The 57,671-nt window shown below is 39.0% G+C and carries 55 protein-coding genes and 1 pseudogene (1 of these 56 running past the window's edge); 38 read left to right on the top strand and 18 right to left on the bottom strand.

Annotation, left to right across the window (positions count from 1 at the left end):
* A protein-coding gene (locus tag PSI06_RS07770; RefSeq protein ID WP_004586357.1) for a GbsR/MarR family transcriptional regulator crosses the window boundary here: on the bottom strand, positions 1–57 show its 5' end (the start). 495 nt of this gene lie to the left of the window's left edge; only the first 57 of its 552 coding nucleotides appear in the window; it begins with the start codon at positions 55–57; its stop codon lies off the left edge, out of view.
* A gap of 204 nt (positions 58–261) precedes the next feature.
* Between PSI06_RS07770 and adhP the strand changes: the two genes are divergently transcribed.
* Positions 262–1,272: an alcohol dehydrogenase AdhP gene (gene adhP, locus PSI06_RS07765; protein ID WP_004586356.1), complete on the top strand. Its 1,011-nt coding sequence runs from the start codon at positions 262–264 to the stop codon at positions 1,270–1,272.
* A 68-nt stretch (positions 1,273–1,340) separates the two neighbouring features.
* On the opposite strand, the gene PSI06_RS07760 is transcribed toward adhP, so the two are convergent.
* Positions 1,341–3,758 carry a TonB-dependent receptor gene (locus PSI06_RS07760; protein WP_273603516.1) on the bottom strand — a complete coding sequence of 806 codons (2,418 nt, stop codon included), beginning with the start codon at positions 3,756–3,758 and terminating at the stop codon, positions 1,341–1,343.
* A gap of 210 nt (positions 3,759–3,968) precedes the next feature.
* Positions 3,969–5,240 (bottom strand): Xaa-Pro dipeptidase, encoded by a 1,272-nt coding sequence (locus tag PSI06_RS07755; protein ID WP_273603515.1) that lies wholly within the window; start codon positions 5,238–5,240, stop codon positions 3,969–3,971.
* 152 nt (positions 5,241–5,392) lie between these two features.
* On the opposite strand from PSI06_RS07755, the gene PSI06_RS07750 reads away from it, so the two are divergent.
* From PSI06_RS07750 to PSI06_RS07665, 18 genes are all read left to right on the top strand, one after another.
* A complete protein-coding gene (locus PSI06_RS07750) occupies positions 5,393–7,234 on the top strand; it encodes a DUF885 domain-containing protein (RefSeq protein WP_273603514.1) in 1,842 nt (613 codons plus the stop codon).
* Between the two features lie 95 nt (positions 7,235–7,329).
* Positions 7,330–7,842 carry a YcgN family cysteine cluster protein gene (locus PSI06_RS07745; protein ID WP_273603513.1) on the top strand — a complete coding sequence of 171 codons (513 nt, stop codon included), beginning with the start codon at positions 7,330–7,332 and terminating at the stop codon, positions 7,840–7,842.
* Positions 7,842–8,354 carry an RNA methyltransferase gene (locus PSI06_RS07740; RefSeq protein WP_004586351.1) on the top strand — a complete coding sequence of 171 codons (513 nt, stop codon included), beginning with the start codon at positions 7,842–7,844 and terminating at the stop codon, positions 8,352–8,354. The genes PSI06_RS07745 and PSI06_RS07740 overlap by 1 nt, the downstream gene beginning before the upstream one ends.
* 90 nt (positions 8,355–8,444) lie before the next feature.
* Positions 8,445–9,332 (top strand): substrate-binding periplasmic protein, encoded by an 888-nt coding sequence (locus PSI06_RS07735; protein ID WP_273603512.1) that lies wholly within the window; start codon positions 8,445–8,447, stop codon positions 9,330–9,332.
* A gap of 84 nt (positions 9,333–9,416) precedes the next feature.
* Entirely contained in the window at positions 9,417–10,670 is a 1,254-nt protein-coding gene (locus PSI06_RS07730) for a sugar MFS transporter (RefSeq protein WP_055254170.1), read from the top strand.
* A 245-nt stretch (positions 10,671–10,915) separates the two neighbouring features.
* Entirely contained in the window at positions 10,916–12,805 is a 1,890-nt protein-coding gene (locus PSI06_RS07725) for a methyl-accepting chemotaxis protein (RefSeq protein WP_273603511.1), read from the top strand.
* 3 nt (positions 12,806–12,808) lie between these two features.
* Positions 12,809–13,906: a GGDEF domain-containing protein gene (locus PSI06_RS07720; RefSeq protein ID WP_273603510.1), complete on the top strand. Its 1,098-nt coding sequence runs from the start codon at positions 12,809–12,811 to the stop codon at positions 13,904–13,906.
* Positions 13,903–14,517: a DsbA family protein gene (locus PSI06_RS07715; RefSeq protein ID WP_273603509.1), complete on the top strand. Its 615-nt coding sequence runs from the start codon at positions 13,903–13,905 to the stop codon at positions 14,515–14,517. Before PSI06_RS07720 ends, PSI06_RS07715 begins: the two co-directional genes overlap by 4 nt.
* A 232-nt stretch (positions 14,518–14,749) precedes the next feature.
* Positions 14,750–15,502, top strand: a complete 753-nt coding sequence (locus tag PSI06_RS07710) for a DUF3450 domain-containing protein (protein WP_004586345.1) — start codon at positions 14,750–14,752, stop codon at positions 15,500–15,502.
* 10 nt (positions 15,503–15,512) lie between these two features.
* On the top strand, positions 15,513–16,880 hold the full coding sequence (locus PSI06_RS07705; RefSeq protein WP_024031703.1) for a MotA/TolQ/ExbB proton channel family protein: 1,368 nt from the start codon (positions 15,513–15,515) through the stop codon (positions 16,878–16,880).
* A 3-nt stretch (positions 16,881–16,883) separates the two neighbouring features.
* On the top strand, positions 16,884–17,411 hold the full coding sequence (locus PSI06_RS07700; RefSeq protein WP_029772985.1) for a MotA/TolQ/ExbB proton channel family protein: 528 nt from the start codon (positions 16,884–16,886) through the stop codon (positions 17,409–17,411).
* Positions 17,412–17,462: 51 nt separating this feature from the next.
* Positions 17,463–17,876 carry an ExbD/TolR family protein gene (locus PSI06_RS07695; protein WP_004586342.1) on the top strand — a complete coding sequence of 138 codons (414 nt, stop codon included), beginning with the start codon at positions 17,463–17,465 and terminating at the stop codon, positions 17,874–17,876.
* Between the two features lie 12 nt (positions 17,877–17,888).
* Complete coding sequence (locus PSI06_RS07690; protein WP_029772986.1) at positions 17,889–18,494, top strand: energy transducer TonB; 606 nt, start codon at positions 17,889–17,891, stop codon at positions 18,492–18,494.
* Between the two features lie 33 nt (positions 18,495–18,527).
* Complete coding sequence (locus PSI06_RS07685) at positions 18,528–19,856, top strand: tetratricopeptide repeat protein (RefSeq protein WP_273603508.1); 1,329 nt, start codon at positions 18,528–18,530, stop codon at positions 19,854–19,856.
* A gap of 300 nt (positions 19,857–20,156) precedes the next feature.
* Positions 20,157–21,758 carry a hypothetical protein gene (locus PSI06_RS07680; protein WP_273603507.1) on the top strand — a complete coding sequence of 534 codons (1,602 nt, stop codon included), beginning with the start codon at positions 20,157–20,159 and terminating at the stop codon, positions 21,756–21,758.
* A 95-nt stretch (positions 21,759–21,853) separates the two neighbouring features.
* Positions 21,854–24,571, top strand: a complete 2,718-nt coding sequence (locus PSI06_RS07675) for a TonB-dependent receptor plug domain-containing protein (RefSeq protein WP_273603506.1) — start codon at positions 21,854–21,856, stop codon at positions 24,569–24,571.
* A gap of 367 nt (positions 24,572–24,938) precedes the next feature.
* Complete coding sequence (gene asd, locus PSI06_RS07670) at positions 24,939–26,078, top strand: aspartate-semialdehyde dehydrogenase (RefSeq protein ID WP_039972138.1); 1,140 nt, start codon at positions 24,939–24,941, stop codon at positions 26,076–26,078.
* 462 nt (positions 26,079–26,540) lie between these two features.
* The gene (locus PSI06_RS07665; protein WP_121638539.1) at positions 26,541–27,656 is read left to right on the top strand and encodes a DUF748 domain-containing protein; all 1,116 of its coding nucleotides are present in this window, start codon (positions 26,541–26,543) and stop codon (positions 27,654–27,656) included.
* 61 nt (positions 27,657–27,717) lie between these two features.
* Here the strand turns inward: PSI06_RS07665 and PSI06_RS07660 are convergent, their stop codons facing one another.
* A complete protein-coding gene (locus tag PSI06_RS07660) occupies positions 27,718–28,545 on the bottom strand; it encodes an ion transporter (RefSeq protein WP_004586335.1) in 828 nt (275 codons plus the stop codon).
* Between the two features lie 89 nt (positions 28,546–28,634).
* On the opposite strand from PSI06_RS07660, the gene PSI06_RS07655 reads away from it, so the two are divergent.
* The 5 genes from PSI06_RS07655 (at position 28,635) to PSI06_RS07635 (ending at position 30,533) form a co-directional block, all read left to right on the top strand.
* Entirely contained in the window at positions 28,635–28,847 is a 213-nt protein-coding gene (locus tag PSI06_RS07655) for a hypothetical protein (protein ID WP_004586334.1), read from the top strand.
* 3 nt (positions 28,848–28,850) lie between these two features.
* Entirely contained in the window at positions 28,851–29,132 is a 282-nt protein-coding gene (locus PSI06_RS07650) for a hypothetical protein (RefSeq protein WP_121638555.1), read from the top strand.
* A gap of 59 nt (positions 29,133–29,191) precedes the next feature.
* Entirely contained in the window at positions 29,192–29,383 is a 192-nt protein-coding gene (locus PSI06_RS07645; RefSeq protein WP_004586332.1) for a YwbE family protein, read from the top strand.
* Entirely contained in the window at positions 29,383–29,898 is a 516-nt protein-coding gene (locus PSI06_RS07640) for a DUF4240 domain-containing protein (protein WP_004586331.1), read from the top strand. Before PSI06_RS07645 ends, PSI06_RS07640 begins: the two co-directional genes overlap by 1 nt.
* Positions 29,899–30,077: 179 nt before the next feature.
* Positions 30,078–30,533: a hypothetical protein gene (locus PSI06_RS07635; RefSeq protein WP_055254190.1), complete on the top strand. Its 456-nt coding sequence runs from the start codon at positions 30,078–30,080 to the stop codon at positions 30,531–30,533.
* A gap of 1 nt (position 30,534) precedes the next feature.
* Here PSI06_RS07635 and PSI06_RS07630 read toward each other — a convergent pair whose 3' ends face one another.
* From PSI06_RS07630 to PSI06_RS07620, 3 genes are all read right to left on the bottom strand, one after another.
* Positions 30,535–31,794 carry a Y-family DNA polymerase gene (locus tag PSI06_RS07630; protein WP_121638558.1) on the bottom strand — a complete coding sequence of 420 codons (1,260 nt, stop codon included), beginning with the start codon at positions 31,792–31,794 and terminating at the stop codon, positions 30,535–30,537.
* Positions 31,782–32,195 carry a S24 family peptidase gene (locus PSI06_RS07625; RefSeq protein ID WP_004586327.1) on the bottom strand — a complete coding sequence of 138 codons (414 nt, stop codon included), beginning with the start codon at positions 32,193–32,195 and terminating at the stop codon, positions 31,782–31,784. Before PSI06_RS07625 ends, PSI06_RS07630 begins: the two co-directional genes overlap by 13 nt.
* Before the next feature lie 81 nt (positions 32,196–32,276).
* Positions 32,277–32,696 carry a MarR family winged helix-turn-helix transcriptional regulator gene (locus PSI06_RS07620; RefSeq protein ID WP_004586326.1) on the bottom strand — a complete coding sequence of 140 codons (420 nt, stop codon included), beginning with the start codon at positions 32,694–32,696 and terminating at the stop codon, positions 32,277–32,279.
* A gap of 123 nt (positions 32,697–32,819) precedes the next feature.
* On the opposite strand from PSI06_RS07620, the gene PSI06_RS07615 reads away from it, so the two are divergent.
* The 3 genes from PSI06_RS07615 to PSI06_RS07605 all read left to right on the top strand — a co-directional run bounded on the left by PSI06_RS07615 (position 32,820) and on the right by PSI06_RS07605 (position 35,971).
* Positions 32,820–33,563 (top strand): siderophore-interacting protein, encoded by a 744-nt coding sequence (locus tag PSI06_RS07615; RefSeq protein WP_273603505.1) that lies wholly within the window; start codon positions 32,820–32,822, stop codon positions 33,561–33,563.
* A 140-nt stretch (positions 33,564–33,703) separates the two neighbouring features.
* The gene (locus PSI06_RS07610; RefSeq protein WP_273603504.1) at positions 33,704–34,693 is read left to right on the top strand and encodes an LLM class flavin-dependent oxidoreductase; all 990 of its coding nucleotides are present in this window, start codon (positions 33,704–33,706) and stop codon (positions 34,691–34,693) included.
* Between the two features lie 282 nt (positions 34,694–34,975).
* On the top strand, positions 34,976–35,971 hold the full coding sequence (locus PSI06_RS07605) for a patatin-like phospholipase family protein (RefSeq protein WP_029772994.1): 996 nt from the start codon (positions 34,976–34,978) through the stop codon (positions 35,969–35,971).
* A gap of 67 nt (positions 35,972–36,038) precedes the next feature.
* Here the strand turns inward: PSI06_RS07605 and PSI06_RS07600 are convergent, their stop codons facing one another.
* The 3 genes from PSI06_RS07600 to PSI06_RS07590 all read right to left on the bottom strand — a co-directional run bounded on the left by PSI06_RS07600 (position 36,039) and on the right by PSI06_RS07590 (position 38,270).
* Positions 36,039–36,902, bottom strand: coding sequence for a DMT family transporter (locus tag PSI06_RS07600; RefSeq protein WP_273603503.1), 864 nt, complete (start codon positions 36,900–36,902; stop codon positions 36,039–36,041).
* A gap of 150 nt (positions 36,903–37,052) precedes the next feature.
* Positions 37,053–37,763 (bottom strand): AraC family transcriptional regulator, encoded by a 711-nt coding sequence (locus PSI06_RS07595; RefSeq protein WP_273603502.1) that lies wholly within the window; start codon positions 37,761–37,763, stop codon positions 37,053–37,055.
* A gap of 75 nt (positions 37,764–37,838) precedes the next feature.
* Complete coding sequence (locus PSI06_RS07590) at positions 37,839–38,270, bottom strand: Lrp/AsnC family transcriptional regulator (RefSeq protein ID WP_273603501.1); 432 nt, start codon at positions 38,268–38,270, stop codon at positions 37,839–37,841.
* Positions 38,271–38,437: 167 nt separating this feature from the next.
* Here PSI06_RS07590 and PSI06_RS07585 point away from each other — a divergent pair, with 167 nt between their 5' ends.
* The 4 genes from PSI06_RS07585 (at position 38,438) to PSI06_RS07570 (ending at position 43,121) form a co-directional block, all read left to right on the top strand.
* Complete coding sequence (locus PSI06_RS07585) at positions 38,438–39,520, top strand: ornithine cyclodeaminase (RefSeq protein WP_273603500.1); 1,083 nt, start codon at positions 38,438–38,440, stop codon at positions 39,518–39,520.
* Positions 39,517–40,428 carry a citrulline utilization hydrolase CtlX gene (ctlX, locus tag PSI06_RS07580; protein WP_273603499.1) on the top strand — a complete coding sequence of 304 codons (912 nt, stop codon included), beginning with the start codon at positions 39,517–39,519 and terminating at the stop codon, positions 40,426–40,428. The genes PSI06_RS07585 and ctlX overlap by 4 nt, the downstream gene beginning before the upstream one ends.
* A gap of 126 nt (positions 40,429–40,554) precedes the next feature.
* A complete protein-coding gene (locus PSI06_RS07575; protein WP_273603498.1) occupies positions 40,555–41,961 on the top strand; it encodes an alanine/glycine:cation symporter family protein in 1,407 nt (468 codons plus the stop codon).
* 128 nt (positions 41,962–42,089) lie between these two features.
* Positions 42,090–43,121 (top strand): patatin-like phospholipase family protein, encoded by a 1,032-nt coding sequence (locus PSI06_RS07570; protein ID WP_273603497.1) that lies wholly within the window; start codon positions 42,090–42,092, stop codon positions 43,119–43,121.
* Positions 43,122–43,224: 103 nt separating this feature from the next.
* Here the strand turns inward: PSI06_RS07570 and PSI06_RS07565 are convergent, their stop codons facing one another.
* The gene (locus tag PSI06_RS07565) at positions 43,225–44,841 is read right to left on the bottom strand and encodes a glycerol-3-phosphate dehydrogenase/oxidase (RefSeq protein ID WP_004586315.1); all 1,617 of its coding nucleotides are present in this window, start codon (positions 44,839–44,841) and stop codon (positions 43,225–43,227) included.
* 563 nt (positions 44,842–45,404) lie between these two features.
* Positions 45,405–46,166: a DeoR/GlpR family transcriptional regulator gene (locus PSI06_RS07560; RefSeq protein WP_004586314.1), complete on the bottom strand. Its 762-nt coding sequence runs from the start codon at positions 46,164–46,166 to the stop codon at positions 45,405–45,407.
* Positions 46,167–46,335: 169 nt separating this feature from the next.
* Here PSI06_RS07560 and glpK point away from each other — a divergent pair, with 169 nt between their 5' ends.
* The 3 genes and pseudogenes from glpK to PSI06_RS21665 form a co-directional block, all read left to right on the top strand.
* On the top strand, positions 46,336–47,832 hold the full coding sequence (gene glpK / locus PSI06_RS07555) for a glycerol kinase GlpK (protein WP_004586313.1): 1,497 nt from the start codon (positions 46,336–46,338) through the stop codon (positions 47,830–47,832).
* 177 nt (positions 47,833–48,009) lie between these two features.
* Positions 48,010–48,756, top strand: a complete 747-nt coding sequence (locus tag PSI06_RS07550) for an MIP/aquaporin family protein (RefSeq protein ID WP_004586312.1) — start codon at positions 48,010–48,012, stop codon at positions 48,754–48,756.
* A gap of 300 nt (positions 48,757–49,056) precedes the next feature.
* Positions 49,057–49,230, top strand: a pseudogene (locus tag PSI06_RS21665) (patatin-like phospholipase family protein); the annotation flags it as partial.
* 336 nt (positions 49,231–49,566) lie between these two features.
* Here PSI06_RS21665 and PSI06_RS07545 read toward each other — a convergent pair.
* Positions 49,567–49,965, bottom strand: a complete 399-nt coding sequence (locus PSI06_RS07545; protein ID WP_128081036.1) for a hypothetical protein — start codon at positions 49,963–49,965, stop codon at positions 49,567–49,569.
* 764 nt (positions 49,966–50,729) lie between these two features.
* On the opposite strand from PSI06_RS07545, the gene PSI06_RS07540 reads away from it, so the two are divergent.
* The 4 genes from PSI06_RS07540 to PSI06_RS07525 all read left to right on the top strand — a co-directional run bounded on the left by PSI06_RS07540 (position 50,730) and on the right by PSI06_RS07525 (position 53,231).
* Positions 50,730–51,098 (top strand): hypothetical protein, encoded by a 369-nt coding sequence (locus tag PSI06_RS07540; RefSeq protein ID WP_273605002.1) that lies wholly within the window; start codon positions 50,730–50,732, stop codon positions 51,096–51,098.
* Between the two features lie 138 nt (positions 51,099–51,236).
* A complete protein-coding gene (locus tag PSI06_RS07535) occupies positions 51,237–51,503 on the top strand; it encodes a hypothetical protein (RefSeq protein ID WP_273604813.1) in 267 nt (88 codons plus the stop codon).
* A 953-nt stretch (positions 51,504–52,456) separates the two neighbouring features.
* Positions 52,457–52,900 carry a hypothetical protein gene (locus PSI06_RS07530; protein ID WP_154902856.1) on the top strand — a complete coding sequence of 148 codons (444 nt, stop codon included), beginning with the start codon at positions 52,457–52,459 and terminating at the stop codon, positions 52,898–52,900.
* A gap of 64 nt (positions 52,901–52,964) precedes the next feature.
* Positions 52,965–53,231, top strand: a complete 267-nt coding sequence (locus tag PSI06_RS07525; protein WP_273604813.1) for a hypothetical protein — start codon at positions 52,965–52,967, stop codon at positions 53,229–53,231.
* A 357-nt stretch (positions 53,232–53,588) separates the two neighbouring features.
* Here PSI06_RS07525 and PSI06_RS07520 read toward each other — a convergent pair whose 3' ends face one another.
* The 5 genes from PSI06_RS07520 to PSI06_RS07500 all read right to left on the bottom strand — a co-directional run bounded on the left by PSI06_RS07520 (position 53,589) and on the right by PSI06_RS07500 (position 57,599).
* Positions 53,589–53,996: a hypothetical protein gene (locus PSI06_RS07520; RefSeq protein ID WP_273604418.1), complete on the bottom strand. Its 408-nt coding sequence runs from the start codon at positions 53,994–53,996 to the stop codon at positions 53,589–53,591.
* Entirely contained in the window at positions 53,997–54,413 is a 417-nt protein-coding gene (locus tag PSI06_RS07515) for a hypothetical protein (RefSeq protein WP_273604419.1), read from the bottom strand.
* 248 nt (positions 54,414–54,661) lie between these two features.
* The gene (locus PSI06_RS07510) at positions 54,662–55,885 is read right to left on the bottom strand and encodes a zonular occludens toxin domain-containing protein (RefSeq protein ID WP_273604420.1); all 1,224 of its coding nucleotides are present in this window, start codon (positions 55,883–55,885) and stop codon (positions 54,662–54,664) included.
* Between the two features lie 3 nt (positions 55,886–55,888).
* A complete protein-coding gene (locus PSI06_RS07505) occupies positions 55,889–56,227 on the bottom strand; it encodes a DUF5455 family protein (RefSeq protein WP_273604421.1) in 339 nt (112 codons plus the stop codon).
* Between the two features lie 10 nt (positions 56,228–56,237).
* Positions 56,238–57,599 carry a hypothetical protein gene (locus PSI06_RS07500; RefSeq protein WP_273604422.1) on the bottom strand — a complete coding sequence of 454 codons (1,362 nt, stop codon included), beginning with the start codon at positions 57,597–57,599 and terminating at the stop codon, positions 56,238–56,240.
* Positions 57,600–57,671 lie beyond the last annotated feature (72 nt).

Genomic DNA, 57,671 nt, shown 5'->3' with positions numbered 1-57,671 from the left:
GCTGCCCATTTCACCACAGTGCATAACAAAGGCTAAGTTTTTTTCAGATAGACTCATAGCTTTTTAAGTTTCAGTAAATTCAGAAAGTAATGCTAGCATGCTGATTTTGGATAGCAAGATTTTAGCTACTTTATAAATCGATTATAAAGACTAAAGTATGATTTAGATTAATATTTGCACATCTATATTGGGATATGTTGTACACACAACAATACATAAATAAATCCTTTTTTTATTTTTTTCAATTACGATGGAATGACTATGAAAGCTGCAATAAATACTCAGTATAAAGGTAAATTACAAATAACAGACCTTCCTAAACCAGAGGTGGGTATTAATGATGTGTTAGTTAAAATAGCGGCTTGTGGTGTTTGCCACACCGATTTACACGCATGTCATGGCGACTGGCCTGAAAAACCCAAAATGCCGTTAGTACCCGGGCACGAAGGTGTGGGTATTATTGAAGAAGTCGGCAGTAACATAAAGCATTTATCAGTTGGTGATAGAGTAGGTGTACCATGGCTTTATAGTGCCTGCGGACATTGTGAATTTTGTTTAGAAGGTAAAGAAACCCTCTGTTTATCTCAACATAATACAGGCTACTCAATTGACGGTGGTTATGCAGAGTATTGTTTAGCTCATGGCGATTACGTTATAAAAATTCCTGATGGTTTAGGTTTTGCTGAGGCTGCACCATTATTTTGTGCAGGTGTTACTACGTATAAAGCATTAAAAGTTTCAGGCGCAAAACCGGGCAATTGGGTCGCTATTGTGGGTGTAGGTGGGCTTGGTCATTTAGCCGTGCAATACGCAAAAGCTATGGGCTTTAATGTTATAGCTGTTGATACGGGAGAGTCTAAATTGGCTCTAGCAAAAGAGTTGGGAGCCGATATAACACTTGATTTTAAACATGTTATACCGAGTGAAGCAATATTTGAGCAAGTAGGTGGTGCACACGCGGTTGTGTGTACCGCTGTATCTAAACCAGGTTTTGAACAAGCTTATAAAAGTGTACGCCGTGGTGGTAAGTGTGTATTAGTCGGTTTACCTCCAGAGGATATGCCGCTACCTATTTTTGATACCGTACTTAATGGCGTCTCGGTAGTCGGTTCCATTGTTGGTACACGTAAGGATTTACAAGAATGTTTAGAGTTTGCAGCTCAAGGTAAAGTAAAAGCCATTATTGAAGAAAAACGGTTAGAGGATATTAACGAAATTTTTGATGATATGCTTAAAGGTGAAATTAACGGCCGAATTGTTGTTACTATTTAATTAAATAGCTACAGCAAAAAAGCACGGTTTGGAAAAAACAAAACCGTGCTTTTTAAACATCTAAACTATTAAAGTGTGTAGCTAAAACTTAGTTTTGCATTACGCTCTTCGCCTGGCATACCACCTAAAAACATGGCTTTAGAGTAGTACTTTTTATTAAACAAATTGTTTAAATTAAGCTGCATGTGCCACTTATCAGTGGTGTACGAAACTGCTGCGTCGTACACCGTATAGCTTGGTACATAGCCATCAGGAATACTAAACGAGCTAGAGTTTGTGCTTCTGTTATCTACAAAAGTAATACCGCCACTTATGTTAACAGCCTCAGGTAGGTTAAACATATCGGCGTAGTAGGTAACCCACGTACTTGCCGTTACATACGGTACGCCTTTTTGGCGTGTATCGTAACTGCTGCTATTTGGGTTAGATTTATCGCGGGCATCTTGGTATACGCCGTTTACATTTACTTTCCATTGCTCGTTTAAGTGCGCATTTAAATCGAGTTCAACGCCTTTGGTTTGCTCTTCACCATCGTAGTAGCTCTCTACTACATCAGGTCCAGACACACCGGCTTCATACAGTGGGTTTGTGTATTCAAGGTTTGTACGCGCGCTTTCAAATACCACCAGTGATGCTAAAAGCTGATCATCAAATGCTTTAAATCTAAAGCCTAAATCGTTACTGATAGACTCAGAGTCTTCACGGTCAGCCTCCGTACCTGCTACTGAGCCTAATACACTGTAGGCAGTACGGCCTTTAGCGTGGTTAATAAACACGGAAAAGTTTTCAGTAGGCTGATACGTTGCGCCTAAGTTATAAGTTAAGCCACTGTCTGATGTGTTTGCTTCAGGCGTTGGCTCAGCGCGGCTTGAGCTATAACGCTCATCTACACCATAGTGCTCATATGTTTGCTTAATGCGATTATAAGCAACACCAACTCGAGTTATAAGCTGCTCAGTAATATAGCCTACGTGCTGAATACCTAAGCCCCACGCTTGTACTTTTTTATTGTAGTCACTGGTTTTTAGCGGGTCGTAGTCATCAAAACTACCTGTTGGCCAATTTGGCGAGCGCATATCATAAATATATGGCAGCGTGCCTTGATACAGTACATTTCCTTCGCTGTCGTAAATAACTTTGTCTGCATCGTAAATAGAATACTGTTTAAAGCGAATGTCTCTGTCTTCGTAGTTTGCATTAACAAGTAATTCGTTATCCACGTCGCCTAACATAAAGTCATAGCGTAAATCTAAGAAATACTGCCATGACTTTTCATCAGCTTCTACTTGGCGGTATTCTTGGCGTCGCGCTGCAAACGGGTAAAGCACACCTTCTTCAACTAACGGGGCACGCGGGTCGTTATTTATAATGCCATCGCGTGTTGAATACACATAATTAAACGCACCAGTTTGACGAGCAAAGCTTGATGTGTAGTTACGGTACTGTAACTGCTGATTTAAAAATAAATCATCTGTAATAAAGTAATTATGGGTTAGCTTAAAGCGAAGCTCTTCACCTTTATTATCATCCGCCATAGGAGAGATAATACCGTTAGTACCAAAATCATACGGGGTAAGGCCATCGGTTGATGAAAGCGAATCTGCCAATTGTGTTTGTTGAGCCGCAGTTAATTGAACACCATCACCAGATGGGTCATTTACTAAATCTGCGCCAGTTACTTCACCTGCAGTTAAACCATTGGCGGTTTCTGCATTATAAATTCGAATAGGGTGGCCAATAGAATCTACTGCAATTGAGTCTTTAATATAGGCAGCAGAGAGCATGATATCTTGCTTGTCACTTAGTATGTATTTAAGCGAGGTATAAATTTCGTCGCGGTCTTCTTTTAAATCACGAAAGCCATCGCTTGAGGCCGTTTTAGCCATTACGCGATACGCTAGGTCATCGGTAATCGCATTGGTGCTATCAAAGGCAAGTGAATAACTATCCCATTGGCCAAGTTCGGCAGATATTTTATGTTTTTCTTCAAACTCAGGCTTTTTTTCAATCAGATTTATAACACCACCAGCACTGCCTATACCATATAAACCGGTAGCAGGGCCTTTAAGTACTTCAACCGACTCAACATTAGTGAGTGAACGAGTTGGGTTAAATGTATTACCTAAGCCTGCACCGCCATACATACCATCGTAAGTGTAATTAGCATCAAGACCACGAATGACTAAATTGTCGCCTATACCGTAGTTATTACCAGCTTGAGTTAAACCACTTACATTACGTACAAGCTCTTGTAGGCTGTCTACACCTTGTGACTCTATAAGTTCACGGTCAATAATAACAACCGGTGCCGGTGTTTCCATTAACGACATGTCTGATTTAGTTGCAAGGCCTGAGCTCATTACAACTTGGTTTTGCTTTTCGTAAACGCTGATGCGCTCAATGTCTTTTTCAGCCGTTGTTGCAGCAACCGCTAATGATGCGTTTAAACACGCAAGTGTAACAAGAGAGTATTTGAACTTTTTCATATTGATAATTATTCGCATTCCATGAAGTGTGCGAATAGTAATAGTTATTATTCGTTAAGTGAATAAAAAATTCTAAAAAAGTGAAATTAATTGCGTAGTAGGTGAGTTATTGTTCTAAAAAGTAAATTTAAGGTTAAATTAATGCGGTAAATAAAAAAGCATGAAAGTGTAAGCTTTCATGCTTTTGTAAAATAATACATTAATTAATGACTATTTTTTATAAACAACGCCTGCTTTCATAACAAAAGGAATGCGCTCAAGCACAGAGATATTTTTAAGTGGATTACCTTTTACGGCAATAATGTCGGCTGCAAACCCTGTTTTTAGCTGACCCAATTTATTATCCATTTTTAATAGCTTTGCACCGTTAATGGTGGCAGCCTGTATTGCTTGTAATTCGCTCATGCCAAATTTAACCATACGGCTAAATTGTTTGGCGTTATCGCCATGAGGGTAAATAGCAGCATCGGTACCAAATACCATATTTACACCTGCTTTTACTGCGCGGTTAAAGCTGTCGCGTTGCTTTTTAGACACTTGACGTTCTTTATTGAGGTTTTCTTCATTTACCCCATTTTGCTCACCAAAGCTCAGTGTGTATTCTGTATTATAAATGTCCATTGATAACCACGTGCCATGTTTTTTAGCAAGTGCGATGGCTTCATCATCTAAAAAGCTGGCATGTTCAATACTATCTACGCCGGCTTTTATAGCTGTTTTAATACCACTTGTGCCATGTGCGTGAGCGGCTACAGGTAAATCACGCATGTGGGCTTCATCTACAATGGCTTTCATTTCTTCAAATGAATATTGCTGTACACCCACTTTTGTACCTTTAGAAAAAACGCCCCCCGTGGCGCAAAACTTAATGGCATTAGCGCCATACTTTATGTTTTCTCGTACTTTTACACGTGCAGCCCATGGGCCATCGGCTACACCTGTTGAAGTGTATTTTAGCTCTGGTGGTAAACGGTTATTATCGCAATGTCCGCCTGTGATCCCAAGCGAAGGGCCAGCTGCCCAAATACGCGGGCCTACAATATCTCCGGCGTTAATACCATCACGCACTGCAATCACGCTATAGCCCTCGGCTCCTACATTTCTGAGGGTAGTGAAACCAGCAAGCAATGTTTTTTTAGCAAAGTGCGCGGCTTTAATGGCCATGCGCGGTACCGACTGACTTAAACGCTCACTTCGAGATACCGTAGGGTCGCTGGTCAAATGTACATGCATATCCATAAGGCCCGGCATTAAAGTGAGCTCGGGTAAATCAATATGCTGATCGTTTTTGCTCATGCTCGGCTTTTTGTTTTGTGTAACATCAGTGATCACCCCATTATCAATGGTGATCAGCGGCGATTGAATAACCTCGCCAGTTTGTACATCTACCATGGCTTTAGCTGATATATAAGTAAGGGCTTGCGCGTTAAAGCTTCCTAAACACATAAGTGCAACGGAGGCGCTGAGTAGCTTTTTTTTCATTGTTTTTTCTTCTGGTGGCGGTTTAATTAATTGAAATGTAACAACCTAATATAAAAGTGTAAATATAATAGGTTAATCGCCACTTATCGTAATTTCTTTATTAACGCAGGTTAAATGCGCATAATCGGCTGACGATACTAAAAAGGATTACCATGAAATCAATTAAATTAGCCTTAGTTGCCAGTGGCGTTATGTTTGCTTTAAGTGGCTGTATGAACACACAAACCAGTAATAACACTGGCAATAGTGCACAGCTAAACACGTCAAACGCACCTGCGGCTATTGTTTCAGAGCTCTCTTATGAGCAGCAATTAGATGTACTTGTAGCACAGTACTACAACGAGTTACTCAGCTTTAAACCTATTAATGCAACTTATAGTGGGCGCAGTGAATTTAATGATAAGTTTACCCCCGCTATTACCCAAAAGAATAGGGCAAAAAAAGCCGCGTTTTACAAAAAGTATCAACAACGTTTAACACTTATTGATAAGGCGCAGTTAACAGGGCAAGCGTTACTCAGCTATGAAATATTACAAAGAGACCTAGCACTTAATTTAGAGGGAATGCAATTTCCAAGCTATATGCTCCCTATTAACCAAATGGCGGGAGCGCATAATACCTTTGCAGGTTTTGGCTCGGGACAAAGTGCGCAGCCATTTAATACCGTAGAAGATTACAATAATTTTATAAAACGAAGCGAAGGCTTTATTTCCTGGCTAAGCAGTGTAGAGCGCGTGATGGCGAAGGGGATTAAAGCGGGCATTACCTTACCAAAACCATTAGCTAAAAAGCTTCAGCCACAATTTGCTGCGCATGTGGTTAAAAATGCAGAGGATTCGTTATTTTGGGGGCCAATTAAAAACTTACCAGCCTCATTTACTGCACAGCAAAAGCAGCAAATAAAGGCGCAATATAAAGCACTTATTATGCAGCAATTAGTGCCTGCATACAAAAGTATGAGCGACTTTTTAGCCAATCAATACATTCCTCAAAGCCGAGAAACTGTAGGCTATAGCGACTTGCCTAATGGTAAAGCTTGGTATGAATATCAAATTAAAAAAAATACCACGTTGAGCCTTTCTGCAGATGAAATACATGAGATTGGTTTAAGTGAAGTTTCGCGTATTTTAAGTCAGATGAAAAAAGTAAAACACGAGGTAGGTTTTAACGGCACTTTGGATGAATTTTTTCAGCACTTACGTGATTCGGACCAATTTTATTACGATACGCCAGAGGCATTAATTGCAGCGTATGAAGATATAAAACAAAAAATAGATGTGCGCGTCCCTTTACTGTTCGATGTTGCGCCTAAAGCCCCTTATGTTGTAAAAGCGGTTGAACCTTATCGAGCCCAATCTGCAGCGGGTGCATCTTATGCAGCGCCGGCACCCGATGGCTCTCGACCAGGTATTTTTTACATCAATACTTATAACTTAAAAGCGCAGCCAAAATTTTTATTAGAAACGCTCTCTATTCACGAAGCCGCACCAGGCCATCACTTTCAAATTGCTTTACAGCAAGAAATAGATGGCCTTCCAGATTTTAGAAAGTTTGGCGGCTACACGGTATTTGCAGAGGGCTGGGCGTTGTACGCAGAAAGCTTAGGAAAAGAGCTGGGCTTATTTACAGACCCTTATATGTGGTACGGGCGTTTGGCTGATGAGCAACTTAGAGCAATGCGCTTAGTGCTTGATACAGGATTTCATGCAAAAGGTTGGACACGACAGCAAGGAATCGATTACATGCTGGCCAATTCTTCAATGGCTAAAAGCGATGTGATAGCAGAAGTTGAGCGTTATATTGCATGGCCAGGCCAAGCACTGTCGTACAAATTGGGGCAATTTAAAATTCAACAATTACGTGACTACTCTAAAAAAGAGTTAGGTGATAAGTTTGATATTAAAGCGTTTCATACGCAAATATTGATTGATGGTGCCTTACCGATGCCTATTTTAGAGGAAAAAATTAAACGTTGGGTTACTGCCAGTAAATAGCAAAATGCGCAAAGCCCGTACAAATAAAGGCACGGGCTTTGCGCACGCTGTAGCAATACGTTAGAATGCGCGCTCTTTAGGGGCGCGAGTAAATTATGTTTGATCAAGAGTTAGCAAATACACAGTTTTGGCTTAAAAAAAGCTTAGCCGATATGAACCAAAACGAATGGGAAGCGATTTGTGATGGTTGCGGAAAGTGCTGTTTAAATACCTTTATTGACAGTGAAGATGAAGACGAATTTACCGCCACCGATCAACTACGTGAAGGTGAAGAGCTTATTTTCACCAACATTGTTTGCCAATACCTTGATAACAATACCTGTGGTTGTAGCGAATACGAAAACCGCCAAACGCTGGTCCCTTCTTGCGTTAAACTGACCAAAGCCAACCTTAAAGATATCTTTTTTATGCCGCAAAGCTGTAGTTATCGCCGTCTCCACGAGGGGCGAGGTTTAGCCTCTTGGCATCCGCTATTAAATCAGGGTGACAAAACCCAAATGCATGCGCTTGGTATTACTGTTAAAGATAAAACCGTAAAAGACTGTGACGTAAAGCTCGATGACTTTGATTTATACATTGCTGAGTGGCCAACAAAGGATTGCGACTAATGAGCGAGCTTAAGGCTGTAATAGGTTTAATTAATCCTAAAAGCCCGACAAATGTTGGCGGCGTTTTACGTGCCGCGGGTTGCTATGACGCTAAACAAGTATTTTTTACCGGTAGTCGCTACTTAAATGCTAAAAAGTTTCATACCGACACTAAAAATGTTGTTGAGCGTATTGCACTTACCGGCACTGATAACCTACTCAGTGTAAAACCTGAAGGCGCAAAGGTTGTGGTTATTGAGCTGATTGAAGGCGCCACTGCGTTACCTGATTTTAAACACCCTGAAAACGCATTTTATGTATTTGGGCCAGAAGACGGCTCAGTACCAAAAGAGGTTTTAAAATGGTGCGATGAAGTGGTTTACGTACCTACAATTGGTTGTATGAACCTTGCGGCCACCTGCAATGTGGTACTTTACGACCGTTTAGCCAAACTTGGTGGGGTAGAGAGCAGCGACTCAACTATTATTAATTCTCGCGATACCAATAATAAAATGAAGTGGGTAAAAGCTTAAGCACCCACTGCTGTAATTTTAATTAAAATTTCTTTTACTTTATGTACTAAGTTCTACACTTTAGGAACATATTGTAAATGAAATTTAATTATGCGTTTATTTTTAATCCTCATACTCTTTTCATCTTATTGTTTTGCTGAGGTTCCTGTGACCTACATGCAAGATGATACTCGTCACACTGTAATAGGTGAGCGCTATAAATCGGGTTACCTATTTAGCACGCCAAACAGCAATCAAACAATTCATGTGGTTACATTAGACTGGCCGCCCTACATAGGTAATAAGCTGTGTAACAAAGGCTGGGTATATCAATTTAGTACGGCGATTCTACATAGCGCTGGTTATAGTGCTTATATAGAGTTTGTTCCTTGGGCGAGAGCTGTTCGTTCTGTAGAGCTAGGTAAAGCTGATGTGTTAATGCCAGAGTATTATATTGAAGACACCGCGCCATCTGATTACATAGAAGGTAAAACACGCCGTAAGCTGTTAGGGCTTTCTAATTCGTTTGAAGGCGGTAACATAGGTTTTTTAAAACGCAAAGGCGAGCCCGACAGGTTTAATGGCAATTTAAAGTCGCTTAAAGGCTCGCGTATTGGTGTTGTAAGAGGGTATCAAAATACCCCTGAGTTTGATGCCATGATGGATAACAACGAATTTATCATCATTAATGCCGTTGATGATTTACAGCTGGTAAAGTTACTTGCGGCAAAGCGTGTAGATTTAATTATAGGCGACCCCGCTGTGTTACTTTACTCGGTAAAATATGCCGCTTTACCCGATAGCGAAAAACAGACCCTACTTAGTGCTATTGAACCAGAGAGCAAGGCAATTCAATATAACCCTTTATATTTTGCGATAAGTAAAAAAACACCAAACTGGCTCACTGTATTAGAAGATATTAATACTGCTTTATACAAATTTAAAAATAGCGGCGAAACCCAAAGGATGAAACAAGCCTTATTAAATGAATGTGATTAATTGTAACGTTCCAATTATTTTGTACTTATAATGTGTCGCAAACGTGTAAAATCATTTTCAACTTGTTAATGGAGTGAAAATGACGTGAGTGAAATAAATACCAATCAATCATTTGCGGTCAAAGAGCAACAAAATAAAAATTACCTGTTACCGCTGACTGCAATGACCACACTGTTTTTTTTATGGGGTTTTATTACCGTTTTAAACGACGTACTAATCCCTCGTCTGAAAGGCGTTTTTGACCTAACTTACTTTGAAGCAATGCTCGTACAGTTTTGCTTTTTTGGCGCCTATTTTATTGTCTCTATTCCAGCTGGAATTTTGGTTAAACAATTAGGTTATAAAAAAGGCATACTAACCGGCCTAGTGGTTGCCTCAATTGGCTGTATGTTGTTCTACCCTGCGGTGGTGGTGCATGAATACTGGTTGTTTTTAGGTGCTTTATTTGTACTGGCTGCTGGTGTAACTGTTTTGCAGGTTTCTGCGAACCCGTATGTAGCTGCTTTAGGGCCAGAAAAAACCGCCTCATCTAGGCTAAATTTAGCGCAAGCACTTAATGCCTTAGGGACAACAGTAGGCCCGTATGTTGGGGGTATCCTGTTTTTTGGTACCGCAGGTACATTAGCGGCAAGTGCTGCTACTGCTGAATCTGTAAAAGTACCTTATTTAATGTTAGCAGCGGCCTTACTTATTATTGCTATCGTATTTGCCTTTATTAAGCTTCCTGAAATAGAGGGCCATAAAGAAGAAAATAACCCGGTTAATGAAACTCGCTCACTAACACAGGCACCTCATTTAACAATGGGCGTATTTGCTATATTTTGTTATGTCGGTGGTGAAGTAGCTATAGGTAGTTTTTTAGTTAACTTTTTTGGTGAAGCACATATAGCTGGGCTTGAAGAGCACGCTGCTGCTGCACTGATCAGCTACTATTGGGGCGGAGCAATGGTTGGCCGCTTTATTGGCTCTGCTGCTCTACAAAAAATAGCGCCATCTAAAGCATTGGCATTTAATGCCTGCATGGTAATTGCCTTGTTACTTGTGACTATATTTACGCAGGGCAATGTAGCCCTGTACGCGGTACTGGCCATTGGTTTATTTAACTCAATTATGTTCCCGACTATATTTTCTGTAGCGATAGAGCGCTTAGGCTCATTAACCAGTAAAGGCTCTGGTTGGTTGTGTTTGGCAATAGTAGGGGGTGCCTTGGTGCCGTTATTACAAGGTTACATTGCTGATGTTGTTAATATTCAGCAAAGCTTTTTTGTTCCGCTAGTGTGTTATGTATTTATTGCTTGGTATGGCTTGAACGTTGTTCGTTTAGCTAAAAAGTGGTAAATACTCCCCGATGAAAGAGCGACTGAATACGTATTCAGTCGCTTTTTTATCACCATTTTATAGGAACGTTCCAAATGCGGGTTTGTTTTTTAAAAAGCAGTGGTGTTACAACTGTATAGTGAATAGAGGTGGTTCTTTATTCTTATTTTAAGTACATAACCTGCTTATCTACCTCATTAACGACGACATACCTTTAAATTTTTGCTAAAAATATAATTAATAACAAAAAATAAAAAAGGGCAGTCATGCTTAACTCACTTAAATTCACCTCAAAAGTGACTATTGCAGCATCTATGGTACTGGTTATTGTACTGGGTTTATTTGCTATAAATAATTACATCGCCATGCGAAACCAAACGCAACAGCAGCTCGATTTAGTCCTTAAGCAAAATTCAGAATCTACCTCACAAAACATTGCAAGCTGGCTTAACGCTAAACTCACCATAGTAAAATCGATTGCGCAAACTCACAAAAATAGTGATCCAAAACAGTTAACCCTTGCCCAGCTTAATACTGCTAAATACGCTGGTGGCTTTAAAAATACGTATATAGGTAAACCAAGTGGTTTATTTATACTTAACGATCAAAGCATTGTATTGCCCTCTGATTTTGATGCCACCTCGCGCCCTTGGTATAAGTTAGTTGAAAATAAAAGCTATACCGCATTTACCACCCCGTATATTGATGTAACCACCAACGAGCTGACTATATCTGCCGTTGTGCCCATTCAAAGCAATGGCCGCTTTAGTGGCGTAGCGGGTGCAGATATAGACATGCACACAGTGACTGAAATAATTAACGATATTGATTTTTTAGGGTTAGGGTATGCTTTTTTAGTAGATAAAAATGGCCAAGTGCTGAGCCATCCTAATAGCGAACTTAATTTAAAAAACACCGCCGAATTATTTGGCCAATCTACTGAGCTTAATAGCGAATTTACACAATATGATATAGCGGGTGAGCCGCAGTTGATATCGTTTACTAAAATACGTGGCATAGACAATGTTGACTGGTATTTAGGTGTCGTTATTGATAAAAACCAAGCCTATGCAGAGGTGTCTCGTTTTGGTATTAACGCGCTTATTTATATGTTAGTGGGAATTGTGGCCATTATTGTGTTTATGCAATTTTTACTGCGTTACTTAATGCAACCTATGGCGCGCCTAAATGATGCACTAGAAGATATTGCAAAAGGCGAAGGCGATTTAACCAAACGTTTAAAGGTTGAAAACAATGATGAATTTGGCCAAATTAGTCACTCGTTTAACATTTTTATTGAAAAAATTCAGCACTCTATTGAACACGTTAAATTAACGACTGAACAACTCGATAGCGTAATAGCCAGCGTGGTGTCGCAAACACATTCTTCACTAGCCATGCACCATGACCAAACAAAACGTACTGATAGTGTGGCCATGGCGGTTAATAATTTTTCGCAATCGGCTATGGCTATTGCTAATAACGCCAGTGACGCTTCTGTAATAGCTAAAAATGCAGATGAGCATTCAACACAAAACCAGCAAACCTTATTGCACAGCGTTAATAGTATTCATCAGTTATCAGCCAATATGGAACAAGCGCAACACACTATTAATAGCCTTAACGCGCATACAATTAGTATTGGGCAAGTGCTTGAGGTGATAAAAGGTGTGAGCGAGCAAACCAACTTACTTGCATTAAATGCGGCAATTGAAGCTGCAAGAGCAGGCGAAGCTGGGCGCGGTTTTGCTGTTGTGGCTGATGAGGTACGCCAGTTAGCTCATCGTACTCAGCAATCTACCCAAGAGATTGAAGATACCGTAGGGCAATTACAAAGAGGCTCAAACCAAGCGGTAGAGCTGATGAAAACAAGCATTCAAGACAGTGAAAAAAGCGTAGAGCACGCTGAAGGTGTGAGCGTGTTAATGGGCCAAATAATAGAGTCAATAAAACAAATTAGCAGTGCTAATCATAGTGTTGCCAATGCCACTGTTGAGCAAAACGACCTTGTTAAAGTGCTCGACGCAGACATTACAAGCATGAGTGAGTTATCGGTACAAAGCCAAGAAAATTTAAAAAACACCCTCAATGAATGTACTAAACTTAAACAACAATTTAGTGATTTAGAGCAAATGGTTCAAAAGTTTAGAGTTTAAAATATGCCAAAAAAATCGGTTACAGGACAAAGTTGGTTAAGCCTTATTAACATAGATAAGGTGTATAGCTCGGATAAACAGCGCCAAGCATTTTCACTATTCACCATGATAGCCATTGCTATTATTGTTATCTCTATGTTGGTGGTGTTTAACTACAAGGTGTATTCGCCTATTCTTACCGCGTCGTTAATAGCCGTTAATATTACCCTTATTAGCGGCACTTTTTATTTTATAAAAACAGCCAAGCTTGAAATGGTTGCACTTATAAGTATGTGTATAGTGTTTATTATGTGCGTGGCCCTTACGTATACCGGAGGAAAAGAAAATACCGCGCTTTATTGGCTAATGTTTTACCCTGTAGTGTGTTTTGCCTCATTAGGTGTAAAGCATGGCTGCAGGCTTGGCTTAGGCTTATTACTGTGTTGCAGTGTTATTTTATACGGGCCTGATTTTGGCCAAGTTAACTATGGCGGTATTGAAAAGTCTCGTTTTTTAGCCTCTTTTACACTGGTGTTTATTTTTTCGTTTATAGGTGAATATTTCAGGCATAAAAGTCACCTTGCAATTGCTGATATAACCCTTGCGCAAACGCAAGATGCCTATACAGATCAGTTAACGGGTGGCGCGAACAGGCGTTTCATCACCGCTCACTTTTTAAAATTAGCTGCTAAAACGCCCGAAAACTACCTGCCGTTTTCTATTTTATTACTTGATTTAGATTATTTTAAACGACTAAACGATACCTATGGTCATGACTTTGGCGATACAGTGTTGATAGAATTTACCAAATTACTTGATTCACAATTTCCAAACTCCGCAGTTAAAGCCCGTTATGGAGGCGAAGAGTTTGTGGTGATTTTACCTAAAGAAACAGCCCCAGTGGCTACAAAATTAGCCGATGATTTTAGACAATGTGTCGCAAAACAAGCTATTTTAACCAGCGATAATAAACGGGTATTTATTACCTGTAGTATTGGGGGGGCACAGGTTGATAATGTGGATCATTACAGCCGTGCACTGAAACAAGCAGATGAATACCTGTACCTAGCTAAAGAGCAAGGGCGTAACAAAGTTGTATCAAATCACACAGGAACACTATGACTCAAACTAAACTTATATATGTACACGACCCTATGTGCAGTTGGTGCTGGGGATATAAACCGACGTGGTTAAAACTAAAAGCCGCATTAGCTTCGCAGCTGACTATAGAATACAAAGTAGGGGGGCTTGCTCCAGATAGCCAAGAACCCATGCCAGAAAATATGCGCGCTATGCTCCAAAGCACGTGGCATAAAATTAGTGCGATGTTGGGCACACAGTTTAATTTTGATTATTGGCAGGTTTGTCAGCCAAGGCGCTCTACTTACCCAGCCTGCAGAGCGGCGATTATTGCCAGAGCGCATAATAAAGAGCCACAAATGATAGAGGCAATTCAACATGCATATTATCTACATGCCCAAAACCCATCTGATGAAAGTACTCTAATTACCTTAGCTGAAAAAATAGGGCTAGATAAACAACAGTTTAGCGAGGAACTTTGCTCAGAGGCTTTGAATCAAAAATTACACGAGGAGTTAGCATTTAGTGCAAGTTTGCCAATACAAGGCTTTCCTTCGTTAGTATTAATAACTGATAATAAAGCCATTGCAATTAAAATAAATTACACCGATCACCAGCAAACACTAAACACAATTAACGCTTTATTAGCTTAACAACTAGCCAAAATGCGTGTATTTGCTGCTTTAATACACGCTTTGCATATAAACACTCCGATATAAGACGCAAATGTTACAGCTGTAACAAAATAGACTTTTTTGCGCAACATGCCTGTCATTATTCATCTATACAATTTCACTCATTGAAAATCTTTAGCCTAAAACAAGTCAGTTTAGGCTAAAACAACAAACTAGCAAATCCGCTAATTAACGAGTAAAGGTGTATGCGATGAAAGGCGTTAAACCATTGATCTTAGCTGGTATTGTAGCAGCAAGTGCTGCAGTACATGCCAATGATTTAGAAAAGGTTATCGATAAAAGCAGTGAAATAAATAAATCAGCTGCGCAATCACAAACAAAAATAGACAAGATTGCTGATTCAATGCAAGGACGTCTTCAACAGTTTAAAACCCTTAATAAAGAAATTGATGGTTTAACTGTTTATAACGCGCAATTAACTAAACAGTTAAATAACCAAATTGAAGAAATGGAGTCACTTAACCTTTCAATGGATCAGGTCTCTATTATTGAGCGTCAGATCACACCACTAATGCTGCGCATGATTGAAGGGCTTGAGCAATTTGTAGCACTTGATGTGCCATTTTTGCAAGAAGAGCGCACTAAGCGTATTAGCTCTCTAAACGCCATGATGGACCGTGCAGATATTAACTCAAGCGAAAAATTCCGCCGCGTATTAGAAGCATACCAAGTAGAAGTTGATTACGGACGCACTATTGAAGCCTACACCTCACTGCTAACGGTAGACGGTAAAGAGCGTGAAGTAGACTTTTTACGCATTGGCCGCTTAGAGCTTATTTATTTAACACGTGATGGTAAGCAAGCTGGTAGCTGGGATGAAGAAACAAAGTCGTTTGTTACTTTACCAGACTCAACAATTAGCCAAATCAACAAAGGTTTACGTATCGCACGTAAGCAACTTGCCCCAGATATGTTAACTCTGCCAGTACACGCAGCAGAATAAGAGGTTGAAGATGAAACTGTTTACTCAAATGACAAAAATGGCCCTTTTTGCTGCAAGCCTAAGCTTTGCAGGCGCAAGTGTGGCAGCTGAGCCTATGGACTTAGACTCACTATTAAAAACACTTGAAGAAGGCAAATCGGCTCAAAGCGCGCAAAACAAGCAACGCGAACAAGAATTTATGGCGCGCCAAAACGAACAAGTGCAAATGCTTAACAACACACAAGCAAAACGTAATCAAATGCTTGCTGAGTCTGAGCGCTTAGAAACACAGTTTGAAGAAAACGAAATTAAACTCGCTAACTTAACAGATACACTGTCTAAACGAATGGGTTCTTTAAAAGAGCTATTTGGTGTGCTTCAGCAAGTTGCTGGTGATTCTAGCAATAAGTTTGCTACCTCTGTGGTATCAGCTGAAATTGCGGGTCGTAGCACATTTATGGATGAGCTAGCACAAAAAATGGGCTCTACTTCAAAGCTTGCCTCTATCGAAGATATTGAAAAAGTATGGTTTGAGCTACAGCGCGAAATGACAGAGCAAGGTAAAGTAAGCCGCTTTACTACCGATGTAATTGTACAAGGTGGTGAAAAAGCACAGCAAGAAGTGGTTCGTGTAGGTGCTTTTAACTTAATCTCTAACGGTAAATACCTAGAATTTAACCCAGTAACAAATACCTTAAGCGAGTTAAATCGCCAGCCTGTAGCACGTTTTACTGCAACTGCAGAAGAGTTACAAAATGCAAAAAATGGTATTGTGCAGTTTGCACTTGACCCAACGGGTGGCTCAATTTTAGGTTTATTAGTGCAAGCACCAGATACCGAAGAGCGCGTACACCAAGGTGGTACAGTCGGTTACGTTATTTTAGGTGTAGGTGTTATTGCTTTACTTATCTCACTTGAACGTTTTTTCTCATTACTGATTATGGGCGGTAAAATTCGTCGTCAACTTAAAGATGATGTAGCACGCGATGACAACCCACTTGGCCGCGTAATGAAAGTTAAAGATCAATTCCCTGATGTTGCCCACGACACATTAGAGCTTAAATTAAGCGAAGCTATTTTACGTGAAATGCCAAAAGTAACGCGTAATTTAACGCTTATTAAAATCATCTCGGTGGTGGCGCCGCTGCTAGGTTTACTAGGTACAGTAACCGGTATGATCAACACCTTCCAAGCAATCACATTATTTGGTACAGGCGACCCTAAACTAATGGCTGGTGGTATTTCGCAAGCATTGGTAACAACGGTGCTAGGCTTAGTTGTGGCAATTCCTACGGTATTTTTATACACCCTACTTAATACACGCGCTAAAAACATTTTGCTTACTATTCAAGAGCAAAGCGCAGGTATTATCGCACAGCGAAGCGAGAAGGGAGCATAAACCATGGTGCTATTGATTGACTCAATCAATGCTATCCGTGATTTTCTCGACACTGGTGGCCAAGTCCTCTTGGTCATCGGGGTGTTAATCTTCGCGATGTGGTTATTGATACTCGAGCGATTTATTTATTTTTTCAAAGGTTTTCGTAGTTACAAGCAAAACGTAAAAGCGCAGTGGAAAAACCGTGCAGAGCGCAATAGCTGGAATGCTGAGCAAATACGCCAGGCGATGATTTCACGTGCTTCAATGCGTTTAGACACCAACTTAGCACTGATAAATGTAATGGTTGCATTGTGTCCGCTACTTGGCCTGTTAGGCACAGTAACGGGAATGATTGAAGTATTTGATGTAATGGCAATTACCGGTACGGGTAGTGCGCGCTCTATGGCATCAGGTGTTTCTAAAGCAACCATTCCAACCATGGCAGGTATGGTTGGTGCACTTTCGGGTGTATTTGCCTCTACGTTTTTACAGCGCAGAGCCAAGCGCGAAGTTGAACTACTTGAAGACAGCATGGTTTTAGACCATTAAGTAACATTTTGATAAGCGGCTTATAGAGTCGCTCATCCTAGGAGAATAAAAATGAGAGCCCCGTTAGGAAACCTATTACAAGAAGACGAAGCTGAAGAAATTAACATGACCCCAATGTTAGACGTTGTATTTATCATGCTTATTTTCTTCATCGTTACCGCCTCGTTTGTTAAAGAAGCCGGTATTGATGTAAACCGCCCAGAAGCCGCAACAGCGGTTAAAAAAGAACGCGCTAATATTTTAGTGGCTATTTCTGATACAGGCGAGATTTGGATTAATAAACGTCAAATCGATGTACGTGCAGTGCAAGCCAATATCGAACGCTTAAAAGCAGAAAACCCACAAGGGAGCGTGGTTATTCAAGCTGATAAAAAAGCCACCACTGATATGTTAATAAAAGTAATGGATGCGTCGCGTGCTGCAGGTGCGTTTGATGTTTCAATTGCTGCACAAGATGCGTCTTAAGGGTTAGCCATGTTGCGATATTTAGTAGCATTAATAGTAGCGGGTGTAGTGACTTTTATGCTGTTTTTAGGCATGCAAGCACTGATCACCGGTGGTGAAGGTGCCATGTCGGAGCCAGTAAAAGGAAACGTTTTAGACTTTGTACGTTTGAAAAAAGAAGAAACGGTACAAAAGAAAGAGCGTAAACCGCAAAAGCCACCTACACCAAAAGAGCCACCACCACCGATGGAGTCGCCGCAAATGCAAAATAATGATGCAAACGCGGCCAGTAATAATTTTGATTTTGGTGCGGATGTAGGCAGCGACGTTGACCTAGCGGGTGGCTTAGCGCTTGAAACAAGTGATGGTGAATACCTACCTATTGTAAAAGTAGCTCCAGTTTATCCGCGTCGTGCTTTGTCGCGTGGTATTGAAGGCTATGTAATTGTTGAATTTACAGTAACTAAGCAAGGTACTGTTCGTGACCCGCAAGTAGTAAAAGCGGTCCCTGAGTCACTGTTTGATAGAGCAGCGATGGATGCCGCACTTAAATTTAAATATAAACCGCGCGTAGTCAATGGTGAAGCCGTTGAAGTTGCGGGTGTTCAAAACAAAATATCTTTCCAAATTAATGGTTAACTTATCTTAATTGGATGAAATAGCGAGGCGATTATGAAATTACTACCTACAGCTAAAAATTTAAAACTGGCGTTATTTTGCACTGCCGCGATCAGTGCAAGTATTGTTGTGCCAAGTACGCTAAGCCTTGTGCCGGGGCTAAACGTAGCAACTGCCCATGCAGAGCAAGAACAAAAAACAAAGCGTGTACCCGCACTGCGCGAAAAGGTTTATAGCCAGCTTGCTCGTGCGCAAAAGCTCGCTGACGATGGCGATGTAAAAGGCGGCCTTGAAGCACTTGATAGCATTCAAGAGCGAGCTTCAAGTATGAACTCGTACGAAATTGCGATGATGCATAACTTTTATGGCTTTATTTATTACAACGAAAATGATTTACCAAAAGCCATTGCCTCGTTTGAAAAAGTGGTAGCCGAGGAGGCTATTCCTGAATCATTACGTTTAAGTACAACGTTTAGCTTAGCGCAGCTTGCAATGGCCAACGGCGAGTATAAAAAAGTTATCGCGTTTTTAGATAAGTGGGAAGAAATAAATACCAAACCTATTACAGAAGGGTATTACTTACTTAGAGCGCAAACTTACTACCAGTTAAAAGAATACCCAAAGGGGCTTGAGTACATTAATCAAGTTATTGCTCTTAGCGACAGCGAAGGCAAAATCCCTAAAGAAAACTGGCTGGTACTACAGCGCGCTATGTATTACTCACTTAATCAAACAGATAAAGTAGTGGCAGTGCTTGAGCGCATGGTTAAGCTTTACAATAAACCAGAGTATTGGGTTCAGCTAGCTGGTATGTACGGAGAAACCGGCAAAGAAAAAGAGCAACTAGCAGTAATCGAAGCGGCGTATCAACAAGGCTTTTTAAAAACCAAGTCTGACTTAAGACAATTATCGCAAACTTACCTTTATAACGGCCTGGCATACAAAGCAGCTAAAACAATGAGTGATGCGATAGAAAAAGGCATTGTAGAAAAATCAGCGAAAAACTATGCCTTTATTGCAGAGGCCATGATTCAAGCTAAAGAAGATGAAAAATCGATTAGCTACTTTGCAAAAGCGGCTGACCTATCAGAGCATGGTAAGTACGATCAACGCCTAGCAGAAGTGTTTGTTAACACTGAGCAATACGAAGAAGCGGCTGATGCTGCGCGTAAGGCGCTTGATAAAGGCGGTCTTGATTTTGAATCAAACGCTTACGTTGCGCTAGGTATGGCACAGTACAATATGCAAAATTTTGATGCGTCTATTTTAGCGTTTGAACAAGCCCAAAAGCATAATAAATCACAACGTATAGCAAAGCAGTGGATTAAATATGTTAAGCGTGAAAAAGTGCATGCGCAAACACTTAAAGCCGCGTTACTTTAACTTTATACCCTAACGCTATTTTACAAATAAAGAAGCGTTTACCTATTTCATAATCGCAACACCAAAACCGCCTTAGGGCGGTTTTTTTCGTTGTTAAAATATTTAAGTTGTTGAATTTAAATTGATTACTATTGTCATCTTATGGTTACTAAACTGTAACTGGTTTGTCATATCTCTACAGTATCTTATTTGCATCCGATAACTCAGGTCACCTTAATGCATGAGTATCGTGCCTTAAAGTGACTTAAGTTTTTACTTAATGCACTAACAAAATAATTAAATACTTTAACGGAGTGAACAATGAAATTATCTGATTTATTTAAGGTCAGCCTAGTAGCAACTGCAATGACACTAGCTGGCTGTGGCGGCGATATCGAAATTACACCTACTGTAAACGATAACAGCTCGTCAACAGATAACAGTGTTAATAATTCAAACAATACAACTGGTTCAACAACTGAAGAAGAAGCTGTTTGTGCAAGCTACGAATCAGATGCAGGTACGGTAACAGGCGTAGTAAGTGGCATTGATTGTTTATACAACGACTCGTTTGCAAGCAAAACAATTTCTATCACAAGCAACATTACTTTCGCTGAGCTACCTGATGGCGGTGTTCACGTTTTTGAAGATGCATTACAAATTGGCGAAGACGGCAGCACTGTAGATGGCTTTGAAGTACCAGCAAATGGTCCAACAATGACTGTTGAACCAGGTGCCGTTTTAGCATTTGGCTCAGGTGAAGCAATTGTACGTATTGCACGTGGTGCAAAAATTCAAGCGGTAGGTACTGAAGAAAAGCCGGTTGTATTTACTTCTGCAAACGCGTTTGACCGTTTTGATACAGCTGGCGAAGGTGCACGCTACGCAGATTGGGGCGGTATCATCATTAATGGTAACGGCATTACTGACCAATGTACTGATGCAGAGCGTGATGGTGGTACGTGTAACGTAGCCTCTGAAGGTATTACAAGTTACTTTGGTGGTAACGATAATGCAGACTCTAGCGGTAATATTAAATGGGCTAAAATTTGGTACGCAGGTTCAGGCCCTCGCGTTGGTGGTGAAGGCGATGATTTGAATTCACTAACACTAAATGCAGTTGGCTCTGGTTCTGAGTTTGATTACCTACACATTCATCAAGGTTTTGATGACGGTATTGAAATTTTTGGTGGTGCTACAACGCTTAAACACGTAGCGGTAACTGATACACAAGATGATTCGTTTGACTTTGACGCAGGTTGGCAAGGTAAAGCTCAGTACTTATTTATTCAACACGGTACTGTGACACTAAACGACGGCACTGTAGTTAACATGGGTAACAATGGCTTTGAGTCTGATGGTGTTAAAGGTTCTTCTACCGAGCAAGTGTCTCCATCTAACCCAACGGTTGCCAATGTAACGGTTGTAACTACCGATGGTAGCTCGGTACGTGATGACGACCCTTCACAAGCTTACAAGTTTGATGACCAATTTAATTCAAGCATTTACAACACTGTTATCGTTAAGCAAAACGCAACTAACACGCAATGTATTGAGTTCTCAGGCGACGGTGAAGCACAAGCAGATAAAATCTCATTCACAAGCTCTGTAATGGCGTGTTCTGCAAACTTTACTGATACAGATACGTTTGCAAGCGGCCCATTAGAAGGTCAAACAAAAACAGCGTGGTTTGAAAATGACGGTGCTAACCAAATCTTAACTGATGATGTTGCCGTACTTGCAGATAACGGTTTTGCAACGAACACAGCAGCTGCAGAAGTAACGGTTACTGCAACAGATTTAAGCACAAGCGATTCATTTTTTGAAAGCGTAAACTACATTGGTGCGGTATCGGATCAGGATACAGACTCTAGCTGGTATAAATGGGTTGAAGCGGCTGTTACAGCAGCAAATGCTGACTAAATAGCACACCATTATAACCTCTGATTAAAGGCGCCTTGTGGCTTGTTATTTAAGCGTCAGGCGCCTCTTTTGTATAACCTGATTAGGATTATCTCATGTCTAAAAAGCATAGACTCAATCAAATTACCTGGGCAATTGGTTTAGGTTTAGTCGCTCATTCGACTAGCTTAATTGCTGCACAAGCCGATGAACAGTTAACAAACGAACAAGAAATAGAAGAAGTTGTTGCTGTAGGTACGCGTTTACAAGGGAGCGCTGCGGCAGTTGTAGAAGAACGTAAAAACCAAGCCTTTGTTGCCGATATTTTAGGCTCTGAACAATTATCACGCACGGGCGACAGCGATGCAGCATCTGCGCTTCGTCGAGTAACAGGCCTAACGCTTGTTGATGGTAAGTTTATTTACGTTAGGGGCCTTGGTGAGCGTTACTCTAGTGCGCGTTTAAATGGCGCTTACATCCCAAGCCCAGATTTAACCCGTAACGTTATTCCGCTGGATATTTTCCCTGCAAGTATTATTGAAAGTATGGCTGTTCAAAAAGCTTACTCTCCAGACATGCCAGCAGCGTTTGGTGGCGGTAATATAGATATTAGAACTAAAACCGCACCGAGTGAATTTACAGCAGGCATTGAAGTGGGGGCAGGTTACGATACGGCATCAAGTGATGGCTTTACCTACAATCGTAACGAAAATGGCATTCCAAGTGAGTTATCACAGGCTATTTCAACATACCGTGGTGATTTTAGTATTGGCAATATTGTTAGTAGTGAAGGCTTTGAAGATGGCGATTTAACCCGTGCAGAACAAGCAACCGCTGTTAATAACGCACTTTTAAAGTCGCTTCCTCGCGATTATGAGTTAAAAGAAGAGTCGTTAGACCCGCGTTATAATATTAAAGCCCATTATGGTGATAGCTTTGAAGAGAGCTATTTTGGCGGCAAGTTTGGGTTTTTACTGGCAGGTGCTTACAAAAACGAATGGGATTTTGAAGAACGTTTTAGCTCAGTTATCACCCAAGATTTAGAAAACGAAGAAGGCAATGTTGATTGTACAACGTCGTTAGCGACCAGTGAAGATGTGAGTAACTCGTGTTACAACACAGTCAAAAATTCGCAAGTGACCACTGAAACCGAAAGTTATAACGGTTCATTGAGCTTGTCATACCGTTTAGGTACGCACAGTATTTCTGCTCAACAGCTTTACATTATTGATAATGAAGATGAGTCTGAAATTGCTATTTCGCAAAGCCCTGCGGGTAGTTCTACGTTTAGTATTGCGGGTGATGGGATTGCAAACCGTAATCATGAGTTTAATTACGAAGAACGCCAATTAAACATTACTCAAGTTATGGGCCAACATACCTTTTTAGATTATTTTGGTATTGGTGCCGATTGGCAGTACACCGAAGCTAAAGCAACGACTGATATACCTACCAGTGCCGACTTTGAGTTTCGTGACACTTATAATAGTGATGGCAGCTATGCCGGCTCAACTATTACAGGGGATGATAACCGTGTAATTATGTCATACACCAATATGGAAGAGCGTGTTAAATCGTACGGTGGTAACTTAACGCTGCCGCTTAGCTTTGAGTCTATGGAAGTTGAGTTTAAAGTTGGTTACGATTTTTCTGACAGAGCTCGAATATTTAATACCTCAAGCTTTGCTATAAACAACAGTGGCGGCTCAGGTATTTCAATAAACGACGGTAGCACTGATGCGCCTAATAATAGTGGTTTTTTAACTGACGACTTTATTGATAATAACGCTGTGTTAGTTGACTTTAATGAGCCAACAGCCCCTGATGCCGATGATTACATAGCTGCGCAAAAGGTGGATGCAGGTTATGCGTCTTTCGATGTTTTTTATGATCAATGGATAAGAATAAGCGGTGGTATTCGTTATGAGGAATTTAAACAATCTTCTATCGGTACATCGAGCCTTATTTTTGATGAAGACGATTTAAATACCTTTTACGATCCAGATAAAATTCAAGCAGGCTCTGTTATTACCGATGATTGGTACCCGGCACTGTCTATTACCTATGTAGGTGGCGATGATTACCAAGTGCGCTTAGGTTATGGTGAAACAGTAGTACGCCCTGATTTTCGTGAAGTAGTGCCTGTTACGTATTACGACCCTTTGACCGACATTAGAACGTTTGGTCGCACAGGTATAAAGAGTAGCCCAATTAAAAACTACGACTTACGTTATGAATATTACGGACAAGCCGGTAATTCATTTAGCGTAGCGGCGTTTTATAAAGATATTACTGCGCCAATTGAAACAGTTTTAAACATTGGCGATGAAGATTACTCAGCATCGTTTATAAATGGTGAAACAGCAGAAGTTTATGGTATTGAAGCTGAATGGCTACAAGACTTAACATTTGTAAGTGAAGGCCTATTTACTAGTGGTAATATCACATTAAGTGATTCTGAAGCGTCTATTGACCCAGCACTGGCGGGTACATTAACTAATCCTAAAAAACGTATGACTGGCCACTCTGAATATGTAGTTAATTTACAATTAAACTACGATTCGTTAGATGGCATGCACAGCAGTTCATTAGTTTATAACGTATTTGGTGAGCGAATTTTAGCAGCGGGTGTTGCTAATAGAGATGACGCGTATGAGCAGCCATTTCACTCACTTGATTTAGTTTATACTTATTACCCTGATTTTAATTCTAAGATTAAGTTTAAAGTTAAAAACTTACTCGATGAAGATCAAGAGGTAACACAATCAGACATTATAGTGCGCTCAAAAGAGCAAGGTGTAACGTTTGATTTAAGTTACAGCTACGAGTTTTAATTTTCTTCCCAAGGAAGGGGGATATAATAAAACCTAACTACCGATTAGCCCTGTATTTAATACAGGGCTTTTTTATGACTATGAAAAATATTTAAGTTTCGCTTTATTCACTAGTTTTAGGGCGCTTGGGGTGTTAGGTTAGCTTTATACTAATCAACTTAAATAACTAGTCATTCTAGTGTGCTCAATAAAGCGCGAACGGCGTTATAAATTTTTGATGCAGAACAGATACATATAAAAATTTATGGCTTGTTATCTCGCTATTAATTTGCCGCTATAAATGATTAATAACTTAATATGATTGGTTTTAATAAAAATTAATTCTCACGCAATGAATTTTAATTTTTAATGTATTAAGGCATCTTTTATGAATCAAACAGTGGAAAAAACAATGAAAAAAGTAGGATTAGTCGGTTGGCGTGGCATGGTTGGCTCTGTGTTATTAGAACGTATGCAGCAGCAAAGTGATTTTGCACATATCGACACCACCTTTTTCACCACCTCACAAGCTGGGCAACTCGGCCCTGATATTGCTGGCGACGCAAAACCGTTATTAGATGCAAGTGATGTAAATGAACTTGCTAAAATGGATATTATTGTTACCTGTCAAGGTGGTGATTATACCAAAGCGGTTTACCCTAAATTACGCGAATCGGGTTGGGATGGTTACTGGATTGATGCAGCTTCTGCACTTCGTATGGTTGATGACAGCATTATTGTACTTGACCCTGTAAATAAAGATGTCATTGAACAAGGTTTAGAGCAAGGCGTAAAAACTTTTGTAGGCGGTAACTGTACCGTATCGTTAATGCTACTTGCTTTAGGTGGTTTGTTTGAGCAAGACTTAATAGAGTGGGTAAGCCCAATGACTTACCAAGCGGCCTCTGGTGCCGGCGCTCGTAATATGAAAGAACTTATTGCACAAATGGGCGCTATTCATTCAAGTGTTGCCGAGCAACTAGATAACCCAAGTTCAGCTATTTTAGAAATTGATAAAATAGTGAGCGAAAAAATGGCTTCAAGCGATTTACCACAAGACCAATTTGGCGTGCCGCTAGCCGGTAGCTTAATTCCTTGGATTGACGTACCAATGCCAAGTGGCCAGTCTAAAGAAGAGTGGAAAGCTCAGGTTGAAGCGAACAAAATTTTAGGCTCTTCTAAACAGCCTGTGCCAATTGATGGTTTATGTGTACGTATTGGTGCAATGCGTTGTCATAGCCAAGCAATGACCATTAAATTACGTGAAGACATTAGCGTAGAAAAAATTGAAGAAATTTTAGCTTCCCATAACGAGTGGGTTAAAGTTATCCCAAATGAGCGCGAAATTAGCGCGACTGACTTAACCCCAGTTAAAGTAACAGGTACGTTAAGTATTCCTGTTGGTCGTATTCGTAAATTAGCCATGGGCCCTAAATACATTAGCGCATTTACCGTGGGCGATCAGCTGTTATGGGGCGCAGCAGAGCCTCTTCGTCGTATGCTTCGCATCATTGTAGACGGTGAATAATTTCTGCATTTAAAAGTGTATATTAAAAAGGGGTTAGCGTATTGCTAACCCCTTTTTTAGTTAAGCGGCACTGCATACGCTACTTTATTTTTTCCTTCGTGTTTTGCTTTCGTTTTTGCTATTTACAACGCTTGCTCAATGGTGCTGTAACGCGCTGTATATAAATGCACTGTATATAAAGCGTATAAGTTTGTGCTTCATTAATACCTAGGAAAAACGTAATAAATATTAATATTGCCATCCCATATGCTCTGTTGGAGCAGTTATAAAATTAATGAGTATATGAAAGGCTCACTAAGCTTGCTTAACTCGGCTCATTGCTTTTTTTGGTATAGCTTTTGCTTGTAATAGTCTATTACAGCTTTATTCGCTCGGTTTTAGCTGCTTTGTGGGTACTTAATTCACTTATGCAGGTATTTTTTACTTATGCCGAGATGCTAAGCCTTCACATAAGGATAGATAATGGCTTCTACTTTTAAAAATACTCGCAAAAAATGGTTTTATGCTTTAGTGGTTACAGCCTTGGGGTTAATTTTACTCAGAGCTTTAGCCCCTTATGCGGTTCAATATTATGTAAATCAGCAGCTTGAACAAACCCAAGGCATAACAGGGCATGTGGGTGATGTTGATTTGTACTTATACCGAGGCGCTTACGCTGTTGATGAGGTAGAAATTTACGCGGTAGATGCCACGCAGGTGCCTAAGCCGTTACTGTCTATTGATACACTTGATTTTTCGCTTGCGTGGTCTGCTTTATTAAACGGTAATTTTGTCACCAACATGGCTTTTACCCGCCCAGAAATTGTTATTTACGATAAAGACCCAACTACCGCTGAACAAAATCAACAGGTGAAAGATGAAACCACGTGGGTAGGCCTTGCTAATGATCTCGTGCCTTTTTCAATTGATACGCTACGTATAGACAATGGTAAAGTAACCTTAGTTAACGCCACCAGCGAAGGAGAGCAGCCTACTTACGTATCAAATATAAACGCTAACATTAACAATATTACCAATGCACAAAACCTCTCTAAAACTTTAGTTACGAGTTTAAAAGTAGAAGGGCAGCTAATGGGCGAAGCTAAGCTGTCTTTAAATGGTAAATTGGATCCTTTTAGTGATGAAGCTAATTTTGATTTTAATGTTGAAGTGCAGCGTTTTTCGGTTAAAAATCTCGAAACTGTTTTTAAAGTGTATACCCCATTTGACATTGAAGCCGGCGGAATAGATGGCGCAATGGAATTGGCCGCTAACAATAATAACTTAAATGGATATGTAAAAGCGGGTGTGCACGATTTAAGTGTTTTTTCGTGGCGCGAAGATATAGAAAAAGATGATGACGGTCTATTTACCGCTATTTTTGAAGGCAGTATTGATTTACTCAGCTCGTTATTAGAAAACGACGAGTCAAAGCTGGTAGCTGCTCGGGTGCCCATAGACGGGCAGTTAGATAACGCTGATGTATCTACTTTCGAAGCCGTGGTTTCGGTATTAAAAAATGCGTTTTTTGAAGCATTTAAAATGAAGGTTGATAATGTAATTTCGTTTGAAAGCACGCAAGAACAACAAGGTGAGTAACTAAAAGCCCTTTGAATTAATTCAAAGGGCTTTTTAAGTTTTAGCAAGTAAAATAGATCAGCTATTTATTGGAGTTGGTAATATCTGAGGTTTTACTTAATAACGTTTTTAGCTCAGCTATTTGCGCTTGTAGTTCAACCACTTGTCCTTGCGTTGCAGGAAGTGAGTTATTATCCGCTTTTAGCTCACGGGCATTTCGATGCTCCTCGCTCATTACTTCTAAAATGGCACCTACCATCATGTTTAAAAACACAAACGCAGTTAAAAAGATAAACGTGAGGTAGTAAATCCAGCTCAGCTCGTACACCGCCATGGTTTCGTACATAATGTCGGTCCAATCTTCAAAGGTGGCTATCCTAAATAGCGTTAACATTGAAATGGATACATCTTGCCAAAGCACCGGGTTAATATCGGCAAACATCATACTGCCCATGGCTGCGTAAATATAAAAAATAACAAACATAAGCAGTGCTATATAGCCCATTTGCGGAATGGCTTTAAGCAATGAATTTACAAGCAAGCGCAGCTCTGGGATCATAGATACTAAACGCAGTACCCTAAATATACGCAGCAATCGGGCAAGTAACATAGTTGAGCCTGCAGCTGGGTATAAGCTGCCAAGTACAATAATGGTATCGAATATATTCCAGCCCTTTGAAAAGAAGTCTTTTATTCCTTTACTTGCAATAAAGCGAATAATGAGCTCGATTAAAAAGAAAGCTGTGATCCCTACATCCATCCAATTTAGAATAAATTCTACGGTGGGGTGAAGAGAATATGTATGAGCACCTACGGTGAGGGCAGAAACAACAATGACAGCTATAACAAATGATTGAAATATCTTGCTTTTGTCTATACGCTGAAACAGCTTTTGTAACTGCGACATCATAATTATGGGTCCTATGCAAAGTCAGGTTTTTATGACGCTAATATACAATAATATTGTTGCTTTCGATAACGAAAGTGTAAGGAATTCTAATGTTAATCAGTCAAATAACTAAAAGCGCATTGCTGTTTGTGGGATTTTCGGTACTTGCAGGGTGTAGCTCCGACGCTCGCTTTCACGAAATTCAATCAGCACGTCTTGATGAATGTAATTATAAAGCTGATAAAGAATATTACGAGTGCCTTGAAAATCAAGATAAAAATTTTGAAGAGTATAAAAAACAGCAAAGTGAACAAACACAATAATTTATGACTAAAACACAAAAATTGCGCGATAAACAAATACGCCAAGCCCTCACCAACGCCTGTGAGCAAATAAAAGCGACTCATTATGGTTTTGCTTATTTAACTCACACCATTGATTTAAAAAATGAAGCAAAGTCACTAAAAATAAGCTGCTATTTTGAAGATGATATAGCCTATAACGACACCGAAGCGCATTTTTCTCAGTTAGTCGATATTATTAACGCCGAGCTTAGCAAAATAAACTTACCGGTAGCGGCTAAGCAAATAACGTTTTTAGTTGATTAACATTGGTTTGCCTAGCTATGGACGTTATAATTACCAAAATTATTTTTGGGATGTAAAGCATGGCTGTTCCATCGCGTTCGCAAATCACACCAGGTACAACCGTAAATATTGTATTAAAAGAAGATCAACGCAGCGGCACATTAACTCAAGGTGTAGTTGAGCGTTTATTAACTAAATCACCTAATCACCCGCATGGTATTAAAGTACGCCTAGAAGATGGTCAAGTCGGCCGAGTAAAAGAGATTTTATAATGACAGCGTTAACAGAGCAGGAATTTTGGGATTTAGTGACCACGCCTGAGTTAGGGCTCGACCCACAAAGCGTAAGCGACAACTTAAAAGCTAAATTGAGCGAGTTAACCGACGAGCAGCTCATTGCTTTTGATAAATTTTTTGGTATTCACATGCGCAAATGTTTTACCTGGGATTTATTTGGTGCTGCATTTGTTATGGCTGGCTGTAACGACGAATACGGTTTTAGCGAATTTAGGTGCTGGCTCATCTCCCGCGGGGAGACGGTATTTAATAACGCATTAAGCAATGCCGACTCACTTGCACAGTGCTCCCCTGTGTATTATTTAAATGAGCAACCTTACCCTTATATTGATGAATACGACTTAATAGCCGGTTTATTATTTGAAGAGCGCAACGACGACGAATTACCTTTTGTACCCTCAGGCGAGCAACCGGCAGGTAAACGCTTTAAAGACAAACCCAAGTTTTTAAAACAAAGCTATCCGCAATTATTTGCAAAATACTGGCAGTAAAGTCACTCTTAGTGGTTTATTTATTTAGTAAATAAACCACTTTGTTTTATTACTCGTAAAACATAACTACAACACTGCATTACATAATGCTAAGTGCTGCGTCCTTTTTTAGATTAAATCTCTGTTATAGTTATAAAAATTAGCGCACACGTTACTTATTACGAGGATACGCCCACTTAATGAAAACCTTACTTTGTTTTTTAATTTCGACAACCTTTATTAGTTCATCTGCATTGGCTGCGCCGAGTAATAAAAGCCGTTTTATACCGTTATTAAAAACAATGCTTGGCGATTACCAGGTGGTAACTGCTAACTCCCCACTGTGTGTGGATAGTCAGTTGAGTTTAATTAACCCAGTTTACCCAGACGCGGGTTTTAAATTAGGCGAGCATATTGCGTTTGAAAGTTTACACAACGGGACCCGTACAACTAAAAAGCCAAATTTTTGTTTTGTAACTAGCTCGTATAAATACAAAAGTGATGGTGTTGATAACAGCTTAAAAATGAGCCGCTGTATTGACCCTAATAACGAAAAAACCATCAGACAAAGCATTAAGTTTACCAGTGTTACAACGCTCAAATATACGCAGAATACCCCCGCAGTAGAGTGCACATTTACAAGGCAGGTTGATTAACTTACTTACAATGAATTTGCGGTATATCGTGCCAGCGCGTTGTGTATTGGGGCGATAAGTAATCTCTGTTCATATGCCAGCCTTGATTTAGTTTGCTGCTGGCTAGGGTGAGTATGCCTTTTCCGTAGCGGTTGTTTATTGTATCAAGACACTGCATTAATTTAGGGTTATCGGCACTTTGGCTAAATAAATCAGTTTGCTGATACTGCACCGAGGTAAGCTCTAAAGCGCCTACACCACATTTATAAAACCGTACACCTGGCTGGTAAATATGAGTAAATACTTCTGATACAGCATTGGCCATTACGCAGGTATCGTTAGTGGGGGTGGCAAATTTATATATAAACGACTTTTTACAATAGCGGTCTTCGTGTTTGCCAGTGGCGGCAAATATATAAAGCTGTTTTGCTAATGAGCGCTGCCCTCGTAGTTTGCTGGCAACCGTGGTTACGTGGTTAATAAGGGCGGTTTTAAGTGCAGTTGGCTCACTTATCCGCTCACCAAAGCTGCGAGTAGAATATATTTCTCGCTTATCTTGGCGTACATCGTCCCATGTTAAGCACGCAATACCATTTAGCTCACTTACGGTACGCTCTACCACCACACTAAACGCGCGGCGCATGGTTTTAGGGTTTTGCTGTGCCAGATCCCACGCGGTATGTATGTTCATTATATTAAGCTTTTTAGCTAGGCGCTTACCTATGCCCCATACATCGGCGCAGCTCATTCTTTGTAAAATTGCTTGGCGGCTTTGCTCGTTATGTATAACGGCCACCCCATCAAACCCGCTTAGCTTTTTAGCTGCATGGTTAGCGGCTTTTGCCAAAGTAGGGGTTGGGCCAAAACCAACACCCACAGGCAGTTTAGTTTCGCGCCAAACGGTGCGCCTTATTGTATGCCCGTACTCGTGCCAGTTTTGTATAAGGGGTGTGTAGCCATTAAAGTGCAAAAACGACTCATCAATACTGTATATGTATTGTGTGTCGCAAAAGCGGCCAATTACGTTCATCATTTTGGCGCTTAAATCGGCGTACAACTCATAGTTACTCGAACGTACAACCACCTTGTGTTGCTCAAGCAGGTGCTTAACTTTAAAATAAGGGCCAAATTTAGGAATGTTTAAGCGCCGAGCTATCGGGCATACTGCACATACGCAGCCATCGTTATTAGTTAAAACCACCACAGGTTTAGAGCGAATAGCGGGGTCGAACACTTTTTCGGCACTGGCATAAAATGCAACGGCATCGACTAAGGCGTACATTTTAATAGCTCAGGGCTTGGGCGGTGCATTCTAATTGATAGTGTAACCACTCCCTCTAACTGAAACTCATCAGCTGAGGTTAGTTGTACCGGCTTATGTAAAGGCGATGCCGAGAGTAACCGCGCATTGGTTTTATCTAATAGCTTACACACAAATAAGCCATTTAAGTTAGCAACAATAACATCGCCGTTATCGGCTTGCTCAGCACGGTCTACAAGCAGTAAGTCGCCTTCAAAAATCCCCACCTCTTGCATGGAATTACCCGAGGCAATACCAATAAAGGTGGCGTCGGGGTGCTTTATTAATAGCTCATCAAGAGAAACACCGAGCTCGGCGTATTGCGCCGCGGGCGATTCAAACCCACACACACCGGCTTCTATATAAACGGGAATAACAAACATAACACAACCTAAAACGCATATACTGTATAAGTGTACAGTATATGCGTTTTGTGTAAGTTATGCCAAGAAATGAAAGACAGATCACGCCATGTTTTTGATCATTTGTTGCGCGGTATCTAAAAAGTCTTTGATTTGCTGCGGGTTTAAGTTTTTACACATTTGATCATTTATTTGCTGCTCAGAGGCTAATAACTTATCAAAAAGTGTGTTGCCTTGTTCGGTGAGCGACAAAATAAAGCAGCGTTTGTCGTGCTCACTTGCTTGCTTATTAATAAGGTTTAACGCAATAAGATCTTTAATTAAGCGGGCAATTTGGGCTTTGTCGCGCTGTGTTTTAGTCACAATGTCGTTAGCGGTACAGTTAGATGTACTGGCAATAATGTGTATACAACGCACGTGCATAGCATTAATACCAAGGTCGCCTGCGTTAATAGCCTCGCGTATTGTTACGCGGTAATTTTGCATCAGCTCAAATAGGGTATTTGATAAAAGCGTGTTCATAAGCTCTCTAATGGTTGACAATATCAATTAGTTTGTTATAGTTGATTTTATCAACCAATGGGGCGTTGTGCAATGCTTGCTTTAAAAAGCAGTTAACTATTTTGTTAAACGAGGTGATTTTAAATGGGTAAACAAGTTCGCAAAGCTACGATACTAAGTACTGAACAAATAACACCGCATTTACAGCGCATTGTTGTAGGCTCAGATGAGTTTTCGGATTTAACGCAAGCGCATATTGGCAGCTATGTAAAAGTGCTTATTCCCCAAAATGGCAAAGTTGATTTTAATTTAAAAACCGCGTGCATGCGCTCTTACACAATAAGAGACGTTGATGATGCAACGGGCGCGTTAACGCTCGACTTTGTAATAAACATGCACCAAGGTCCGGCTACGCAATGGGCTATAACTGCAAAAGTAGGTGACGAGGTTGGCATAGCGGGCCCAGGCCCTAAAAAGCTTGATAATTACCAGCATCCGCATTATGTATTGCTAGGCGATTTAACCTCAGTTAATGCAATAAAAGGGTACATGCAGCAGTTACCCGCCAGCGCAAAAATTGACGCGTTTGTGCATGCCCCTACAGAGCAAGACATTATTGATTTACAAACGCAGCGCGATGTTAATTGGTTAATTACAGATACCCCAGATACCGATATGCTCAGCGCGCTTAACAATTTGCCACACACAAACGAGCCACCTATTGTATTTATGGCATTAGAGGCAGGGCTAGTGCGCAAAGCAAAAACCTTACTTACCCAGGATTGTAATATACCGCGCAGTAATATAGTTTCCTCTGGTTATTGGAAAAAAGGCGTAGACTCAGAGGGTTATAAAAAAGAGCGCCAGCAAAGCCCTGAGCTTGCATGAATACCTTAGAGCAAAACAGCCTAACGCTATTTTGCTTTTATCCGTTACCTAACTTGAATTGAATAAATAGCAGACCCATTTAAGTGTTTTATGCTGATGATGAAGCCCATTGTTAGCATGCATTTTAAGGAGCTGCTATTTTGTTATCTTCCATTCCCTTTTCGTTATTAGAGCTTGCCCCCATGATAAAAGGGGACAGCGTTTCTCATACGCTCAATAAAACCACTAAATACGCCCAGCGTGCCGACCAATTAGGGTTTAATCGCTTTTGGCTAGCCGAGCACCATAATATGCCTGGTATAATTTGTGCTGCCACCTCAATATTAGTAGGTCACATTGCAGGTAAAACTCAGCGTATACGGGTTGGCTCTGGCGGAATAATGCTGCCTAATCATTCACCCTTAGTTGTGGCTGAGCAATTTGGTACGTTAGAGAGTTTATACCCTGGACGAATAGATTTAGGCCTTGGCCGCGCTCCAGGTAGTGACCCAGTAACCAGCCGTGCACTAAATAATGATATGAGCCGCGCAGAAAACTTCCCGGTCGAGGTAACAGAGCTGCAAACATTATTAGGCCCATACAATGGCACACACCCTATACGTGCTATCCCCGGGGAGGACACAAACGTACCGCTTTGGTTATTAGGCTCAAGTTTGTTTAGCGCCCAATTGGCCGCGCAAAAAGGGTTGCCTTATGTATTTGCAGGGCACTTTGCACCGCGTTTTGTACACGATGCCATCGCACTATATAAGCGAGAATTTAAAGCCTCAAATGTACTCGATAAACCCTATGTAATGCTTGCCTTACCGCTGGTAGCAGCAGAAACCGATGAAGAAGCGCAATACCTCTCTACCACCTCAAAACAACGGGTGCTTGAATTAATACGCGGCAAAGAGCTGTGGCTAAAGCCACCGGTAGAGAGTATGGAAGGTTTATGGAGTGAGCAAGAGCGCGCCCACGTAGAAAACTTTTTAAGCTTAAGCGTTGTTGGCGGGCATGTGAGTATAAAACATAAATTAGAAATGATAGCGAAAGAGCTAGAAGTGGATGAGTTTATATTTACCAACGATGTTTACGACAGCGAAAAACGCCACCGAGCTCTAGAAATTTTAATGGAAATAAAGCATTAATTAAAAAAGGAAGTGTTTAGTTAAGCAAGCGTACACACAAGCCTTGCTACTATGTAGACATCATTAAAAGTGAATACAAACTTATTAACTTTAAGTGATGTCTGAACAAACGCTTTCGATAATTAAACATACTTAGGTTGCCAAGGATAAGGCCCATTTTGCATTATTTGTCGTTCTGTTTTTTCAATCAAACTGATTTAAACAATCAATTTTAAGACATCACTTTTATTTTTTATAATGTAGTTATTAACCAAACATCATTAAATTAAAGGAAGGTACACCGTGAACGCTCTAACAACCGCATCGGCTAATTCAGTTACTCATACAGCGCAGCCAAAAGTTGCTCTGATAGCTGAAGGTGGCGGACAACGAGGGATATTCACAGCCGGTGTATTAGATGCATGGTTAGAGCAAAACTACGACCCCTTTGATTTATTTATTGGCACCTCTGCCGGCTCGCAAAATTTAACAAGCTATTTAGCGCGCCAAAAAGGTTACGCTAAACGCTTAATTAGAGGGCTTTCGCGTAACAAACGCTTTTTTCAACTAGGGCGTGGTTTAATGGGTAAGCACATTGTTGATTTAGACTGGTACTTTGAAAAAACCACCGAAGTAAACAGAGCCCTTGATTTTAAAACAGCAAAAACCAGCCTAGGTGAGCGAGAGCTGCTTATAACGGCAACCAATGCACGCGACAGAAAAGCTTATTACCTTTCACCTACAGGCGAGGGTAAGCAATGGCGAGATTTGTTAAAAGCATCGAGCGCGTTACCTTTTTTGTATAAACAAGGCGTTAAACTTACTCCTTGGTTAGGTACAAAAGCGGCAAACGAAGCGCATTTAGCTGCAGAGCAATCAAGTGAAGATTTTTATTTAGATGGCGGCTTAGCTGCGCCACTGCCTGTACGCGAAGCTTATAACCGTGGCGCACGAAAAATCGTGGTAATTAGAACCGTTGATGAGCATTTTCAGGCGCAAACTGCATGGGTTCAAAAGCTTAGAACATTTGCATGTGCATCAGGCTACTGCCCAAAAACACTTGATTACTTGATTCAACACGAGCAAGCATACCTAGACGAGCTAACGTTTATTGCCAACCCACCTAGTGATGTAGAAATTATACAAATTTTTGCAGACGAAAAGCTACACAGTAAATTATTAGGTAGCTCGAATGATGATTTACGCTTTGATCATAAGCTAGGTGTAAAAGCAGGCCGCGCTTATTTAAAAAGCCAAAACGCACGTATAGTAGATTACGCACACAGCTACGCTATGTAGCTGTGTATTAACGCTTAAACTTAAATTACTACTTAAGTTTAAGCGTTGGTAAAGTGCAGTGGCAAAATTAAAGCTCTGCTTTTTTTAAACTTATCGATGGCTTTTTATTGCTAATCGCCGCACCTATTAAAATAAGCGCTAAAGCAAAAAACACTGACCAACTAAAAGGAGCCTGCGAAGCGAGTATTAAAATAAAAGTAGAAAGCACCGGCGTTAAAAAACTTAACGAGGCTAATAGCGAGCGGTTACCAAATTTTAAACCATAATCCCATAAATAAAATGCACCTCCCACTGGGCCTAACCCTAATAAAATAGCGCCTAGCCATTGTGAAACAGACAAACTAGTAACGGTTGTTTCAAAATAAGAATGTGCACAAAGGGCAAGCACAGCCACAATAAGCGAAAGCCAGCCTATGTCATCTACTTGGCTATTAAATTGCGACATTAAATAAGAATAACTAGACCACAGTACTGCGCAGCATCCTGCAAAAAAATACCCTAAGTAATACTCACTATTAATAGATAATCCACTGCCATCGGTAATTAAACTAAGCGTGCCTAAAAACCCCAATAATCCGCCTAATATTGCTTTAAATTTAGACCCAGGGGTAGCCACAAATACACCCAGTAATAATGGCCAAAGGTACACAATTAAGCTTACCTCTATTAAAGGACCGTATTTTAAAGCCATAAAATAACAAAAGTGAAAACCAAATAAGCCGGTAACACCTATTACAATTTGTTTTTTAGAAAGTTTAGGAGGGGTTAATAATGGCTGTTTTGTAGCAAAACGTTTTACTAATAAAATAATAAAAGAAAGTGCAAAGCACATAAAAAGTAACTGAAAAGCCGGGATCGCTTTGGTTAAATTACCTAGTAATGCTAAAAGCCCCCACGAAAATATTGCTAAAAACCCTATGTGTGTTGCCATTAATTACCCTCCGTAAATACTAGGTACTGAGTGTATCAATATAGGCTTTTAAAAATGTGCTAAAAAGACGGTGTTATTGTTTGCTCTGACGCTATTTAACCTACGCTCTGCTTGAGCTTGCTTTATTATTTCGTGTTTAGGTTATCTATATTACTGCTTTGCAAACGCTTTAGGTGGCTGTCCAAAATATACATTAAACCGGCGGCTAAACGCAGAGGCATCGTTATAACCAATGCGCTCGCCTACTAAAGCAATCGGTAAGTCTGAATGGGTTAAAAGGGCGCGAGCGTGCTGCATTCGCAACATAGTTAAATATTGCAGCGCACTCATAGTGGTACTTTTTTTAAACACAGTTTTAAATTGTGTAACGCTTAAACAGGCTATATCGGCCAGCTCTTTTAACGTGTAGGGGTAGGCTAAATTTTGCTTAACAGTGGTTATTACATTATCTATTCGTTTATCAATATTACTGTGGCTGCTTTGCTCACAAAGTAATAAGTAAAATAAATAAAAAGTTGAACTTGTAAGCTTTTCATCGCTAACAACGAGCAGTTGCTGCTCTATAAACTGTAAGTAACTTAATAAACGGCTATCTATTGAGATTTTAGGGCATAAAAGATGAATAAGGTTTTGAGGTAGCGCGTCTAAATCTGCCACAATAAAACGCGCGGCTTCATCGGCCGTAAAGGCATGCACTACGTTTTTCTCTATAACGATACAACTGCCTGTACTCACCGTTGTTTTAAAGTCATTATTTAACGTTATAAAAATTTCCCCGTGTAGGGGTAAAACGAGTTGATGGTAATTGTGCTGGTGGCGCTTTATATCTTGCGAATAATACCGAATAGAAAGCTTATTCATTACCTACTCCAATACCTAATACACAAACCGAGTATTGCCTAACATACTTTAAGTAAAACATGGCGTTGATTAAACCTAAGTAGATGACAATAATATACTGGTTTCGCTATTTAAAATGCCTTCTATTTCGCGTACTTGCCTGAGTACGCCATCAAACTCACCTAAATTTGCCGCCTGTATTTCAGCCACTAGATCCCAAGCGCCATTGGTTGTATGTAACTTTGTTAGCTCTGGTATGCCGCGCATGGTTTTAATTACCTGCGATGTAGATTTACCCACCACTTCCACCATCATTATTGCTCTTACAGCTTCGGTTTCTATGTGTTCGTGTACACGCACCGTAAAGCCTAATATAGCGCCTGATGAGACTAAACGGTCTAAGCGGTTTTGCACTGTCCCGCGCGAAACATTTAAAACATCGGCTAGGGCTGAAATAGAAGCGCGGCCATCTTTTCGTAATTCGGCTATTAATGCGTTATCTAATGAGTCGTAAATGTAAGGGGTCATAAAACGCCTTGGGTTATGTGTTTATTACAAATTACTAAATTTGTACTTTAATGCATAGCAATTTGCTAAAAAATAATATTATTTGTATAAACTTTTGGCATTTTAAGTAACACCTCTGGCCTATAAACTTATTTCAATTAATTTATTTAGTCATTAAAGAGGTATTTATGAGTCATTTTATCGCACAACCTAAACAAGGTGTTCCATTTGTTAGCGTACAGGCAATGGCCAAACTTATAAATAAAGTCGGAATAGAAAACGTATTGCTTGAGCTTACTCAAAGATTAGAACAGGACTTTGCTCGCTGGGATGAGTTTGATAAATCGCCCCGTTATGCAGCGCACTCTCCTGATGGCGTAATAGAGCTTATGCCCGTAAGCGACGGTAAAATGTTTAGCTGTAAATATGTAAATGGTCATCCAAAAAACACCTTTAAGGAACTTCAAACCGTGGCCGCATTTGGTATTTTGTCGGATGTTGATAGCGGCTATCCGGTTATGATCAGCGAAATGTGCTTACTAACAGCCTTACGCACAGCGGCCACATCGGCGCTTGTAGCAAAGTATTTAGCGCCTAAGCACTCAACAACGCTTACATTAATTGGTAATGGCGCACAGTCTGAGTTTCAGGCATTAGCTTTTAAAGCCGTATTAGGCATTACTCACATTCGTTTATACGATATTGATAAAAATGCCTCACAAAAAGCCTACAACAACTTAAGTGGTTACGGCTTAAATGTAACTCTATGCAATAGCGCAGAAGAAGCCGTACAAGGCGCGCACATTATTACCACCTGCACAGCCGATAAAAAAAATGCCACTATTTTAACCAGCGATATGATCCCCCAGGGCGTGCATTTAAATGCCATTGGTGGGGATTGCCCTGGTAAAACAGAGCTTGATTCACAATTATTAACGCGCGCAAATGTGTTTGTAGAGTATGAACCGCAAACCAGAATAGAGGGCGAAATACAGCAAATGAGCAAAACCTTTGCCGTAACAGAGTTTCATAAAGTAATTAATAAACAAACACCTGGGCGTACAAGTAACGACGAGCTTACTATTTTTGATGGGGTAGGCTTTGCAAGCGAAGACTTTACCGCGCTGGTGTATATTAAAGACGCGCTGGTGGCTGCGGGTGAGTTTGAACTACTTGATTTAATTACACAACAAGCTGATCCGCGTAATTTATTTTCGGTACTTAATAGTACACAACCATCAAAAACACCTAAGCAAGAGCAAGTCGCATGAGCCACATAAAACAAGCACCGACAGCGGTGGTGATGGTGCGCCCGCATCACTTTACATCTAACCCACAAACCATGTTAGACAACACGTTTCAAAGTACCTGCAACTCACAAAATCAGAGTCAGCTTGCCTTTGACGAAGTCACTAAAGCGGTTAAATTATTACAAAACGAGGGTGTAACGGTTCATCTTTTTGAAGACGAACATACACACACGCCCGATTCTGTGTTTCCAAATAATTGGTTTTCTACTCATCAAAGTGGCGAGCTAGTTATGTACCCAATGTACGCAGAAAACAGAAGGTTAGAATATCGAAAAGATATTATTGATTTTTTGACTAATCACTATAAAGTGTTGTCTGTGACTGATTATTCATTTTTAGCGAAAGAAAATGCATTTTTAGAAGGCACAGGATCGCTTGTTATTGACCACCCCCATAAGCTTGCTTATGCAGTAGAATCGAAGCGCACTACTAAAACCGTGGTTAATACAGTATGCGAACAATTAAAGCTAAAACCTGTTGTATTTAACGCCTACGATGAGCAAGGTACTGCGGTTTATCATACTAATGTATTAATGTGTGTAGCCACAGAGTTTGCCATGATCAGCTTAAATATGGTGCCAAATAGTCAGCACAAACAATTAACTAGCCATTTTATACAAAGCCATTTAGAAGTAATAAACTTAACTAATGAGCAAATAAGTAGCTTTTGCGGCAACGCAATAGAGTTACAAGGTACAAATGGTCGTATTTTAGCACTCTCACAAACGGCGTTTAATGCACTTACAACCGAGCAAAAAGCAGTAATACAAAAAACAGCTAAACTTGTTCCGTTACCTATACCAACCATAGAGTCGGCGGGAGGTTCGGTTAGATGCATGATTGCTGGCATACACCTGCAAAGTAAATAACCTACCACTAAGTCAACATACTAAGGCAGCTTAGCTGCCTTAATCTATGGCTAACATGCATTATTAAATGCCAATTACTCAACTACACGCTGAGTAAAAACATAATAAATACAAAAGGATTAGCCCATGTTCGATACCGTAGTAAAAAGTGTAAATGGCCTATTATGGGGAGAAGGCCAAATACTAATCTACATACTACTGTTTGCAGGTATTTGGTTTTCGGTACGTTTAAAAGCAATTCAAATAGTAAAATTTAAACACATGTTTAGCCTGTTAAAAGGCAGTAGCAAGTGTAAAAAAGACGACATTTCATCATTTCAAGCATTGTGTACTGGCTTGTGTGCCCGTGTAGGTACAGGTAATTTAGCTGGGGTCGCTGTTGCAATTTCACTAGGCGGAAGCGGCGCCATATTTTGGATGTGGGTTATAGCCATACTAGGCATGGCAACCGGCTTTGCCGAAAGTGTATTAGGGCAAGTGTATAAAGTACGCGATAGTAGTGGCGAATTTAGAGGCGGCCCCGCCTATTATATTCAACAAGGTTTGGGCAGCCGTGCCTTTGCTATTGTGTTTGCCGCGTGTTTATTTTTAGGTTATGGCTTTACTTTTAGTGCCATGCAAACCAATACCATAACCGACGCCCTTAACTATGCTTTTCAAGTACCTACCTTTTATTCTGGGTTAGTTATTACCGTATTAGCAGGCTCAATTATATTAGGTGGCTTTAAAGCTATTGCCCGCTTTGCTGAGCGAGTAGTGCCACTAATGGGCATATTATTTGTAGCCGCGGCGGTTATTATTACGATTATGAATTTACCGCAAGTGCCTGCCATGCTTAAAGATGTGTTTTTATCAGCGTTTGGTTTACAAGAAGCAGGCGCAGGAGCAATGGCCGCTGCCATTAAAAACGGTATACAACGCGGATTATATTCTAACGAAGCCGGCGCAGGTAGTGTGCCGCATGCTGCAGCAAGCGCTAGCCCAATGCCTAATCACCCAGTTACTCAAGGGTATATACAAATGCTTGGCGTTTTTTTCGATACAATTGTACTTTGTAGCTGTACCGCGGTAGTTATTTTATTGGCCGATGTAGATATAAGCGGCGAAATGGAAGGCATACGTCTAACCCAAAGCGCCATGACCGCACATTTAGCACAAGGCGGTGTGTACTTTGTTGCAGCAGCAATTACCTTATTTGCTTTTACCTCGGTGGTGGCAAACTATGCTTACGCCGAAAGTAACCTTCATTTATTTAAGCTTGATAACAAAATAGGGCGCACAATTTATACATTACTTTATTTATCAATGATGCTTTGGGGCGCGTCAGCCTCGTTAAAAGAAGTGTGGGATTTAGCCGATATAGCACTAGGGCTAATGACAGTGGTTAACGTAATCGCTATTATATTGCTCACGCCCACTATTTTGTCTGTTAATCGAGACTACAACACACAAAGAGAAAAAGGCATAGACCCCGAATTTAAAGTAAATGACGTAAAGATACAGGGAAAGTGCGAAAGCGGTATTTGGGATTAATTAAGCAACTTTGATTATTAAAAGCGGTTTGATGGCAACATAAAACCGTTTTTTAATTTTGCATAAATATTCAGTTTTAGGTTTTTTAAACAGCACTAAAATATAAAATAATAAGGTAAACCGATTAGATGATCGATATTGTCGCAGGTAAAACAGCTGCAAAAATTATTAACGAGCAGGGCTTTAAACCCGAGTTATTTACCTCTTTTTTAGGGGCAAGTGGCGGGCCTAAATGGTTTACCCTATTTGGATTAGACAAGTATATTTTTGGTGAGTTTTTTAAAAACCGCACCCAACCGCTTAATTTAATTGGGTCATCAGCGGGTGCTTTTCGTTCTGCATGTTTTGCACAAAACGATCCGGTTGCTGCCATTGAGCGTTTAGCAAAATCATATTCGCAAACCCGTTACACGAGTAATAAACCAACACTTGCTGAAATTACACTAAAAGCCCGCGCATTATTAGATGATGTATTTGGGGAGCACGGCGTAACCGAAATTTTAAATAATCCTATTTTTAAAGCGCATTTTATAGTGGCAAAATCGAATGGCTTTATTGCTAGTGAAAATAAATTAATTCAACTTTTAGGTTTATCAAAAAGTTACATGCTTAATCGGGTTAACCGAAAATTATTAGGCTCGCAGTACGAGCGATTTATTTTTGGCGCGCCAAACAGCAACTTATCAATAACCGACAGTTATAATTTTAAAACCCAAAACATACCACTTAGCCAAACAAATTTAAAAGATGCCTTACTTGCATCGGGCTCAATACCGCTTGTTATGCAAGGGGTAAAAAATATTGCAGGCTCACCACAAGGCATGTATCGCGATGGCGGGATCATTGACTACCATTTTGACTTAAAAATTAATAACCCTGGCTTAATTTTATATCCACATTTTAATAGCGAACCAAAAGCAGGCTGGTTTGACAAAAGTTTAAAACGTAAAGTTGCACCGCAAAATTACGATAATGTTGTGATGATTTCACCTTCAAAAAAGTTTGTAGCAGGGTTGCCTTACGGAAAAATTCCAGACAGGAGTGACTTTACTAAACTTGATGCAGACACACGTATAAAATATTGGAATACCGTTTTTAGCGAAACTGAAAAGCTAGCTGAAGATTTCGATAAAAAATTAAAAACTAGAACTTATTATTAATAGGCTAAATTACAATTTAGTCGCTAAACTATTGGATACCAGAACAATTGATTAACTGCACTGGTAGCCAATATACTGTAAAGCGCCTGATAGTTATAAAATGCTATTTTGATATTTCATCAATATACTCTTGGAGTTTGCTTTGAGCATTTTCTTTACCAAATAAGATTTGGCAAACCTCCTGCAAACCAGGATCGTTAAGAATATCCTGCGTTCTAACAACCAATGAAATCTTAGACCGGCGGCGCAAAAAGTCACTGAGTTTAGTTATCATTTCTCGCTCGGCAGCATGCTCTATTTCTACACGTAAGTATTCAGAGTGTTTAATAAGAAGTTCTGCTTTTTCAGGTACTTCGCGAATTTTTTCAAGCATGTTAATGCTATTTCTACCGTAGCGCCTCCAAAACCGTTTACTAAGCGGCTCAGTTGATGTAATAGGTGTTAAACCATCTAAGTTCATTAATTTTGCACGATGCAAAAACTCATTTTTAACGGTGTCGTCAGGCTCGCCGTACCATTTGTAGTCTTTATGTGGCAGGTTAATGCCTAGGCTTGTAACCAAATCAGCTACTTCATCGCCAACATTAATACAATCAGTTAATTTACCGCCAAAAATAGACAGGTATTGTTTATCCTTATTCGTATCTATTGCGTGTTTGCGCGATAGCTGTACCCAATCAGCTTGGCCATTACCGTCTTTTTTAATAGCTAAAGGCCTAACACCGCAACGCTCGGCAATAATGTCATCTTTAGTCAGTTCTTTTTCTAAATCCAGTAGCTTATTTGCGTTACCTAGAACAAAATTTCTGTCTTCATCAGTCACTTCTGAGTATGGACTATGAACTTGTGTATCGGTTGTACCAATACAAGTTTTAGGCCCCATGGGGATCACAAAAAACAATCGTCCATCGTCAGCAAAAAAAGTTAACACCTTATGGCTATTCGTAATTTTATCAACAATTAGGTGAATACCTTTTGAAAAAACATGATGATGAGCCGTTGTTTGGTTATTAACGTCATTAAGCGGATCAACAAACGGACCCGCAGCATTAATGATAACCTTAGAACGAATGTTAAATTGTTCGTTAGATATTTCATCTACCGCTTTTGTAGTCCAAACGCCATCAGCGCGCGTTGAGCCTTGTGAACTAACATAGTTAGCTGCAATACAGCCATGACTCATACTGGAGCGAATAAAATTAAAAACAAAACGCGCATCGTTATCTAATAAAAAGCTATCTGAATATTCAAACCCGGCCTCAACATTTTTTGTATCAACAACAGGCTCCAAAGACTTAATTTTTTTTGTAGTAAGGTATTGAGGAGATTTTGTAAAAAAACGGCCCATAAACCAATAGAGAATAGTCCCTAAATAAACAAATAATGCAGGAAACCTAAAGCCTTTTTGAATACTTGTAAAAAAACGAATTTCTTTAACAGTAGAAGGGTAACTACGCATTAAATGGTTTCTACTTTTACAAAGTTTGTTAACTAGATTATATTCATGGCCTTCTAAGTACTTTATACCACCCCATGCTAAATTAGATGAGTTTGAACTTGTAAAACCAGCAAAATCACCTTTGTCTATCAACGCAACTTTAGCACCTTTAGCCGCTAGTGCTGCAGCAGAAACTGCACCGTTAATACCTCCTCCAATAATCAAAACATCATAGACATCTTGAGGAAGCTTTTTAATATTGTTGTCTCTGAGTTGACTCATCTATTGGATTACCTATTTTAAGAAGCTTAATTAACTATATAAGGCCTAAAGGGCTCTAAGGTGTAATTTTTAAATATTTAGGGCGTTTTACTTGCATTGCGAAATATCAAACCTTGCCTATTTATTAATACAATCCCAAGACTAAAAATTATTGTCACGGGGTAGGTATTCAACATCTAACGTAGGATAGCAGGTAAAAATATTTATAGGCTGAAAATAAACATGGTACAAATTTTCCCTTTAATAAAAATAACACTTAATAACGAACATTTGCAAACATTAAAATACATAAATGAAAATCAAACTTTTGCAGTGGTTGTAATTTAAATTTTGAAAAATTAGTACGTTCTAGCTTGAGCTAGCGTATTTAGAAAAAAAAAGAAAGGTATCTTAATAATGCCAACGACATAAAAAAAGATGGATTATAGCACCTTGAAAATTGCGCTATGGCAGAGTAAAAATTGCAATATAAAGTTATGATTAATAATTTTTACACTGTACTGTCTGCTATATCCCCATAAACGAGTATAAATACAGCTTTAAACATCCCTATGCTGTTTATTTTAATGGGCTAAATGCAGTGTTACATCGTGCTCTTTTAGTAAAGTAAGTATACTTTCAGGTGGCTGCGCATCAGTAATGAAATTATTGGCTTGTGTAATATTACCCAATCTCACCATTGCATATCGACCAAATTTAGAATGGTCGGCGGCCAGTAGAACGTTACGTGAATTTTTAATAATTGCCTGTGCTACACGTACTTCTCGATAGTCAAAATCAAGTAACGCGCCATTTTCTTCTATACCACTGATGCCAATAATGCCAAAATCCATACGAAATTGATTAATAAAGTCTTCTGTTGTTTCACCAATAATGCCGCCGTCTCTGTGTCTAACCTCACCGCCTGCAATAAGCACGGTAAAGTCTTTTTTAACGCCTAATATAGCCGCAACATTTAGGTTATTAGTAACCACTTTTAAATTTTCATGATTAAGTAATGCTTTCGCGATAGTCTCTGTTGTGGTGCCTATGTTTATAAAAAGTGAAGAGCCATTGGGTATCATACTAACGATGTGGTCAGCTATTTTTTGCTTAGCTTCTAAGTCCATAATTTTTCGGGTTTGATACGCGGTATTTTCAATACTTGAAATTGCACTAGCACCGCCATGGTGGCGCCTTAATTTATTTATATTGGCTAAATATGTGAGATCGCGTCTGATAGTTTGCGGCGTAACCTTATAATGACTTACCAATTCTTCTATAGAAATTGAACCTCTTTCTTTTAATAATTTTAGTATGGATTCGTGTCTCTGATCTTGAGTCATGTGCTTCACATTTGAGAATAAGCTATCGGCAAATTATAGATTAAAAACAAATGAATGAAAATTACATATAAATAATTATATATTAAGGACGTATTTTAGTTGTATGTACCGATAAATCCATGTAATAGTAAAAAAACGAAAATAATCGAAAGTAGAAGTGAAAAAAACAATGAATAAATACATTCTTTCAATAGATCAAGGCACAACTAGTTCTAGAAGTGTACTATTCGACTTAAAAGGTAATATTGCTTACTTAGAACAACAAGAGTTCGAGCAACACTTTCCTAAAGCCGGCTACGTAGAGCATAAAACAGATGATATTTGGCATTCTGTTAAACAAACGACTGAAGCGGTAATGAAGCACATTGACCCACAACAAGATAAAGTGATTGCAATTGGTATTACTAACCAACGTGAAACAACCATTGTGTGGGACAAAAAAACAGGCGAGCCTGTTTATAACGCGATTGTTTGGCAAGATAGACGTACGTCAGAGTTTTGTAATAGTTTAAAAAAAGCTGGCAAAGAAAAAATGGTTAGCAAAAAGACAGGGCTTTTAATCGACCCTTATTTTTCTGCAACAAAAATAAATTGGATTTTGGATAACTGCGAAGGCGCTAGAGAAAAGGCAGAAAATGGCGATTTAATCTTTGGTACTGTTGATACGTATCTATTGTGGAAATTAACAGGTGGAAAAGAGCACCGCACCGACGCCACAAACGCATCACGTACTATGTTGTTTAATATTCACACCCAAGAGTGGGATCCAGAATTACTTGAACTTTTCAATATACCTAAACACATGTTACCCGAGGTTATGGACTCATCTGATGACTTTGGCGTAGCAGAGCAAGCATATTTAGGTTACGAAGTTCCTATTTTAGCTATGGCCGGCGATCAACAGGCTGCACTATTTGGGCAAACATGCTTTCAACCCGGCATGGCAAAAAGTACCTATGGAACAGGGTGCTTTATGATGGTTAACACTGGCGATAAAGTCCTTGAATCTGAAAATAGGCTTTTAAGTACAGTAGCTTACAGACTAAATGGTAAACCAACCTATGCGCTTGAAGGTAGCATTTTTGTTGCAGGTGCGGCAATTCAATGGCTTAGAGACGGTTTACAGCTAATCGAAAAAGCAGATGAAACTGAATCACTTGCGTGTAATACCCCTTTAGACCACGGTATTTATATGGTACCAGCGTTTACTGGATTAGGTGCACCTTATTGGGATGCTAATGCGCGGGGCGCTATTTTTGGTTTAACCAGAGACACCGGTATTAAAGAGATTGTAACCGCTGGATTACAATCAGTCTGTTTTCAAACTAAAGATCTTCAAAAATCTATGGAGTCAGATGGGGTGCGTCCTCAGGTACTGAGAGTTGATGGCGGTATGGTAAAAAATAGCTGGCTTATGCAGTTTTTGTCTGATGTGTTAGGTGCAGAAGTTGATCGTTCTAGCATAAGTGAAACAACTGTATTAGGCGTCGCCTATTTAGCAGGTCTAAAAGCGGGTGTTTTCCCATCACTTGAGTCATTAGCTACAAACTGGAATTGCGATAAACGATTCGTACCCGATATGACTAAAGTAAAACGAGATGAATTGTATGCTGGTTGGTGTAATTCAGTCAAAAAAGTTCAAAGCGAAGATTGCTTGCAAGAATAAATGGTAAAAATTATCTGATTAAGTTTTTTAATATACGTTATTAAAAACTAAAACAGACTTAACGTTAAATATAAAATACGTATTTATGATGATGTAAACCAAATATTATAAATATTTGGGCTTGTCTGATAAATACATAGTTATGGACGGTTTTTATCACTAATAAGGAATATTAAAATGTCACCTTTCTTAGCTGAAATAGTTGGCACAGCATTACTAATTTTAATTGGTGGTGGGGTTGTTGCTAACGACATACTCAAAAAAACATTGGGCCATGGTGGCGGTTGGATGACAATCACTACAGCTTGGGCATTTGGTGTTTTTATCGGCGTTGTTGTTGCCGGCCAATACAGTGGTGCGCACCTAAACCCTGCGGTTACATTGGGTTTAGCCGTAGCAGGGTCATTCCCCTGGTCTGAGGTACCAAGCTATATTGTTGCTGAGTTTATAGGCGCTATGATCGGCGCTTCATTAGTGTATGCAATATACAAAGATCACTTTGATGCCACCGACGATCCGCTTTTGAAACGAGCAGTATTTTGTACATCTCCAGCAATACAAAACACATTTAGGAATGTACTTAGTGAAGTAATAGGCACATTTGTTTTACTCATTTGTGTATTTTATTTTTCTTCGGCTGAAATTTCCGACGGCTCTGGTGTAAAAATAGGTTTAGGATCAATTGGTGCCATTCCTGTTGCATTTGTAGTTTGGGGAATAGGGCTTTCTTTAGGTGGAACCACAGGATACGCGATAAATCCAGCTCGCGATTTAGGCCCGCGCATTGTTCATTCGTTATTACCAATAAAAGGAAAAACGGATAGTAATTGGAGTTACTCATGGGTGCCGGTAATTGGCCCATTAATAGGTGGGCTATTAGCTGCTTGGTTTCATATTTTAATTAGCTCAACGAACACTATTTAAGTTAAATACACACTAAACGCACAGACACATTATTAATACACAAACTAATTAATTTTATAATCATAAAAAATAAAAAGGGCGCATAGCCCTTTTATTTGTGTAAAGTTAAATAAAATTACCGCACGCATAATAAATAGTTTATTAGCAAAGCAAGTCATTGTTTGCATGTTAAATGTATAATGCAATGAGGTGCTAAACTAAATTCGTTTTTATTTAAAATTAATAAGGCCGACTTAATTTTATATTTTAATTTAAATTTAAAAAGCAGGGCGCTTAGATAAAAAAAAGTAACACCACAAAAATTACGATAGCGTTGTGATGATCTCCCATCAAAAGAATTTATAGCAGGTTTACCTTATGGAGAATCCCAGACAGAGCGACTTTACTGTTTTTGATGTAGATACACACATTAAATATTGGAATAGCGTTTTTAGTGAAACTGATAAGTCGCTTGAGCGTTTGATAATAAATTGATGACTAGATAAAATCTATGGGTGTAAAAGATAATAAGTTAAGGGCTGCGTAAAGATAAAGGTAGATTCGAAAAATTAAAGCTAATCTCATAAATAGAATTTGTAGAAAGAATCCTATTCGAAAATTAGTTTCAGCTTAATTACATTGTGATGTGTTTTCCCAACTAATTTAGGATAATCATAAGATCTTGTGTGATTTTTAATTTAAAAGGTTAATTATTAATACCTTAATAATTAGCTTTACTATTTATATAATGACTTTGTGAAATATAATATCACGGTTTCTTTTCCATAAAATAATTATTTAGTATCGACAAATTGTTACCTATAAAATATTTCATTCACTAAAATTTTTATCAAGTTTATCAACTAGGGTGCGAAAGTCACTAGTTAAAATTTCCTTTGAATTTGGAGCTAGCACTATTGCTTGTGAAAAATACTTATTTTTAAGTAGTCCATCACTATTTTTTTCATGTAATAGACCAATTCGGAAGTAAGTTAAAGCAAGGTTTAAGTTTGTTCCTTCAATTGAAAGCTCATCTGGGCCAATAAACTCTAATAAACGAGCTAGTGAGTTCAATGCATATAAACCGGTGGCAGTATCATTAAACAAATAAGCTTTATGGGCTTCATTAATTTCATTTTTTAAATATGAAGATGTTGAGCTATTTGCAAACACATTACTTATGGATAGGGTGAAAAATATGAAAAACGTCAATATTTTGAAAGTAGTCACTTTTTATTCCTTTAAATAATTAACAGTATTTAAAACATACAAGGTTGTATGTGATTTTACAACTTTAAATACACAACCCATAAATTGATGAACTTTATGTTGAGAAAACGCCCCGCCAAAATATCCTAATGGCGGGGCGTTTGTGGTTTTTCGTGTGGAAAATAGCGCCAGCCCACACGAACTAGAACAAAAGCCCTTTTAAGCGTAGCGGTTCTAGCCCGTAACATAATGTCATTTATGGGGGGTATTAATAACCATATACTTTGTAAGGTTACGTAATAATTTAATGCAATTATTACGTACCACTGGAGACTTCACCGTAGGAACCTATGAAACTTTGTTTCATGAAAGGCCGCACACAGATTTAATTTACCAACCTGTAGTTAAACGGCCGCAACCATAAACCAACTACATTTAGAAAAATATACCCGCGCATCGCGCCCCTGATAAACCAAACCCATATTTGAAATAAAACCCATGTACCGAAATAGGCACAGGTGTTTAAGAGTCCACATACTTTAATAGTGGACTCTAGTCTCATTTTGACATTCTTTGTGTATTATTAAACATGTAAAACATGCTTAATGCATTGTTTTATATGTTTATTTTTGTTTTTTAAATTGTTTTTTATTTTGTTTTAAAATAAATACAAAATAAATACATTTTCAATACAAAATAAAGTCAATGTATACACAAACTTGTTGACTTACTAAATTTAAGTGCTATTTTGTATATACATTGTAAGTATTAATTGGGTAGTATCCATGTCTGAAAAAATAACTTTGTGTAATTTTAGGGTTAATTCAAAGCTTAAAAACGATTTCTCTGAGCTGTGTAAATCGAATCATTCAAATATTAGTAATGAGCTTAGAGGTTTTATAAGTCGATCTGTTTTATCTGGTAGGCTTAATTATGATTCACCTGGGCTTATGGCTTATGGCAAGTCTGCAAGCCATTCACAATCATCAAAAGGGGCTGCTGCTTTAAGAAATGTATATAAATTTAAACAACAAGCGCAAGCTGAACAACCAATGATTGAACCTGATACAAAAGGTAATATCTACCAAGAGGATTTTGAACTGGATTCTAGTTGCAATTTTAAGCTAGAGGCAGAGTTAACAGAGGGCTTTTGAAGCTTTTTCCTAACACTAAATTAAGTGCTGAGTTAAAGCGATTCATGAGTCATATTGTACGTAGTAGTAAATAAGATTGCCTATACAGGTGCTGGAACACCTGCATAGGCTTAACACATTAAACTTCGAGGTTTTAACATGTCTAATAACAATACCATTTTACCAAATACAAGCAACATAGCGCCAGCTCACGAGGACGCTATCCATAAATTAATTTCATGCGAAAACATTAAGAATCTGGCCGCTTCACACTCCGAATTGTGTAATGGCATTTATGCCGTTTTAAATGGTGGTTCTGACTTCACTGAAATAGAGCCTTTATTTCATCGTTTGATAGACCAATCATCAGAAATTGAATCGCTAATTAACGTTAAATTATCGCTTGAATCAGAACATGTAAATTAATATGAGAGGGACCCGCTAGCGGGAGAGTCTTGTATTAATTTCTTGTTTATTATGAACCGGTATCAATATTACATCCTGTTCATTTTAAATATGCTCCATTACTCTTTAAACTTTAATCAATAGCAGCATAACTCCAGCGCTTGCCGCGGATTATGCAGCTATTGATTATTTTTACTTTTAATCCTATCCATTTCTTTGTTTTTAGCTGCCTTAAACACTCCCTAAGCTTTTAAAATTAACATCCAATACTTACCACCACTAACTACCCATAAATTGATGAACTTTATGTTGAGAAAACGCCCCGCCAAAATATCCTAATGGCGGGGCGTTTGTGGTTTTTCGTGTGGAAAATAGCGCCAGCCCACACGAACTAGAACAAAAGCCCTTTTAAGCGTAGCGGTTCTAGCCCGTAACATAATGTCATTTATGGGGGGTATTAATAACCATATACTTTGTAAGGTTACGTAATAATTTAATGCAATTATTACGTACCACTGGAGACTTCACCGTAGGAACCTATGAAACTTTGTTTCATGAAAGGCCGCACACAGATTTAATTTACCAACCTGTAGTTAAACGGCCGCAACCATAAACCAACTACATTTAGAAAAATATACCCGCGCATCGCGCCCCTGATAAACCAAACCCATATTTGAAATAAAACCCATGTACCGAAATAGGCACAGGTGTTTAAGAGTCCACATACTTTAATAGTGGACTCTAGTCTCATTTTGACATTCTTTGTGTATTATTAAACATGTAAAACATGCTTAATGCATTGTTTTATATGTTTATTTTTGTTTTTTAAATTGTTTTTTATTTTGTTTTAAAATAAATACAAAATAAATACATTTTCAATACAAAATAAAGTCAATGTATACACAAACTTGTTGACTTACTAAATTTAAGTGCTATTTTGTATATACATTGTAAGTATTAATTGGGTAGTATCCATGTCTGAAAAAATAACTTTGTGTAATTTTAGGGTTAATTCAAAGCTTAAAAACGATTTCTCTGAGCTGTGTAAATCGAATCATTCAAATATTAGTAATGAGCTTAGAGGTTTTATAAGTCGATCTGTTTTATCTGGTAGGCTTAATTATGATTCACCTGGGCTTATGGCTTATGGCAAGTCTGCAAGCCATTCACAATCATCAAAAGGGGCTGCTGCTTTAAGAAATGTATATAAATTTAAACAACAAGCGCAAGCTGAACAACCAATGATTGAACCTGATACAAAAGGTAATATCTACCAAGAGGATTTTGAACTGGATTCTAGTTGCAATTTTAAGCTAGAGGCAGAGTTAAAAGAGGGCTTTTTGAAGCTTTTTCCTAACACTAAATTAAGTGCTGAGTTAAAGCGATTCATGAGTCATATTGTACGTAGTAGTAAATAAGATTGCCTATACAGGTGCTGGAACACCTGCATAGGCTTAACACATTAAACTTCGAGGTTTTAACATGTCTAATAACAATACCATTTTACCAAATACAAGCAACATAGCGCCAGCTCACGAGGACGCTATCCATAAATTAATTTCATGCGAAAACATTAAGAATCTGGCCGCTTCACACTCCGAATTGTGTAATGGCATTTATGCCGTTTTAAATGGTGGTTCTGACTTCACTGAAATAGAGCCTTTATTTCATCGTTTGATAGACCAATCATCAGAAATTGAATCGCTAATTAACGTTAAATTATCGCTTGAATCAGAACATGTAAATTAATATGAGAGGGACCCGCTAGCGGGAGAGTCTTGTATTAATTTCTTGTTTATTATGAACCGGTATCAATATTACATCCTGTTCATTTTAAATATGCTCCATTACTCTTTAAACTTTAATCAATAGCAGCATAACTCCAGCGCTTGCCGCGGATTATGCAGCTATTGATTATTTTTACTTTTAATCCTATCCATTTCTTTGTTTTTAGCTGCCTTAAACACTCCCTAAGCTTTTAAAATTAACATCCAATACTTACCACCACTAACAACCCATAAATTACGGTACGTAATATATAAGAAAAGGGCGAAATGCCCTTTTTTATTAACGGTTTACAAGTGCTATCAGGCGTGACAGTTTGACCTAGTTATTACCTTTGAGGTTTATTGTTGTAGTTGACATGCTTGGCGGTTTTGAAGCTCTTTCACATGCACCTTCCATCATTAACTTATTTCTGTCGGTATTTGAAGAGTTATACTGCCCTCTCCAGAATGAGCAAATTTCATTGTTTGTTCTCTGCGCATTCCTTATTGTTGCTTCTCTTTGTGCGTTTTGTCTGCTTATAATTTGATTGCGATTTTTTTGTTTCAAGGCTTCAGTTTGGGCTTTAATAGCTGCACTTTTAGCTTCAAACTGAGATTGCTTAATAGCAGAATTTGCAGCATCAGTAACAAGCTTTAATTTATATAAATCAACGGCTTCATCGACTCCCCAGATTGTTAAACCAGCAAAAGTTAGTGAAAAGTATAGTTTTAAATAGTTTAATTCCATTTAGCTTCCTGTCCTTTCAGATATTTCACCAATAATATTAAGTAATTGGTCTTGTAAGTCAGATAAATAATTATCCTGTGTTTTATGATTTTCCTTGAGGGTTTTATACATAGATTCTGATTTTCTAGCAGACCATTTATAACGATGCACGAGCTGAACATCAGAAGGTTTTACTTCGCCCCAAGGTGTACTCATTGTATGATCATGTAGAGAAATTTTACAGTCAGCCCATGCTCCAGTATCAGGTAAATAACCTCGATAAATAATAGCTGTTAGTTTTTCTACTGGGAGACTGGCTTTACCTGATTTCACATAGCGCCTTACTTGCCTTTCACTTACGCCCAGTTCTTTGGCTCCTTTTGCATAATCGTAGCCAAATAAAGAAAGAAACTGTTTATGAAATTCTGATTTAAACATTGTGATTTTTACTCCTTTTAAAAAAATCACAATGGTTAATCATTATCTAACTCCGAAAAGGTTTATCAGGGGCGCAAGCGCAGTATAGAGTAACTAAGGGCAGGGGTTGCGCTTCGCTTAGTTACGACCGATTTACGGTAATGCTAAATTAAAATTTGTGTGCGGTCTACATGGCTAAAGCCATCAGTGTATTAAACAGCTAAATGGCATGTCGGCCGCGGCAAGCGCTGGCACGACATTGCCATTTTTTAGCTGCTTGTTTCTTGCTGTTGAGTTGTAGGTTCGTCTGTAGTGGGACGCTTAGCGTATGAATAGGAATCGACACGATAAGGCAGACAGTGAATATTATAAAAAGAGTCGTTAAATTTAAGCTTGGCTGTGCAATTTGAAACAACCTCAAAAGTAATACCAATTGAATCAGGGTAAAAAGGCTTACCCTCTTTTTCAAAACAATAATGTGAATTTCTTCTATCAGCAATAACTGAGCAAGTGATATAAACGCCCTCTAAAATCTCAGGTTTGTATTGAGTTATTTTAAATGGGCTTGTATCTGTTTGATGTGAATCAATAGGTTTAACCGTAGTTGTATCTACTGGCTTTGTAATATCTGGGTAGAACGTATAGGCCAAGTAAGAAACTAGAACAACTAATGCTGGAATGTGCCATTTTTTTAAAATTGGCTTTTTGTCTTTTTCAATCTTTTTATTTTCAATGACCTCATTAACTTTATCTTTTACTAGATACCATTTTTTTAGCTGCTTAGTTGGCACCAGACAATAGCTTGATTCCATATTTACTAAGCGGCCATCTTTAGTGGTCATAATATCAGGTAAGAATTTTTGCGCGGTATTATACCAATCATGACACCATGATTTTATATAGAACTGGTAGCCCTGGGCTTTGCGTGTTTTTGCTTTACCATCATAAAAACGAGCTACTGAAAATTTAGGTACGTTAAGAGCATTAAATAAGCGTTGAACGACTGAATTTAAAAAACCAAAACCAAAATAGTTAGCTCCAGATTTTACATTTATGAGTTGGTCTATTGTGGTATCTCTTAGCTGTTTATCTACACCTTCAAAATCTTGACCTATTAAAACTAGGTCCCAACCATATTTACCCATTTGAACAAACCAACTAACTATCTGTAAGCGGTCTTTATCTTTGAAGGAACGGGAGTTAAGAAAAGTTAATAATTCATCTATTACAACTAGACCATTTTTACTTTCGTCATAATTTTTATCGCTTTCTTCTAATTCTGGATAACCACATCCTAAATCTTTTAAATGCGTACTGGCCATGTGGTCAGGTAGGCGAATTACATGAGGATTTTCTAAATCCATTTTATCTAAGTAAATATCTAAATTAGTGGCAACTTTACGGCCACGTTTGAGATAATCATGTATTAAGTCGATAGCATATTTGGTTTTGCCAGAGCGTTTAACGCCCTCTATAAAAATTCCTTTAGACATAATTTAAGCCTTTAACTTTACTTTGATAATGCCAAGTGAAAAGTAAAACGCCATTTGTGCAGCTTTAGCTGAAACGATAATAGTTGCACAGGTAATTGCGTTTGATGGAACTAGCGACAGGCCCGCAAGAGAAAAAGAGTTATTAGGTAAACTAACCAGTAATTGAGAAAACTGAGAGTTTAAGGTTGAAACAAAACCAACAAGTAAGGCCGTATAAACAATAATGAAGGCAGAGCCAAATAAAACTTTACGGCCAAAGCGCTCTACTAAATATTTAATAATTGCCATAACGCCAGCAGATAAAGCGGCTAATAAAGCAGGTATTGCTAAAAGTGCTGGCATTAGTTAATCCTTATAATGTTGAGAATGCTCTAAAAGATTGTGAGCTAATATTAATTAGAGCAATGGCAGTAAGAACCCATAAAAGCCATTGAACTAAGGGTTTAAAATAAGTTTCATAAGGTTCACAGTGCTGGTCTACAACAATAGATTTTGAGTCGCCTTTAATAGATACATTAAGAGTAAATGGGCTACAAGAACCACGAAAACCAGAAAAATTAGATGAAACAAATGAAGTTACTTTAGATGTCAGGGTATCAACTTGAGTTGGAGTTGTTATATCTTCTTCAAGCCAATCACTAGCTTTTTGAAAATCATCTGACATAGCTTGTTCAATATCGTATTCACATAAATCACCAATACATTCATCATTATATTCTTGTGTAGGTTCTTCTATACAATCATCGCCAGTACAAGGCTCTGTTCCTGTATCGCCGCCTGTATCTGTTCCTGTATCAGTTGGGGCAAAAGGATAACCAGAATAGTTTGATGGTTGATTTCTTATTTGACCTAAAACTTGATTATTAATTTGTAACTCAGAAACAACACGTTGAAGAATTGTTGTATTTGTAGTTGAAGCGATTACTTGGTTGTTGTTCATGACATATAAATTTTCATTAATTAAATTTAAAGCATCAATTTCGTTCATTTGAGGAGTGTTATCAGCTTCTTCAGTTGGCTCTGGAGGTGTTGGATCATCTGTCACTGGGACAGGCTCATAAGGGGCATCTTGGCATGGTACAGGTTCAGAAGAGCCGAAAGCAGCAGGTAATGTATAGTCACCTGATGCGTTAGATTGTATTTTACATTGAGAACCATCAGGATTTGCATAGCATTGGGTAACTTGTAAGCCAGTACCAAAAACAGGCATGTCTGAATCTCCTGCGGCTGGGCAATTATCATATGGGTCAAAAGGTTTGCCACACATGGTTGAACCATCAACAGGAACTACTATTGTGTGTTCTGGGTAGGTTGGTGGTGGACAAGACTCTTTTTCAACACCGCGAATATTTTTAGCTCTTGTAGCCCAAGTATATGAAGTTGGAACAATCTCACCGTCTGAGTATCTTCTAACACCTTCCTGTCTAATTCTTAAACTTGAACCTTCGTAATAACAAGAACCTCCTGCGTACCAATCATAGGAGTTGTTGCTTTCAGCGGGTAAATCTTGAGCAAATAAAGAACAGCTTTCAAATTTTGGGTCATTGTCACTACAAACAGTATAACCACCAGATCCATTAATTGAGATATTTTCACAAGGAACAGTAGTAATTTTTGGAGCTTTTAGATCGTCCATATCTGGTAGAACAGCTTGAGTATAAGAGCTAAAAAAAGCTGTAGTTATTAAAGGTAAGAAGAAATATTTATTTATCATAATTAGCACCGGTGGAGGGTAAAAGCGGGCAGTGATTGCCCGCAGATTAAATTGCTAATTAACCACCATTTG

This window comes from Pseudoalteromonas sp. GABNS16E, from assembly GCF_028598715.1.
GTDB lineage: Bacteria > Pseudomonadota > Gammaproteobacteria > Enterobacterales > Alteromonadaceae > Pseudoalteromonas > Pseudoalteromonas atlantica.
Note: the sequence above shows the minus strand (reverse complement) of the source record. Positions and strands in the feature narration are given on the sequence as shown.

What these genes read in the sequence shown, in the direction of transcription:
- PSI06_RS07685 (WP_273603508.1), top strand. Translation starts at nt 18,528, where the DNA reads ATGAAATTACTACCTACAGCTAAAAATTTAAAACTGGCGTTATTTTGC.
- PSI06_RS07510 (WP_273604420.1), bottom strand. Translation starts at nt 55,885, where the DNA reads ATGTCTAAAGGAATTTTTATAGAGGGCGTTAAACGCTCTGGCAAAACC.
- PSI06_RS07500 (WP_273604422.1), bottom strand. Translation starts at nt 57,599, where the DNA reads ATGATAAATAAATATTTCTTCTTACCTTTAATAACTACAGCTTTTTTT.
- PSI06_RS07620 (WP_004586326.1), bottom strand. Translation starts at nt 32,696, where the DNA reads ATGAACACGCTTTTATCAAATACCCTATTTGAGCTGATGCAAAATTAC.
- asd (WP_039972138.1), top strand. Translation starts at nt 24,939, where the DNA reads ATGAATCAAACAGTGGAAAAAACAATGAAAAAAGTAGGATTAGTCGGT.
- PSI06_RS07715 (WP_273603509.1), top strand. Translation starts at nt 13,903, where the DNA reads ATGACTCAAACTAAACTTATATATGTACACGACCCTATGTGCAGTTGG.
- PSI06_RS07675 (WP_273603506.1), top strand. Translation starts at nt 21,854, where the DNA reads ATGTCTAAAAAGCATAGACTCAATCAAATTACCTGGGCAATTGGTTTA.
- PSI06_RS07735 (WP_273603512.1), top strand. Translation starts at nt 8,445, where the DNA reads ATGCGTTTATTTTTAATCCTCATACTCTTTTCATCTTATTGTTTTGCT.
- PSI06_RS07645 (WP_004586332.1), top strand. Translation starts at nt 29,192, where the DNA reads ATGGCTGTTCCATCGCGTTCGCAAATCACACCAGGTACAACCGTAAAT.
- PSI06_RS07515 (WP_273604419.1), bottom strand. Translation starts at nt 54,413, where the DNA reads ATGTTTAAATCAGAATTTCATAAACAGTTTCTTTCTTTATTTGGCTAC.
- adhP (WP_004586356.1), top strand. Translation starts at nt 262, where the DNA reads ATGAAAGCTGCAATAAATACTCAGTATAAAGGTAAATTACAAATAACA.
- PSI06_RS07650 (WP_121638555.1), top strand. Translation starts at nt 28,851, where the DNA reads ATGACTAAAACACAAAAATTGCGCGATAAACAAATACGCCAAGCCCTC.
- PSI06_RS07585 (WP_273603500.1), top strand. Translation starts at nt 38,438, where the DNA reads ATGAGTCATTTTATCGCACAACCTAAACAAGGTGTTCCATTTGTTAGC.
- PSI06_RS07570 (WP_273603497.1), top strand. Translation starts at nt 42,090, where the DNA reads ATGATCGATATTGTCGCAGGTAAAACAGCTGCAAAAATTATTAACGAG.
- PSI06_RS07560 (WP_004586314.1), bottom strand. Translation starts at nt 46,166, where the DNA reads ATGACTCAAGATCAGAGACACGAATCCATACTAAAATTATTAAAAGAA.
- PSI06_RS07630 (WP_121638558.1), bottom strand. Translation starts at nt 31,794, where the DNA reads ATGTACGCCTTAGTCGATGCCGTTGCATTTTATGCCAGTGCCGAAAAA.
- PSI06_RS07710 (WP_004586345.1), top strand. Translation starts at nt 14,750, where the DNA reads ATGAAAGGCGTTAAACCATTGATCTTAGCTGGTATTGTAGCAGCAAGT.
- PSI06_RS07575 (WP_273603498.1), top strand. Translation starts at nt 40,555, where the DNA reads ATGTTCGATACCGTAGTAAAAAGTGTAAATGGCCTATTATGGGGAGAA.
- PSI06_RS07635 (WP_055254190.1), top strand. Translation starts at nt 30,078, where the DNA reads ATGAAAACCTTACTTTGTTTTTTAATTTCGACAACCTTTATTAGTTCA.
- PSI06_RS07530 (WP_154902856.1), top strand. Translation starts at nt 52,457, where the DNA reads ATGTCTGAAAAAATAACTTTGTGTAATTTTAGGGTTAATTCAAAGCTT.
- ctlX (WP_273603499.1), top strand. Translation starts at nt 39,517, where the DNA reads ATGAGCCACATAAAACAAGCACCGACAGCGGTGGTGATGGTGCGCCCG.
- PSI06_RS07550 (WP_004586312.1), top strand. Translation starts at nt 48,010, where the DNA reads ATGTCACCTTTCTTAGCTGAAATAGTTGGCACAGCATTACTAATTTTA.
- PSI06_RS07680 (WP_273603507.1), top strand. Translation starts at nt 20,157, where the DNA reads ATGAAATTATCTGATTTATTTAAGGTCAGCCTAGTAGCAACTGCAATG.
- PSI06_RS07625 (WP_004586327.1), bottom strand. Translation starts at nt 32,195, where the DNA reads ATGTTTGTTATTCCCGTTTATATAGAAGCCGGTGTGTGTGGGTTTGAA.
- PSI06_RS07720 (WP_273603510.1), top strand. Translation starts at nt 12,809, where the DNA reads ATGCCAAAAAAATCGGTTACAGGACAAAGTTGGTTAAGCCTTATTAAC.
- PSI06_RS07590 (WP_273603501.1), bottom strand. Translation starts at nt 38,270, where the DNA reads ATGACCCCTTACATTTACGACTCATTAGATAACGCATTAATAGCCGAA.
- PSI06_RS07750 (WP_273603514.1), top strand. Translation starts at nt 5,393, where the DNA reads ATGAAATCAATTAAATTAGCCTTAGTTGCCAGTGGCGTTATGTTTGCT.
- PSI06_RS07595 (WP_273603502.1), bottom strand. Translation starts at nt 37,763, where the DNA reads ATGAATAAGCTTTCTATTCGGTATTATTCGCAAGATATAAAGCGCCAC.
- PSI06_RS07615 (WP_273603505.1), top strand. Translation starts at nt 32,820, where the DNA reads ATGGGTAAACAAGTTCGCAAAGCTACGATACTAAGTACTGAACAAATA.
- PSI06_RS07700 (WP_029772985.1), top strand. Translation starts at nt 16,884, where the DNA reads ATGGTGCTATTGATTGACTCAATCAATGCTATCCGTGATTTTCTCGAC.
- PSI06_RS07535 (WP_273604813.1), top strand. Translation starts at nt 51,237, where the DNA reads ATGTCTAATAACAATACCATTTTACCAAATACAAGCAACATAGCGCCA.
- PSI06_RS07600 (WP_273603503.1), bottom strand. Translation starts at nt 36,902, where the DNA reads ATGGCAACACACATAGGGTTTTTAGCAATATTTTCGTGGGGGCTTTTA.
- PSI06_RS07660 (WP_004586335.1), bottom strand. Translation starts at nt 28,545, where the DNA reads ATGATGTCGCAGTTACAAAAGCTGTTTCAGCGTATAGACAAAAGCAAG.
- PSI06_RS07665 (WP_121638539.1), top strand. Translation starts at nt 26,541, where the DNA reads ATGGCTTCTACTTTTAAAAATACTCGCAAAAAATGGTTTTATGCTTTA.
- PSI06_RS07525 (WP_273604813.1), top strand. Translation starts at nt 52,965, where the DNA reads ATGTCTAATAACAATACCATTTTACCAAATACAAGCAACATAGCGCCA.
- PSI06_RS07655 (WP_004586334.1), top strand. Translation starts at nt 28,635, where the DNA reads ATGTTAATCAGTCAAATAACTAAAAGCGCATTGCTGTTTGTGGGATTT.
- PSI06_RS07705 (WP_024031703.1), top strand. Translation starts at nt 15,513, where the DNA reads ATGAAACTGTTTACTCAAATGACAAAAATGGCCCTTTTTGCTGCAAGC.
- PSI06_RS07755 (WP_273603515.1), bottom strand. Translation starts at nt 5,240, where the DNA reads ATGAAAAAAAAGCTACTCAGCGCCTCCGTTGCACTTATGTGTTTAGGA.
- PSI06_RS07745 (WP_273603513.1), top strand. Translation starts at nt 7,330, where the DNA reads ATGTTTGATCAAGAGTTAGCAAATACACAGTTTTGGCTTAAAAAAAGC.
- PSI06_RS07565 (WP_004586315.1), bottom strand. Translation starts at nt 44,841, where the DNA reads ATGAGTCAACTCAGAGACAACAATATTAAAAAGCTTCCTCAAGATGTC.
- PSI06_RS07740 (WP_004586351.1), top strand. Translation starts at nt 7,842, where the DNA reads ATGAGCGAGCTTAAGGCTGTAATAGGTTTAATTAATCCTAAAAGCCCG.
- PSI06_RS07695 (WP_004586342.1), top strand. Translation starts at nt 17,463, where the DNA reads ATGAGAGCCCCGTTAGGAAACCTATTACAAGAAGACGAAGCTGAAGAA.
- PSI06_RS07520 (WP_273604418.1), bottom strand. Translation starts at nt 53,996, where the DNA reads ATGGAATTAAACTATTTAAAACTATACTTTTCACTAACTTTTGCTGGT.
- PSI06_RS07540 (WP_273605002.1), top strand. Translation starts at nt 50,730, where the DNA reads ATGTCTGAAAAAATAACTTTGTGTAATTTTAGGGTTAATTCAAAGCTT.
- PSI06_RS07725 (WP_273603511.1), top strand. Translation starts at nt 10,916, where the DNA reads ATGCTTAACTCACTTAAATTCACCTCAAAAGTGACTATTGCAGCATCT.
- PSI06_RS07640 (WP_004586331.1), top strand. Translation starts at nt 29,383, where the DNA reads ATGACAGCGTTAACAGAGCAGGAATTTTGGGATTTAGTGACCACGCCT.
- glpK (WP_004586313.1), top strand. Translation starts at nt 46,336, where the DNA reads ATGAATAAATACATTCTTTCAATAGATCAAGGCACAACTAGTTCTAGA.
- PSI06_RS07760 (WP_273603516.1), bottom strand. Translation starts at nt 3,758, where the DNA reads ATGAAAAAGTTCAAATACTCTCTTGTTACACTTGCGTGTTTAAACGCA.
- PSI06_RS07505 (WP_273604421.1), bottom strand. Translation starts at nt 56,227, where the DNA reads ATGCCAGCACTTTTAGCAATACCTGCTTTATTAGCCGCTTTATCTGCT.